The organism is Actinobacillus suis ATCC 33415 (genome assembly GCF_000739435.1).
GTDB lineage: Bacteria > Pseudomonadota > Gammaproteobacteria > Enterobacterales > Pasteurellaceae > Actinobacillus > Actinobacillus suis.
The window spans coordinates 633,814-691,484 of sequence record NZ_CP009159.1; the positions used below are offsets into that span (position 1 = coordinate 633,814).

Below are 57,671 nucleotides of genomic sequence, written 5' to 3' on the forward strand. Positions count from 1 at the left end.
CAAACTTTAGCTTCACTTTTCACAAGCGGTCGAAAATTTAGCATACTTTGCAAAAAGGTAATTTGCTATGAATTTTGACCGCTTTGTTCTTGTCCTTTCGTTATTTTTTCTTCCATTACTTTTCTTACCCCAAGAATGGCTTACTTATGGCTGCTATGTGGCAGTTTTGATAATTATTATAGGAATATTCCGTAAACAAGCATTAACTATTTTATTAGGCGCTTTAATACTAGTAAGCTATTGGCAAATTATCAATATATCAGAAAGCGCAGATAAGTATGCAATACCTTCTCAGTAATTGTACCAATTTCAAGTTCAGAAAATTATTAAGCAAGATGAGTTTCAAACAGCATTAGCGAGGTTAGAAAATGGCGATCTGATTTATTTAAACTGGCAGTCGGATGAGCCGTTAGAATTAGAACAACATTATCAAGCGAATCTTAAGATACGACCTATTGCTGCTCGCTTAAATATTGGAAATTTTGATCGGCAGCGTTGGTTCTTCGCACATCATTTAAAGGGGAGTGCAACAGTCAAAAAAGCGAATAAGCTGGTCTCACAATACGTGAGATCTTTGCGTGTTCAATGGCTGGAATATGTCAGAAAACAATTAGAACCATTTCCATCTAGGGGACTATTACTGGCATTAGCTTTTGGTGAACGTGCTTGGCTAGCCAATTCAGATTGGCAACTATTTCAACAAACTTCTACCGCACATTTAATTGCTATTTCCGGCTTACATATTGGGCTAGCGATGGGGATTGGATTCTGGTTGGCAAAGTGTATTCAGTGGCTTTTTCTACGGATAGGAGTCTTATCTGCTGGAAGCATTTCTATCTTTTTCCCGAGATGTGTAGGGCTAGTTTTTGCTATTTTCTATAGTTATTTATCCGGTTTTGCGATTCCTACTTTACGGGCATTACTTGCGATTTCTCTTGTCTTATTATGTCAATGGCTACGCCGCTATTACACTGCTTGGCAATTATGGTGGCGTATTGTTGCATTATTACTTGTGCTTGATCCTCTCACAATTCTATCGGATAGTTTTTGGTTATCGGTTTTAGCCGTACTAAGTTTAATCATTTGGTATCAGTATTTTCCGCTCACCAAGCTTTTCCCCTTTTGCAAAAAATGGCAGAAATTTAACCGCTTGTGGCTGTCACTAGTACATTTGCAATTAGGGATTTTTCTCGTATTTTCTCCAGTACAATTTTTCTTTTTTGAGGGGATTTCACCTTGGGCATTTATCACTAATTTCATAATTGTACCGTTATACAGTTTGTTGTTAGTTCCGCTAGTTATCTTTTCATTACTAACTAACAATATATTGAATAGCTGGGCGTGGGCGGATTGGCTAGCACAGGGGAGTTTGAAAATACTTTCTTTGCTTTCCGCCGATTGGATAACGTTAAGCCAAAGCGAGCAACATTATTTGTTCGCTTTGAATGCGTTGTGTCTATTGTTACTGTACCTCTTACAAGAAAAATTATTTATAAGATATTGGAAACTGTTGGGATTATTTGTCTTAAGCAGCAGTTTTGCGATTTTCTTCATCAAGTTTCCGGTTTCACCGGAGTGGGTGACATTTGATGTCGGACAAGGACTTGCACAGGCACTTGTTTATCAAGATAGCGGTAAAAAACGTGCCATTCTTTACGATACAGGTGCAAGCTGGAAAGATAAATCGGGGCGAATAGGTTCGATGGCCCAATTAGAAATTTTGCCTTATTTGAAGCGTAATGGAATTCAAGTAGAAGCCGTTTTTTTAAGCCATGACGATAATGATCACTCCGGTGGAGCGGAAGATATTCTTGCTGAATATCCCCACGCACGTCTAATTTCGGCAAGTACTCGCCGTTATGCCAAGCATGATCCTGAAGCCTGTATTGCCGGTCAAACGTGGCAATTTGGACAATTTGAATTAAAAGCCATTTATCCGATATCAAGAGTAAAACGCGCGAAGAATGAAGATTCTTGCATTATTTTGGTAAAAATAGACCGCTTCTCCTTGCTGTTTACCGGTGACACTACCTCAGCAAAAGAAGGTTCATTCGCTCATAAAATCGGGCAAGTTGATTTCTTACAGATTTCTCATCATGGTAGTAAAACGAGTTCCAGCTATACTCTATTAGCTCAGACAAAACCGCAAATTGCTATTATTTCTGCAGGACGATGGAATCCTTGGAAAATGCCTCATCAACAAGTATTAACACGCTTATCACAACAAAATATTAAAACCTTTAGCACTGCAAGGGTAGGGATGGTAAAAGTGAGTTTTGAGAAGGGGAGTTGGAAGATAGAGACGGCGAGAAATAACAGAAGCCCATGGTATCGAGAGACTTATGGGCTTCCAAATCAATAATTGCCTTTCTTAATTAAGGAACATCATGTAAGGCATTCGGATTTTTTGAAATAAACATTGCATCACCATAACTAAAGAAACGATATTTCGCTTCTACTGCATGTTTATAAGCATTCATTGTGTTGCGGTAACCGGCAAACGCAGAAACTAACATAATTAGCGTTGATTCAGGTAAATGGAAGTTTGTGACTAACGCATCGACAATACGGAATGTTTTGCCCGGATACAGGAAAATACTGGTATCTGAGAAAAACGGCGCAATCAATTTACCTTCTTGTTCGGCAGCTTGAGCGGCACTTTCGATCGAACGAACAGAAGTAGTGCCAACCGCAATAACACGTTTGCCGGCTGCTTTAGTTGCTAAAATTTGATCAACAACGTCTTGGCTTACTTCAGCATATTCAGCGTGCATTTTATGATCCAAAATATTATCTACGCGTACCGGTTGGAATGTGCCTGCGCCAACATGTAATGTTACAAAGGCGATATTAACTCCCTTTGCTTTGAGCTTTTCAAGCGTTGGTGTGTCAAAATGCAAACCGGCAGTCGGTGCAGCCACAGCACCTAGAACTTTACTATAAACGGTTTGATAGCGTTCTTGGTCAGCATCTTCGTCAGGACGATCAATATACGGCGGTAATGGCATATGACCGGCTTGTTGAAGTAAATCAAACAGAGGTTGTTCTTCGTTGAAATGTAATTCAAACAATGCCTCATGGCGTGCAGCCATAATTGCTTTAAAACCATTACCTTCGCCGAGTTTATCTTCACCAAGTACAAGTTCCGCACCTTCTTTCGGTGCTTTTGAAGCACGCACGTGAGCTAAACAGCGATGTTCATCTAAAACTCGCTCAACTAAAACTTCTAATTTCCCGCCACTGGCTTTACGTCCGTACAAACGTGCAGGAATAACACGCGTATTATTGAAAATCAGCAAATCTCCTGCTTCAATTTGCGTCAATAAGTCGGAGAATTGTTTGTCGGCAAATTCACCGGTTTCACCGGTTAACTGTAATAAGCGGCTAGCGGTACGTTCCGCAGTAGGATAACGAGCGATAAGCTCGTCAGGTAAGTCAAAATGGAAATCAGAAACTAACATGGAAAACCTCTATAAAAACAGACTGCCCCTTAAAAGGGGCAGATATTATGTATTTAGTAATTCTACTATATCATTGATGGCTTTGCTGAGCTTATTTCGATCATGGCGATAAGCCACTTCGTCATCAGATAAAACTTGCTTTAACACTTTAATATTCGCCGATAGATTACTATAGGCGGTTGGAACAGTAATAATGCCATCAAGGCGATTTTTACCAATCCGAGTTTCCAACCATTCTACACGATCTGCTAATGAAAGAGAGCCGGCTGGCCCCGATTCTTGCTGAATATTATCAATAAAAATAACCTTTGCTTTACTATGCTGAATCGCATTCGATATTTCATCAATCAATAATGACGGCATAATGCTGGTTAAAAAACTGCCGGGACCAAGTACGATTAATTCCGCCTCTTTTATTGATTCAATCGCTTCCGGTGTCGCATTTACCCTCGGAATTAGCAATAAATTTCTCGGAATTTCTTCAAGTGCATCTACTGAAACTTCGCCAACAATCGTTACGCCCGATTTTAATTGTGCCGCTAAGTGTACCGGCGATTCCGACATTGGAATTAGTCCAGCACGAACATGCAATAAGTCCCGGACTAAATTAATTCCTTCAAGCGGTCGAATTTTCATATTTTCTAACGCTTTTAAAATTAAATTACCTAAGTTATGTCCTGCAAGTTCTCCCGCACCGCCGAAACGATATTCAAATAATGCAGAAGCGACAGTCGGCTTGATGATAATTTGCGTTAAACAGTTACGCAAGTCACCCCAAGCAATACCACCGTGCTGGGAACGAATACGACCGGTAGAACCGCCATCATCTGTGGTGGTGACAATTCCGGTAAGTCGTTTCCCAAGGAATGATAGTGATGATAATACTCGACCTAAACCGTGTCCGCCACCAATGGCAACCACCTGACTCATACTATTCAAATAAGGATGACGAGAAGATAGTTTTTGTTCAGGCATTTATTTTCCTTTTTATTATTGAACAGAGACTATAGTTGTGTTTACATTATGCCACCGAACGGAATATGTTTATTAATTTCTCGTGATGATAAATCTATACGCAATCTTCTTCATTTGAAGGTAACGCATTAACAACGGCTTTAACCAATGTTGCAAGAGGAATTGCAAAAAACACGCCCCAAAATCCCCACAAGCCGCCAAAAATTAACACCGCTACAATAATAGTTAATGGATGTAAATTTACAGCTTCGGAAAATAAAAATGGCACAACTAAATTTCCGTCTAGTAGTTGGCTGATCACGAAAGCGAGCAGCAAGTAATAGAATTCAGGTGACAATCCAAATTGAAATAAAGCAACTAAAGCAACCGGTATCGTAACTAATACTGCACCGATATAAGGCACTAACACTGATAATCCTACCGCTACGGAAAGTAGTAACGGATAACGTAAATCAAAGAATAAGAAGAGGGCATAAGTTGCAATACCAACAATCAAAATTTCTAAGAATTTACCACGGATATAATTTGCAATTTGTTGTTGCATTTCAAACCATACGTTTGCTGCTAAACGACGATTTTTCGGCAACATACGCACAAAAGAACGCACAAAAAGGTGTTTATCTTTTAACAAGAAAAACACCATTAACGGCACTAAAAATGCGTAAATACCTAATCCTACTAGACTGATAATAGAGTGGACAGACAAAGTTAATAAAGATTCCCCGAAACCTAAAATTTTTGTCTTTAAATTGCCCATTAAAGTGTCTAGCATGGCGTAATCAATTAATTCGGGATAATGTTCTGGTAATGCTTCCAGCCAAGCATTCAATAAGTTGAACATAGAGGGAAGATCCCGAATAAATGTGACCGCTTGGTTCCACAGGCTTGGCAACATCACCATAAATAGAAAGATAAGCAGCGAGATAAATCCACCTAATACAACCACCAAGCTCAGAAAGCGAGGGAATTTAAAATGGCGCATAAGAAAACGAATCGGCCATTCAAGTAGGTAAGCAAAAACAATCGCCACTAACAACGGCATAATCAGATCGCTGAAGAAATAAATGATGCCGAATCCAATCAATAAAATACCGAGTAACGCGACTGTTTGCGGATCATTAAATTTCTGTTTATACCAAGCTTGGAACATTTCAAGCATTCTATTTCCCTCTAATAAATTTGAAAAATCCTTCTACGTAATGTAGAAGGATTTACATTATTTTTGGCTACAAACAGCAATAAAGCCCAGTTTATTTTCCGGATCATTAAAGGTTTGGAACATTTTTTTGAACGTATCGCGATTTTCAGGTTTTAGTGCATTACCGACAATTTTCATTGCGCCTAAAACACCTTCATCATGAATTAAACCTTTCGGAGAAAGCAAAGTCATTTCGCCTGAATAAGCATCTACATTACGGAAGCCACATTCATGGAATAAGGTTTTCCAACCTTCTTTGGTTAATGGTGTTACCGTAAGATTAATCGCTTCTCTTAGTGACTGAATCACGGCATCCGCATCCTCGGTATTTAGCATGACGTCATGAGTTAACAAGAAACCACCCGGTTTTAATACACGAATATATTCACGAATTGCTTTTTCTTTTGCTTCAATAGGCAACATGGTCAACATTGCTTCATTGATCACAATATCAAATGAATTGTCTTCGAACGGCAATTTTGTCGCATTGGCACGCTGAACTTTTACAAGATCTTCAACTTCATGCTCTTTAATATTCGCACGTGCTTTATCAAGCGCTTCTTCATCTAAATCAATACCAGTGATATGACAACCATATTGTTTAGCGATTTGAATAGCAGTCGTACACATATTGCATGCGACTTCTAATACTTTTTTATCTTTGTTAAAATCACCATTCGCAATGAGCCAATCGGTCGCTAATTTACCACCCGGACGTAAGCGAGTTTTGCCAAGACGGGCTAAAAAATTATGTCCTACTTCTTCTTTTTTCATAGAAACCTCTCTGCATTTATCTGCAAAATTTTGAGAAAATTTAACCGCCTGTATGACGGATATCTAAAGGATTATACCGAAGTTTTTATGATTCTTATATACACGAATCGTAAAATTTGGCATCATATTGCGTGTAATTTATGCATTAATTACGCAATCAAACAAAAAGGAAACAAAATGAAAAAATCATTAAAAACAATAATCTATAACCATCATCGGGGAGAAATTCACGAAAGTGCAATAAAAGCGTTAGTTACCGACCCATTATTTAAAAGTCGTGTTGAGCGAAACCGAAAAGGAAAGGGGAGTTATCAACGAAACGCAAAACATCGCAAAGCCGGTTATGAGAGAGGTGAAAGCCCATTTAAAAATGTTCTGATGAGCAATTTTAAATGGGCTTTTTTATTAGCCTTTAAAAAATGCATAAAAAAATCCCTCGTCTTTCGACAAGGGATTGGAATTTTATGGTGCACTAGCTGTTCCCGAATTTGCTTGCAACTAGTTGATTTTATTGAGTAAATTCAATGATATTTTTGTGCGTGTTACAAAACGTGTTACATAAATTCTTTTCCTAGGTATTCTTTATCCTATATAACTGCTATATAGTTTATTTATAAAATGGTATTCACCTCTTCACTTTGTAATAAAAACTATTATATATCAATATCTTATATAGTGAATACTTATTTTTTAAGTCTTCACTAAGTATTCACCTCTTCACCATTCTAAAAAAATAAATATTTCCCTCTCATTTTTTTGCTATTTGATTAAATAATAAGCAATCAGATTTTTATTACATATCATAACTAAACGTAGCTAAACGATTAAATTTTAGACTATTGAATATCTCTTTTAAGTCTTTAGTATGTGTTTTATTTTTGAAGATTTTGTTTGTTATAAGAGGAATAGAGATGATTATTCATAATCAAATCCGCCAAGAGATTTTAGATGTCTTGGCTAATGGCGGACTTAAAAAAATTAAGTTTTTCCATAATGGGAAAACAGTATTTAAAGACTTAGGGCAGGAATTGCCCGCTATTTCAGTCTTTATTGATGAAACAGAAAGTAATGCTTTTACTGTATGTGAAGATGAATGGATTGGTGATTTACAAATTGCTATTTATCTTCCGCTTCACTCAAACGAAAGTGAGCTAGATGAAATTGCCGAACAAATTTCATTCATTATGAAAGATTGTGATTTAGAAACGGTTAGCGATTGTCGATTAAGCCGTTATAGCTATGACTATGATGCGAATGAATCCGCATGGATTACGGCAACGTTACATTATTCAATTAATTATTTTAGTTAAGGTAAGTGTATGTTTAAAAAATTATTAGAAGCCCGTAATAAAAAAGCGGCGATGGTGGCAGAAATGCGTTCACTTATGGAAAAGGCAGAACAAGAGAACCGTTCTTTAAATGAAGAAGAAGCCGGTCAATTTGATGCTTTAAAAGCAAAGGTTGAAGAAGTCAAAAAAGAGATTGACCGCTTAGAAAGTGTGACCGAAGAAGAGCGTAATAATCCAAATTATCAGCAAGCGGAAAAAGCTACAAATCCGCCAAGCAATGATGAATTGCGTCATTGGATTAAAACAGGTGAAACTCGAGCCTTAGCTACAAATACAAATGCCGGTGCGGATGGCGGTTATTCTGTGATTCCTCAATTAGATAAAGAGGTCATGAAACGTTTAACCGATGATGGCGTAATGCGTCAGATTGCTAACGTCGTGAAATTACCGGTAGGTGTGAAAGAATGGAAAAAATTAGTATCAGCCGGCGGTGCAGTGGCTCAACACGGTACAGAAGGCGAAGCACGCACGGAAACCGCAACGCCTAAATTAAATGAAGTCACTATCGCCCTCAACCCGATTTACGCTTATCCAAAAACGACACAAGAAATTTTAGATTTCAGCGGCGTGGATATTTTAGGCTGGCTAACGGATGAAATTAGCGAAACATTTACAGATACGGAAGAAATCGATCTAACGAATGGCGATGGTTCGAAAAAATCAAAAGGCTTTTTGGCTTACCCACGTACTACCGCAAATGATAAGGCTAGACCTTTTGGCACGCTTCAAAAAATGGAAGTACAACCGGCAAAACTTACGGCGGATACATTGATTGACCTTTTATTCTCACTACGTAGCAAATATCGTAAAAATGCTGTATGGGTAATGAACTCACAAACAGCCGGTACATTACAAAAACTGAAAAATGGTAATGGTGATTATATTTGGCGTGATGGTCTTCAAGTCGGTAGCCCTTCTACGCTTTTAGGCTTACCGGTTTACTATATGGAAACGATGCCAAACGCAGAAGGCACAAATCCATTCTTAGCGGTTGGTGACTTTAAACGAGGTTATACGATTGTAGATCATGAAACGGGCGTACGCACTAAACCGGATAATATTACCGAGCCGGGATTCTATAAAATCCACACGGACAAATATTTAGGCGGCGGTGTGGTTGATTCAAATGCGATTAAAGTGTTAGAAGCGAAAGCCTAAAGCAACACCTTGAAAGCGGTCTAATTTGTAAGATTTTTTACAAACACGACCGCTTTTTATCTTTTGGGGGATAAATGGAAAATACAAAATTTGAAATCAGAACCGCCAGTTTAGCCGCTGAACAAGAAAGCCGTACTTTATCCGGCTATGTGGTGCAATGGAATAAACCTAGCGAAGTGCTATGGGGAGAGTTTATCGAAACATTCGCCCCTAATGCTTTTACTAAATCGCTAAATGGTGGCGGAGATGTTCGAGCATTATTCGAACATGATTACACTAAATTATTAGGTAGAACCAGTAGCAATACGCTTACCTTGGCGGAAGATAATCAAGGCTTACGTTTTCGCATAGATTTGCCAAATACACAATTAGGCAATGATATTTTAGAAAGCGTACGCCGTGGCGATATTAGTGGAATGTCCTTTGGCTTTTTACCGGAGGTGGAAGAATGGGACGAAACGAAAGAACCGGCATTAAGAACTATTAAGCAAGCACAGTTATTTGAAATTACTGTAACCAGTATTCCGGCATATCCGGATAGTAGCCTAGAAATTGCGAAGCGTTCACGTATTGCCGCCAAAAGAGAACAGAAAAACATCAATCAAGATGAGATGCGTAAAAACTGGCTAACGTTGGCGGAGGCTTAAAATGTTTAAATGGTTTAAACGAAATAAACAGGAATCAGCGAATGAAGTTAGATCTACGCCCCTTACTTTGGATGAGTATTTTAGCTATATGGGTGCAAGCAATACAAATTCAGGCGAGTTTGTAACGCCTATTACTGCAGAAGCATTGCCGGCGGTATTAAATGCAGTAACGGTAATATCTCAAGCGGTTGCCAGTATGCCATGTTATTTATTTGAATTAACAAGCGATGGGCGAAGCCGAGTACATAAGCACTCGGTTGAATATCTGCTCAATGAAATGCCAAATCGTAACCAAACGCCATACCAATTCAAAGAAACGATGATGCGACACTTGCTTTTGAATGGTAATGCGTATGCGGTAATAGGTTGGAATTATAAGGGCGAAGCGGAATCACTAACGCCATATCCGCCGCATAGTGTAAATATTCAACGCACCAATAAAGGCACGTGGATCTACCAAATAACAGATATTGACGGCAACGTGAAAAACTATCTTCAAGATGAAATCCTACATTTACGAAATTCTAGCTATGACGGCTTTATAGGACGTAGCCCGATTACTATTGCCCGTGAAGCGGTGGGTTTGGGGATGTCACAACAAAGACACGGCTCAAGCATAATGAATAATGGCTTATTAGCAAGCGGCATTATCTCAACGGCTGAATGGTTTGATGAAGCCAAAGGGCAAAAGGCGATAAAAGCCTTAGAGCGTTACAAAGGGGCAAAGAACGCAGGTAAAACGCCGATTTTAGAAGGCGGTATGGAATACAAACAGTTAGGAATGAGTAATCAAGATGCGGAATGGTTAGCAAGCCGAAAATTCACTATTGAAGATATTGCCCGTATTTTCAATATTAGCCCAATCTTCTTACAAGATTATTCGCATAGTAGCTACTCAAATTTCACGGAAGCGAGCCGATCATTCTTAGGGCAGACACTTAAACCGCATTTAGTCAATTTTGAGCAACAGCTAAAAGACGCCTTGATGATTGATTTAGCAAGTAATAGCCGTAAGCGTTACGTGATTGAATTTGATACTAGCGAACTGTTGCGAACCAATCAAAATGACCGTTTCACAGGTTACGAGATTGCTATCAAAAGTGGCATTCTATCCCCGAACGAATGTAGAAAGCGTGAAGGCTTACCGCCTTATGTTGGCGGCGATGAATTTAGCCAAGCATGGAAACAAACCGTAGAAGTTAAAAAAGGTAAAACAAATGGCGAGAATGGTTAGAGCCGGAAAATTCGATAAGGTTATAGAAATACAAAAGCCAATCAGTAAGAAAAGTGATTATGGTTCCCCTATTCGAGAATGGCAAACAGTAAAACAAATACGGGCAAGTATTGAACCACTACAAGGGCGAGAATATTTTAGCGGCCCTTTCCAAATGGGGGAGAACATCACCCGAGTAAGAATACGCTATCAGCCTGATTTACCTATCAATAGAAAAATGCGTGTGAAGTATGGAGAACAAATACTAGATATTTATTCAGTAATTGATAGTAAGGAACGGCATGAAGAAATTCAATTAATGTGTAAAGAAGGGGAAGCGTATGAGCGTTAGTATAAGCCTAGATGAAATCAAAGCCCATTTGCGTATTGAGCATGATCTTGATGATTCATTACTGGAGATGTTGGCGGAATCAGCGTTAGAAGTAGCTCAGAACTATATTGGTAAAACGTGGGGCGAAAGCAATACGGAAAAAGAAGTGAAGTTTACTAGTGGCATAAAAGTAGGTTGCCTAATGTTTATCGGGCATTTGTATGCGAATCGTGAAACGGTGGCGGATGTCCAGCTTTATGAAGTGCCTTTTGCTATTAGTGCTTTATGGAATCCATATCGAGAACCTAGCATTTATTAGGGGGATAAATGCCGATGCAACCATTAAGGCGTTGTACTTTCCCCGGTTGTCGTAATCGAGTGAAATCCGGACGATGTGATGAGCATAAGCCAAAGGATACCCGACAGAGTGCAGCTAAACGAGGTTACGATCATAGATGGGCGAAATACCGTAAAGGATACTTAGCACAAAATCCCCTTTGTGTTATGTGTTTAGCAAAAGGAATCTACACACCGGCAACCGTGATAGACCATATTAAGCCCGTAGAGAATGGACAAGCAGATCCGTTATTTTGGGTAAAGTCAAACCATCAAGCCTTATGCCGAGATTGCCATAGCTACAAAACAAGAGAGATAGACAAACGTGGATATGGTGCGAAGAAGTAAAGGAATGGGGAAAATCACCATACCTAGCCCTATCCAAATTTGGATGAGCTTAAATAATAAACAATTTGAACAGGTGGGGGGAGTTTTTAAAAGAAAAGTCACACCGCCAAGAACCGCCCGCCCCCTCAAATTTTTACGCACGGCAATTTTTCAGAAAATATAGACAGGACAACATGACAAAGCGAAAAACACCTAAAGCCCCAAGTTATTTAGATGCAATCGCAACCGATCAATGGAAGCGAAAAATAAAACAGTTAGCGGAACGTGGGGATATAACCGAAGAAGATTACACTAACTTAGAACTGTATTGCGTGAACTATTCGCTTTACCGGCAAGCGGTTCAAAATATTGCCGAGCGAGGCTTTAGCATTACTAATACGCAAGGCACGGAAGCCCGTAATCCGGCACTTACCGCTAAAAGTGAAGCAGAAAAAATCATTATTAAAATGTCGTCCTTACTGGGCTTTGACCCAGTCAGCAGACGTAAAAACCCCGTAGATACAGAAGAAAAAGACGTATTAGACGAACTATGACGATATGGAATGACTACGCAAAAGCGGTAAAAAATGGCGAAATTGTTGCTTGTAAACGCATAAAACAAGCCGTAAATCGCTATTTTGCGGACTTAGATAACCCTAATTATTACTTTGATAGTGAAATTGTAGAACGTTTTTTAAAGTTTTCTAAGGTATGTCCGCACGTAAAAGGACACTTAAGAGGAAAAGCGATCGAGCTTTCAGATTGGCAGGTATTTCTATTCGCTAATATTTTAGGCTTTAAATATCGTGCTACCGGTTTGAGGAAATATCGTTCCGCTTATATTCAAGTTGCCCGGAAAAATGCTAAATCAACGGTGGCCGCCGTGCTTGCTAATTGGTTTCTTGTAATGGAAAAAGGTCAGCAAGATATTTACACCGCAGCTGTAAGCCGTGATCAAGCCCGAATCGTCTTTGATGATGCCCGACAAATGGCGGTATTAAGTAAACCGCTTAAAAAGCGAGTACAGATTCAACAACACAAAATGATTTATCCGCAAAATAACAGCCTAATGCGACCGCTTGCGGCGAAGTCGTCCACGATTGAAGGCACAAACCCAAGCCTTGCGATTGTGGACGAATACCACTTACACCCCGACAACAGCGTTTATAGTGCGTTGGAATTAGGGCAAGGGGCAAGACCCGAAGGGCTTTTATTTGCGATAACAACCGCCAGAAGTAATACGATTTCCGCCTGTAAACAGCATTATGATTACTGTTGCCAAATATTAGACGGTAATGAACAAAACGAAAGTATTTTCATCATGATCTTTGAACTGGACGATGAAAACGAAGTGGACGACCCTAGCCAATGGATAAAAGCAAATCCCAATATCGGTAAATCTATTCCTTTCCAAGACTTTGAAAACACCATAGCGAAAGCACGTGGGATTCCGTCCGAATGGGTAGAAATGCTCACTAAACGCTTTAATGTATGGTGTAACGGTTCTACACCGTGGTTAGGCGAAGGAAACTGGAAAGCGTGCGAAAGAAGCTATCAAGAAACGGATTTACACGGTAAAGAATGTTATATGGGCTTAGACCTTTCCAGTACAAATGACCTTACTAGTATTTGTTACGTGTTCCCAATGCCAACCGGCAAAGTACGAACTATTACACGCCATTACATACCGGAATATCAATTACAGAATGTGGCCAATAAAAACCGGGCCATTTACCGACAATGGGAGCGTATGGGGTGGTTACGAGTAACCGGCGGCGATTGTATCGACTATGACCGGATTAGAGATGATATTTTAAAAGATAGTGGCATTTTCAATATAAAAATGATTGGTTTTGACGTATGGAACGCTACACACTTACGCACCCAATTACAGGGAGCAGGATTAGAAGTAGAGCCGTTTCCTCAAACCTATCAACGATTTAGCCCGGTGGCAAAATCTGCTGAGGTACTCATCAATCGCCAAATGATAGAACACAACGGCGATCCTATTCTATCGTGGGCATTATCTAACGTGGTAATGGAAATGGATGCGAATGCCAATATCAAACCGAACAAAAAGAAATCGGCGAATAAAATTGACCCGGCAATTGCTTTTTTAATGGCGGTGGGTACGTATCAATTAGAGTACGGAGATTTAGCTTTTGAAATGTCAGATGAACAACGAAAATTATTAGATTCATTCACAGGAGTAGATATTTAATGAAATGCGAAGCGGCAAAGAACAATCCCCTAATTATGGATCAAGCGATTCAATTCTATTTAGCAAACCCCAAAGGAATATTTACTTTTATGAGCCTTTGGAATGATAACGAGCCATATTCAAAGCAAGAGTTAAAAATCTGCTTGAATAGTAGGATAAACAAACTAAAAGCATTATTTTCTGTTCTTCCTACCATAGGTACAGAATTATCCTTAAAACGTCTATTAAGTCAAAAGGAACAATTACAATGAGTGTGAAAATAACCGGCTTAAAAGAAATTCAAGCCAATATGAAGAAAATAGAAAAACAGTTGCAAAAAGAAACAGGGAAAGCGATTCGTAAAAGCCTGAATGCAGGAGCAAAAGAACTAAAAAGCGCAGTTAAGCCTTATATTCCTGTTCTTGGTTCAAGCACTAATTTTCGACAAAAAGGCACAGTAAAAAATAACTTGCGGCACAATACTAAGATAGCCAAAGACGGGATGAGCGGGAAGACGATAGTTAGAATTAGACGAGCTGGAAAAAAACGGATGGCCAGAATAGGAGAAAATACCCGTGATCGTACAGACCCATTCTACTGGTACTTGCTAGATCAAGGTACAAGCAAAATGAAAGGGCAGCATTTTTTACAAAAAGGTGAAAGTGCAGGAAGAGCCCGAGCATTAAATACAGTCAGAAATAAATTTTATGAAGAAATGAAAAACGTAATAAAGTAGCCTTGAAATATCGGCGATGAGTTGCTATAAATTAGTCAATGATTCGCCATTAGCCATTATTAGGGGCTTTTATGAAAGACTATAATCCACTATTTCCAAGCAGAAAAAAGGAAGAAGTAACTTTATCCGATGTGGTCGGTAGCTTTTTTGATGTGATTCGGGCAGCAGTTCCAACGGAAAATAATCTGGTGAACGCAAAAATCACCTACACAACCCCAAAAGGAGATGATTTCAATATCAATCTAGAAATTAAGGCAAAATCACAGAAATAAACCAAATTAACGCACCTAGGCTGATCCCCGAAAGCAAGAAACCTTATCTTGTTGGTGCGTTCCTACCATAAGGGCTAAATGCGAAAGGGGCATTAATGACTAATCAAAAATTTCTACCTAAAAAAGCATATTCAATTAATGACGCAGTAAAATATATATCTTTAAACCATAATATAAACATAACTGAATTAGACTTAATTGAATATATTCAAAATGGGGATTTAATCGCCTCCGTTCACCTTGATGGAAGTATAAGAAAGATTGATTACATAAATAGAAAAGAATTTCATAGAAATGAGACTTTGAGCATTCGAAATGAAGAAATATTTATACAATTTAGTAAATCAGAGTGCAATGCAAAAATTAAAATAAATGAAGATTTTGAAGTGATTAGGGTAACATTAAATAACGTTTATTTTGACTTAGACATTATTCTGAATAAAGAATTTTATCTTGAAAGTTACTTTTCAGATAATGATTTAATAAAACTTTATTCTGGCGAGATAGGTAGATTCCAAAACATACTGTTTAATGGTTATTTCCCTTTATCAAAAGAATTATTTGATAGGGATAATGTTAGAACCATAATAGAACGAGGCTATCTACAAGAATTTGAGGATATATTCATAAATAAAGGGGAAGGCTTTTATTTCCATTTACCGATTTATGAAAACAGAACTAAGATATATCTCGAAGACATCTATATTTTACATCAGGATATTATAGAATTTTTAGAATTATTTTCTGTTATTAAACCAGATAATCAGCAAGAAGAAATATATAAAATCAAAGAGCAGCTAAGAAATAGAAATGATGAACTTTCAAGACTTTATCAAGAAATTGAGGTGATAAAAAACAAACCTAGCGATAAAGAAATTAAAGGTAAATCCGAAACAAGCTATCTAAACATTATTCAAGCCTTAAAAGATGAGTTATTAGCAGATGAAAAATTTAAAAATCAATCAGAATTGATTACATTTTTAGCTGATAAATATCAAGGCTACACAGGCTTAACCGAAAGCAATTTAAGAGATAAATTCGCCAAAGCTAACCAAATTAAATAGACCACTCTTTTACAAAAAATCTATATAGATCTAAATAGAATCTATATAGATTTTCTCATTTCCTAAATTCCTTTCTAATACACCTCGTAACGTTACAAACCTAACCGTTTGATGATTTATGAGGAGTATTTTAAATGACCCAATCACATTCCCAATCAAAGAAATTAATCCCAGGTACAGAAGTTACTTCTATAGTTGGCTTTGGTCGTACCAAACTTAATTTACTAGTTAAAGCAGGTAAATTCCCACAGCCAATCCGCTTTTCTCAAAACTTTATCCGATGGGATTTAGAAGAGGTCGAGGCGTGGATTGAAGAACAAAAAGCAACACGAGTATAAGGGGGTAATAGATGATGACACGTTCACCAAGAGAAGTAGCCGTGATTAAGGCACTAGTAACCAATCCGCATTTAGGCATAAGTGAAAAAGAAAGTTATTTTGATGTTCATTTCTTAAACGCACGTAATGAGGTAAACCGAGTAGAAAAACAGCTAGGATTAGAATTTAATCGTGTATCAGAAACGAGTAAATGGGGGAATCCATACACACGTTACACCGTAAAAGATGCGGAGCAAATTAAAAAGTTAGTGGAATATCACAATCACAAAGTGAGAACCGGTAAAGCACGAGGAAGCACCCGTAAGATTTATGAAAACGTTGAGGAAATTAGCGATCAGCAATTATCCAATATTTTGAAATTATGGGGCAAATAATCAAATGAGCGGTAAAAAGAAAAAGCCCCGAGTGGCTAACCATTCAGAGCTTTCAATTCCGCATAATGCGAACATATCCGAGCAGAATTATAGCATTGTACGGTTTATTAGTAAATTATTAACAGTGGTAAATATAGGGGGAAGTATGAGTGAGCAAGGTGCAGATAAAGCAGGTTTAGAGATTTCTACAGGTTTGAAATTCTTTTTTAAATCTTGCGGCGTAGGAATTGCCGTAGCGTTTTTTCTATGGCTTTCGCCTGATTTTATAAAAGCATTATCAGAATTTATCTTAATGTTAAAGGGCAATTAATCCTAGGTAACCAATAAAAAAGCCGTCGGCAAGCGACTGCTAACGGCTTTTTTTCTGAACTGAAAAATCCATTAAGAGGAATATCAAAATGAATTTAAATCAAGAATATTATAAACAATGTGAAATTTTTTCACAAGAAAAGGGCTTTACAAGCGGTCAGATTTTTAATAAATTTCACAACGTAGTCGCAAAATCGACTGCCGAGCGTGGAAACTCGAATAATTTACATACGGCGAACATTACTAGCACGCCAAAGAATCGTGCTATTTTTGTTTGTGGACTAAACACACCTAAAGAAAATAGCCAATCCCAAAATGGATTCGCTGAATTTCTCTCAATGGTAGCGTTTAGTGGGCAACGTTTAATCGTTGGCTGTACTCCGTATGTTGCAGTTTTCCACCCCGCTAAACGCTATCGCCAAACCGTGGAAAGTAAAGCGATAGTCTTCAATGTTTTTCATACGGAGCTATCAGCCATGATCTACCTATTCAAAGCCGTAAGCCGTTTAGACTTACGCAACACGTCAAAACCGATTTCATCATTCCCTTGCTATACCGTGCGTATTAAAGCCAATAGCTTAGAGCAAGCCAAAGAGATTGTTTGCCCTTTCTTTGCCGTTAAGGAGGTGGTTTATGCGTAATCAAGCAGTCAAACAGCCAGTTCAAGCCACTACCCTAACTGCTGAAGATATTCAAACAATTAAAAAATCTCGTAGCCAGTTATGGCAAGTGCTTTCTATCATTCGGATTATGAGCCAATCTAATTATGAAGAGCCTATAGATTATGGTGTAGCACTTGAAGGCGTGGCGGAGTTAATGGACAAAGCCTTATCCGAATTAGAAGAAATGAGTGTTTAGGGGGTAAAGATGAATAAAAAATTAGATTATTCACCCTTAAACGCCGTGGAACTCAAGGCGATTTCTATTGCCTATGAAAATCTTCTTAAACAGGCAGATGATTCCGTGGTTCCCTATTTTAGTACAGCACTAAGGGTATTAGGCGAGCAGTTTATAAATTATCCGGATGAACAGATTCCTTCATTGAAAGCGTTCTATAATGAATTATCGACGATTTCCCGTCATTTGTTAGAACTTGCGCCGACGCCGCCGAGTTTAGACCCTATGGAATTAGCTAAATTAGTCACCAATGATGAATTAGTCGATAGTATGTTAAAGCTAGGTCTAATCAATTCGTTGGCAAAAGACTTATACGCTATTCAAAGTGTAATTGATATGCGGCTGGCTATGTTTGATCATGGCGTAAATAGGGGGGCTCTGTATGAAACTCACTAACGCACCCTTTTTAAAAGAACCGTGGAATAAACAATATTTTTCTGATCTGATTGTATTAGCCGGTTCCAAAGCGTGGGAAACGTGGAATAAAGGCGAGGGCGTAGCGTGGCGAATGATGGTGGACGGCTTGAAAATAGATACGTTCACCACTAGCACTGGCAAAATTATCAATCCCTATGATCAATCGCCTGTAATTCTTGGCGGTGATACGCTTGAAAACATTGTAAAAACACGTATCTCAGATAAAGAGCAAACCGCCATTAAATTTATTCAATGTGGCGAACTCACTAGTAATCAGAAGACGGCAATTTGTTTAAATATTGCGAAGATGACTAATGCCAAAGTGGTCACTTTATTCTCAAGTGAACTAGATTTAATCGAGAATTGGAGCGGTCATATTCAACGCTTACGTAATGAAGATGATGCCCGACTATTATCAGAAATGGCGGTAGAACCGCCTAAAATTAAGGAAAATGATCGTACTAATGAAAAATCACGAGCTTTCCAAAAATGGTTAGGCTTAGATATGGCTTTACGTCGTGGTAGCCGTGAAATTTATGCTTATGACGGGAAAACGTGGAAACAGCAAGAAAATGATGATTTAGAAGAAAGAGCGGTTCAATTTTTTGATGAGTGTGAACTAGGGTACAGCGATAGCACAATAGATCGGCTTATTAATACATTAAAGGCCCAATTACCGAGAATGGGCGAAATGCCTTGCGATTTAATCGCCTTTGATAATGGAGTATTAAATCGCAATACCTTGGAATTTAAACCGCATAACCGGTTAAATTGGCTAACCGCTTGTATTCCGCATAATTATGATGAACAGGCAACAAATACGCCATACTTTGATAAGTGGCTGAATTTTGTATCAGATGGCAATCAAGATAAAGCGAGAAATATTTTAGCTGCTTTATATGCGATTTTAACCAATCGCTATAACTGGCAAATATTTTTCGAAGTTACCGGGAAAGGCGGTAGCGGTAAATCTGTTTTTGCGAATATTGCAACACTACTAGCCGGCGAAAGAAATACTATATCCGCCAAGTTAGAAGATTTTGATAATGCGAAGGATTTAGAAGGCTTTGAGGATAAAACGCTTATTCTTTGCCCTGAACAATCAAAATACGGTGGAAATGGTGGCGGATTAAAAACAATTAGCGGCGGTGATTTATTGCGAGTCAATCCGAAACATAAGAAGCCATTTTTTACCAAGATTACCGCTTTAATTATGCTTATCAATAATGAACCTTGTAGGTTTACGGAACGAGCCGGAGGGGTAGATCGTAGGCGAGTAATTTTTGATTTTAAAAAGGTGGTTCCAGAAAGTGAGCGTGATCCTACCTTTACGGAGAAAATAACGCTTGAGGTTGGCGGCATTATTCGAAAAGTGCTGGATACATTTCCTGATTCGTTAGAGGCAAAAAAAGCCTTAAATACACAAATGAATAGCCAAGAAGCCTTAGAGGTGAAAAAGCTATCCGATCCGCTTACAGATTTCTTTAGTTATTTCTACACTACCGAGCAAATAGACGGGCTTTTTGTTGGTGTGGCTAATATGGGAGTAGATAAAATCAGAACGCATATTTACCCGGCATATTTGGCTTATACAAGAGCGATGAATATTAGTGAATTAGGTTTAGGTAACTTTGTGATTGGCATTGAGCAAGCCTTAAAGCAACATGGGAATCAACATGATTTTATGAAGAAACATACTAAAACAGGACGGCGAACGAATATCCATTTTAAGGATTTTGACAGCTTTAAAAATGAGGTATTGGACTGAGAAAAGCGGGTGATAAGCCCGCTTTTTTTATAAGAGTTCACCAAAAGGTGAAGCCATAGTGAAGGCTTAAATCTAAGTGTTAACCGCTTAAATCATTGATTTATAAAGAAAAATCACGAAAGTGAACAGGTGAACACCAAAACATATAAAAAAGTTTTTCATAGGCATTATTAGAAACTTAAATCCATTCCGCAAGATTCGCAATAATCTCCCCAAAGCTGCATTAATGGCCGTCTTAGTTCGATATATTCCGCACGGTTGTATGCTTGGCTCGTTTCATTTCCTATTCTATGAGCGAGGCAACTTTCTGCCGCCCTAAAATCTACGGCTTGATCTTCTAAATATGTTCTAGCGATAGATCGTAAACCGTGGGAATCTTGGATGCCTCGATAACCAATTTTTCTTAGTGCGTTGGTTATCGTTTCTTTACTCATTGATTTATTCGGTTGGCTATAATGTGGAAATACAAATTTATTTACGCCGGTGATAGGGCGTAGGCTTTCCAAAATTTTAAGCATTTGCGATGATAGCGGTACTGTATGCGGAAATTGCCCCTTACGTGTTTTCTTCATTTTTTCAGCCGGTATAAACCAAAGATTTTTATCAAAATCAATTTCAGCCCATTCTATACTTACGGCTTCTGCCGGTCGAACCATAGAAAGTAATTGCCATTTGAAAAGCACTTTCGTCAGAAAATCCCTATTTGAGTTTTGGAAGTCCGCTATTAATTTTGGTAATTCACTTGGCTTGATTGCCGGGTGGTGCGTTTGTGCTTCTTTATGGTATGCGTCGCTTACGTTTTGGCAAGCGTTAAAAGGCAATACGCCCACGGTAACGCCATAATTTAGAATCTGATTCGCCAAGTTTAGAATACGGTGTAACGTATCATTGATTCCCTTATCATTTAGAGGTTTAACCGCTTTTATAAGTATTGGCGGCGTGATTTTATCTATGGCGTAATGCCCTAATACGGGGAATAAATGATTTTCCAATCTAGCCCAATTCTTTTCCATAGTAAGCGGTTCAACCTCTTTACTTCTTTTCTCTTTCCAAAGCTGGGCCAGTTTTAAAAACGTATTATCGTTTTGTTCTGCCTGTTGCCTTTCTTGTTCTTCTTTATTGGCTTTAGGATCGATTCCTTTTGCTAATAACGCACGGTATTCTTCACGAATAGTACGGGCTTCCGCAATGGAAATCGCCGGATAATCTCCGATAGTGAGGTTAGTTCTTCTTTTGGTAATCGGTTCTTGATAGTTAAATATCCACGTTTTTACCTTAGAGGGCTTAACTCTTAAATACAGCCCGTAACCATCAGATAGGGAATATTCTGCCGGTTTGATTTTGGCTTTTTCTACTTCGGTATTATTGAGAGGTTTAACGATTTTAGGCATAGATTCCACCTTGCTTTTTAGGTTTTTTGTAACACGCTATTTTTCATTTTATCAGTGTGTTACAAAACGTGTTACATAAAAAGGCGTTTTAATACGATTTAATGTGAGGGGGTACGATAAGCAAAAGGTACTAAAAAAGCCCATATAACAAGGCTCTAACGTTATTTTTGAGCGGTTATGATGGGCTTTAATGGGGTAAAGTGGTGCGACTAGCTGGACTCGAACCAGTGACCCCCACCATGTCAAGGTGGTGCTCTAACCAACTGAGCTATAGTCGCATAATTGAGATAAATTCTAATGGAAAATATGAAGGATAGCAAGGCTTCACATTTCGTTTGATTTTATTTTAAACGTTCCTGGGTGAAACATTGTTTATTTTCCCAGCGAATCATCGTGAGGTGGTTACCCCAAGCGCAACCGGTGTCTAAGGCGTAGATATTCGGTTTGTCCGCTTTGCCCATTAAGCTTGCCCAGTGACCGAAAATAATTTCTTGTTGATTAAATAACGGATTATCTAATTCAAACCAAGGTTTTAATTCGCTTGGTGCGTCTTCAACCGGTAATTTACAAGCAAAATCCAACCGCTTATCGGCATAGCAAAAACGCATACGAGTAAAGACATTCACAATATAGCGCCAACGTTCGATGCCTTGCCATTCGGCAGACCAATGATCCGGCGTGTTTTCGTACATTTGGGCGATATAGTCGGCATAATCATCACTTTGTAAAACGGCTTCTGCTTCTCTGGCACAAGCGATGGTTTCTGCTAAATTCCATTCAGGACCGATACCGGCGTGAGCCAGTAGGAAACCGTGAGTCGGGTGCTGAATAAGAAGCGGTTGATTTCTCAGCCAATTTTGTAAATCAGCACGATCTTCCGCTTCGAATATTGCGTCAACCTGATCACTCGGCTTAACTTTTTTTATACCAAGTAATGTAGCGAGCAAGTGCAGGTCGTGATTGCCTAAAATGGTTTTTGCATTATTCTTTGGATCTTTCACAAAGTGCAAACATTCCAACGATTTTGCACCTCGGGCAACTAAATCGCCGGTCAGCCACAATTCATCGTGTGTCGGATTGTAATTAACTTGTTTGAGTAGCAGTTGTAACTCATCAAAACAGCCGTGTAAATCGCCAACAATATAAGTTGCCATCATATCCTCTCAAGTTATAAATGAAAAACTACATTAACCATTTTACTGCTAAATGGAAAATCGGTGGTGCGATAAATGAAGAAAGTAAGCCGCAGATCACTAAAGCTAATGAACTATAACTCGCTGATTTTGTATTGAGTTCCATACAACGAGCCGTACCAAGTGCGTGAGACGCAATACCTAAACTCATACCGATTGCTTGCGGATTAGTAATACGAACAAGTTTTAGTACAGGCACACCTAATACCGCACCCAATAAGCCCGCCACCATTACCCCTACTGCGCTTAAAGCAAATTCGCCGCCGATTTCACCGGTAATCACTAATGCAAGCGGCATGGTTACCGATTTCGGCATTAGTGCGGCAACGATATCTTGTGTACCGCCAAATAATAGTGCTAATAACATACCGCTACACATTGAAACGAGCGTACCAAGTAACAAAATAAAGCTGATTGCCTTCCAGCGTTGGCGAATTTGTGGAAATTGTTCATAAAGCGGAATCGCAAGAGCAACAATTGCCAAACCTAGAAAATGGCTGAGCGGAGAAGTACCTTGCTGATAGTCTTTATACGGGATTTGAAAAATCACTAAGATTGCGACCAGCAATAATAGCGTTAATAAAAAAGGATTCAGTAACGAAATCGCTAATTTTTTACTGAGCTTCACACTGAGGAAAAAGACAATGATAGTCAGTAAGGTATAAAGATAAATCATTGGTCATCCTCCGAATGCTTGAATAAGCGTTGTGCTACCCAACCGACTACAACAATGGTAATTATTGTACTAAGGATATTGGAAATAATTAGCGAGGAAAAATAACGAACTAAAATCTCGCCGTATTCAATCATACCCACACAAATCGGTAGAAAAACGAGCGGCATATAACGGTTTAGGAAACGTCCTGTCGGTAGTACCCATTCCAATTTGATTAAGCCTGTAATAAGCGTAACAAATAAGACAAGTAAACCCCAAATACTATCCGGAATAGCGATAGGAATGAGCGTATTTAACCCTTTGCCGAGATAAAGCATTGCCCATAAAATCGCTAAAGAAAGAGCAAAGCCGATAATGTTCTTTTGCATAAAGCCTCATGTGATAAGCGGTCAAATTTGTAGAAAATTTTGCAAAAAATTCTCGAAATTTGACCGCTTGCTGATTAGATGATATTCCCCACAATTGAACGTGTTTCTAAACGTACTTCGGTGAGTTTGACTTTAACCGCCTGTCCGATTTGGTAAGCTTTTTCGCCTTTAATGTAAAGTGCGATTTCTTCCGGACGGAATTCCATTTCTTCTTTTTTATCGTGAATGGTTGAGAACGGTACGAAAATTTGTGCGCCGTTTGCGATCACTTTCGCTCGTACACCGCCACGAGAAACATCTGCAATTTCACAATCAAATTCGACCGCTTGTTCCACCATTGGGAAAAGGTAACGTGCATAGAGCCAATCAGCGATATCACGTTCCACCAAACGGTTTTGACGGCGAGCTTCTTGTAAACGAACTAAGATGCTTTCTTCTACCGTTTTCGCCTGCTTGCCAAGTAATACTTGCTTGATTAAGCGATGGTTGACCATATCGCCGTACTTACGGATTGGAGATGTCCAAGTCGCATAATGGCTGATCCCTAACCCGAGATGCGGTGCAACTTCCGATTTAAACTCTGCAAAAGTGAGATAACGGCGTAAACGAAGCTCTAAGAATTTCTCCGGAAACTCGTCAATCGAACGACGCATTTCGCAATAGCCTTCAAGTGTTGCTAGTTTTTCCGGCGCATATAATGCCGTAAGCGCATCGCGGTTTTCGTCATTAGCTAACGTATCCAATAAGAATTTTTGTGCTAATTCTAAATTTTTCGGCTCAAAGCCGGCGTGGGTATTAAATACGCCAGTTTTGGCATTGTCGGCTAAGAATTTCGCACAGCAAATATTGGCAATGATCATCGACTCTTCGATCATTTGATTTGCAATGCGGCGGTATTCCACATGGATATCACGTACCGAACCGTCTTCATTTAATTCAAATGAGTAATCGCCGGACTCTTTAAATAACAACGCATTGCTACGGCGCCATTCGATGCGTGCAAGAGTAAATTGGTGTAACCAATCAATTTGTTGTTTGGTTTCCGCACTTTCTGGCTGCCACGCATTTTCAACTTGTTCGAGATAATCCGATACGTTGTCGTAAGCTAATTTCGCTTTGCTTTCCACCCATGCCGAAACAAAACGTGTATCGCCAATAATATTACCGGCTAAATCGGTTTCGATATAACCAACTAACGCCGGACGTTTCTCATTTGGTACGAGAGAACAGAGATCATCTGACAGCTCACGAGGTAACATCGGAATATTGAAGCCCGGTAAATAGTTAGTAAAACAACGTTGACGAGCAGCTTTTTCGATATTTGAATTTTCCGGAATATAGGCGGTCGGATCAGCAATCGCCACCACTAAACGCCAACCGGTTTGTTCTTCACCTTGTTCGATTGGCTCGATATATAGCGCATCGTCCATATCTTGCGTGCTAGGACTGTCGATCGTAGTGAAATAGAGTGATGTGAGATCTTCACGATCTAATTCATCGTGTAACTCATAGCTTTTTTCATTCGCTACCGGTTCACGGGGCTGTTCGTGACGAGCTAATGTTACCCACCACGGGGCGAAATTATCGTCCGCTTTACAGATAAATTGAGTGACTTGAGCAAATAAGAAACGATCATCACGTAACGGATGGGTTTTGAGTTGTGCTAGCACCCAGTCACCGCTTTCCAATGTTTCTGTGACTTTTTTATGCGTATTTGCCGGAATGATATTTTTAATGCTTGGGTGATCGACAATAAGTTGTAATTTATTATCTTTGTTAAAACGCACTTGTGCAATAAAGCGATCAAGCATCGGTTCAAGTAAACTGTCGATTTCTACCTGTTCTTTGTCGCCTTCACGTTTTACTACGGCTTTCACTTTATCGCCGTGCATTACTTTTTTCATTTCCATTGGCGGAATGAAATAACTTTTCTTGTCACATTCTAAAAAACCGAATGCCTTATCCGAGGCTTTAACCATGCCTTCCACATATTCTTTATTTGCCTCAATTTGTTGTTTTAATTGGGCAAGTAACGGATTGTCTTGAAACATAAATTCTCTCTACAAAAATAAAAAAAGGTGCAGCGTAGTTGCACCATGAAATCTAGTAAGGATTATAACGGAAAGCGGTTAGATTTGCTGAATTTTTTGTAAAAAATCCATTAAATCTAACCGCTTGGATAATTTTATAATGCTTTCGAAACATAATCTTCTAGCACTTGATTCATTCGGCTTTGCCAGCCTTTTCCAGTGGACTTAAAAGCATCAATCACGGATTGCGAGTAACGAATGGTCACACTTACTTTCTTGGTTTGTGCAACAGGGCGACCACGTTTCCGCTCACGACTTTCAATGACCAATGCTTGTAATGCAGGGGGCATTTGTTCGAAAGTGAGGGCATTTTTGAAATCTTCATCTGTCCATTCCGGATTTTCGTCATCAATATAATCTTCGGTATATTTCATATTTTTTTACCTCTCTTGGATTGGCTTTACGCAAGCTGATAATACGATAATTTTCGTTCCTCAAACAAAAAACGATCACGAAAAGTCGTTCGTGAATGAATCCTATTACTTTAAAACGAGGTTTCGAGTATTCAAAGCGAATATCTTGTTCAATAAAAGCGGTATCTAATTCAAAATTTTGTGCAACCGAAAACGGTAAACCTCTTTCTTGCTCGTTGCGTAGGCTTTTTTGTTCATCATATTCCAGCTTCATGCTTTGCCTCTACATTATCACGTTAAAATCAGACGCTCAAATGATTTTTTGTAACTACATTAATTTATTGGATAGCATAGCAAAATACGGCAGAGAAGGACTGGCTAAAATTCTGATTCTTCGATCAAGATCGCAGAAATAAAAAACGGACGCTAAATTGCGCCCGTTTTTGTTTTATGGATAGCTGAATTATTCTTCGCCTAGCTCACCCATTGCGGTAATGCTGAAACCTGCATCAACGTGTAATACTTCACCGGTTACACCTGAAGCTAAGTCTGAACATAAGAATGCTGCTGAGTTACCCACATCATCAATTGTTACGGTACGGCGTAATGCTGCAGTTTGTTCAAATGCCGCTAACATTTTCTTGAAGTTTTTGATACCTGATGCCGCAAGTGTACGGATTGGACCTGCAGAGATTGCATTGACACGGATACCGTCTTTACCTAAATCTGCCGCCATTACACGAGTTGCCGCTTCTAATGAAGCTTTTGCTAAACACATTACGTTGTAGTTAGGAATCGCACGTTCCGCACCTAAGTAGCTTAAGGTTAAAAGTGCTGCATTTTCATTTAAGTATGGACGCGCCGCTTGTGCCATTGCGACGAAGCTGTATGCACTGATATCGTGTGCGATACGGTAGCCTTCACGTGTTGCTGCGTTTACATAATCACCGTCTAATTGATCGCCCGGTGCGAATGCGATTGCGTGTACGAAACCGTCAAATTTTTCCCATTTTTTGCTTAATTCGGTAAAGCAGTTTTGGATTGATTCGTCTGTTGCTACATCTAATGGTAATACGATATCTGAACCGAATTCTTTCGCAAACTCTTCAACACGTGGTTGTAATTTATCATTTAAATAAGTGAACGCAAGTTCTGCGCCTTGTGCTTTCATTGCTTTAGCAATGCCGTATGCGATAGAACGGTTACTTGCAAGACCCGTTACTAAAATGCGTTTACCTGTTAAAAAGCTCATGCTGGATTCCTTTTGAACATTATCGAAGCGTGGTTTACGCTTACTTCATATAAAACAAAGGGCGTATGCGATACGCCCCTACGAAATTTTGCGGATTATACCGAAAAAACGACCGCTTGCGCAAATTTCCTGAGATTTCATGCGTAGTAAGCGGTCTGATTCGAGCAGTTTTTTGCAAAATTTTTGATGAATTTGACCGCTTAATTTATTTAATCGCAATCATTGAGCCGAAATTGAAACATTGGAACCAAAGTTCGATTTGGGAAAAACCGGCTTGTTTTAAACGTTCTTTATGGGTTTCAATGCTATCGGTTAACATTACGTTTTCGAGCGCGGTACGTTTTTGGCTAACTTCAAGCTCACTATAACCGTTGGCACGTTTAAAGGTGTGGTGTAGGTCAATGAGTAATTCATTCATTGTGTCATTAGCAAAAGTAAATTTTTCAGATAACACCAAAATACCATTCGGGTTTAAGCCCTGATAAATTTTAGTCAGTAATTCAAGACGATCCGCTCGAGGTAAGAATTGCAGGGTAAAGTTTAGCACCACCATCGAAGCATTTTTGATCTCAATATGGCGAATATCGTCACAAAGGATCTCTGCCGGCACCTCAGAATGATAAGCGTTGATATGCGAGCGGCAGCGTTCCACCATTGGCTGTGAGTTATCTACGCCAATAATCTTCACTTGGCTGGTTTGTAGATTGCGGCGAATGGATAAAATTCCCGCCCCACGTGAACAACCTAAATCATAAACTTGTGATCCTTCGGTCACGAAACGTTGCGCCAACATACCGATTGCCGTAATGATATTCGAATAGCCAGGCACAGAGCGTTGGATCATATCGGGAAACACTTCGGCAACCGATTCATCAAAGGTAAAATCACCGAGTTTCTCAATCGGTGCAGAAAAAATCGTATCTTTACTACTCATGTCTTGTTATTCCTTGTCTAAAAATTTTTGAATGGCACGCGCGACCGTTTCCGGTTTTTCTGCGTGTACCCAATGTTTTGCATTGGCGACAACAAACGATTTTGCCTGTGGAAATTGCTTCAGAATCGTGTCGGTGTCTTTCGCTTGAATATAATCGGATGCGCTGCCTTTGATAAATAAAGTCGGTTTATCAAAAAAGACTTCGTTCCAACCCATCAAATTTTCATAGTTGGTTTTAATTGCCGTTAGATTGAAGCGGAAATAGTCCGGTTTTTGCGGATCGAACGCTTTTAACATAAATTGTTGCTCGCCTTCGTCTTTCACATATTGCGCCAATATGGTTTTTGCTTGTTGGCGTGTTTCGGGTTGAGCAGCTTTAACGGCAAATAAGCCGGCAAAATTATTGTCATGGCGGTGAGTTGAATTAGCAGTTGGTGCAATATCAATTACGACTAATTTATCGACCAAAGCAGGCGCAATATCGGCTAAAGTCATCGCCGTTTTGCCGCCCATCGAATGACCGATCACAATATTGTCCGCTAACGCTAAATGCTCTAACAATGCTTGTAGATCTTGTGCCATCAAGTGGTAATTCATTTCATCGGCATGAAACGATTGACCGTGATTGCGTAGATCCACGCGTAAGATATTAAATTGCTCGCTAAATTGGCGGGCGATAATGCCCAAATTATTCATATCGCCGAATAATCCGTGCAGAAAAATCATCGTCTGCGCATCGGCTTTTTCCGTTGCCGGTTGGAATTGATAATTAAGATAAGTATTTTCTGTCATAAGTTGTTATTTTTTATTCAAATGTTTGGTTAAGATCCTGTAAAAAGATCTTGAATCTGTATTATAATGCCTAGAATTTTTTTCTAATCAAGTAAATCAAAACAAAAATATCAAGAGGTTAAGATGAAAACGATCGAAGTCGATGATGAATTATATCATTACATTGCCAGCAGAACCCAAGCAATTGGCGAAAGTGCGTCAGATATTTTACGTCGTCTGTTGCGTTTACCTTCATCACCACAACCTTTTGTACTGGTTCAACAAAATACGATTGATGAACTGAAAGAATTAGCGAAACCAAAAGCAAAGGCTAAAAAGGAAGAGCTAATTGAAAAAGCAGTACAAAAAGTTGAGAAAGTTTTGAAATCAGATTCGTTTATTAACGAAAACAAAAATGTTACACGCTTTTTAATGTTACTTTCGGCGTTACATCATGCAAATGCACAAGGTTTTGCTCAAGCAACTGAAGTGGTGACGGGGACGGAACGCACTTATTTCGGCACAAGTGAAGCGGCATTATTAAGCCATGGTAGCAGCGTAAAAGCGAAACAGATTCCGGATTCGCCATTTTGGGTGGTGACGAATAATAATACCGCACGTAAAGGCTTGATTCTTACCGGTGTAATGGAATCTATGGAGTTGCCAAAACACTTAATTGAACGTATTCGTATCTTATTTTCTTAATCGTCATTTATGGTAAATTTTTCCTTTTTCCCGACCGCTTATTGGGCAGTGAATGCTGCGCAGAGGCAAGCTATTGTGTGGGAAAAGGGAAATACCGATTATTTTCCCTTTCTTTCTTCTTCACTTAATTGGGCGGAATTTCATCGTTTAGTTTCGCAAACGACTGATTTACTTGCTTCTCAAGGCGTGAGAACTAAGCAAATAATTGCTTATTCCGGCACGCATCGGTTAATCGGATTGCTTTGTTATTGTGCAGCGATTGCAATGGGCGCACGTATTTTGATGTTAAATCCGGCATTAAGTGAAAGTCAGCGCCAAACGATCCTTGCAGAATATTCGATTGATATTTTGATTACCGATCAACACTTTGCAAATTTTCAGCAAAATCAGACCGCTTATCCGTTTTCGAATTGGGATGCAACTGAGCCGGCGACGCTTACGCTAACTTCAGGTTCTTCTGGAATACCGAAGGCGGTAGTTCATTCTGTACAAAACCATTTAGAAAATGCTGAAGGTGTGTGTGAATTAATGCAATTTTGCCAAACCAATTCTTGGTTACTAAGTTTGCCGTTGTTTCATGTGTCCGGTCAGGGTATTGTCTGGCGATGGTTGGCGCAAGGGGCAACCTTGGTCGTGAATGAGCAGAAAGATCATTTTTTTGCTTGTTTGGATCGTGTTTCGCACGCCTCATTAGTGCCGACCCAGTTACAGCGTTATTTACAAACTAGAACAGACAAAATCACCGAGGCAAAGAAATTCTTATTAGGTGGTACTGCGATTCCCAAAGCATTGGTAGCGCAAGCGCAGCAGCGAGGCATTACGTGTTATTCCGGCTATGGAATGACGGAAATGGCATCTACTATTTGTGCGGTTGAAAATGAATTGGATAATGTCGGTTATCCACTTAAAGGGCGGGAAGTTAAATTAGTTAACGATGAAATTTGGGTTCGAGGTAGTGGTTTAGCACTCGGTTATTTGCAAAAAAATGGTGAAATTAGACCGCTTGTCAATGAGGAAGGGTGGCTACTCACCAAAGATCGGGGCGAATGGGACTCTGCCGCTAAATTAGTGGTGAAAGGGCGATTGGATAATATGTTTATTTCCGGTGGTGAAAATATTCAGCCGGAGGATGTCGAAAAAGTCATCTATCAATCCGGTTTGGTGAATCAAGTCTTTATTTTACCTGTCGAAGATGCGGAATTTGGTCAACGACCTGTCGCAGTGGTGCAATTTATTTCACCTGATTTTGCAAAAAATTGTGAAAATTTAACCGCTTGGCTTGGCGATAAGCTCGAAAAATTTAAACAACCTATCGCTTATTATCCGCTTGAGCGTGTGCAGCCTCCTACACAAGGCGGCATAAAAATTTCACGTGTACAACTACAAAACGCATTAACTCAATTATTAGGAAAATATCATGATCAAACGTCTGTTTAACCCTTTCTTATTTAGCCTGACTTTGGTGCTTAGTAGTCATGCGCTTTGGGCTGCAGAATTACCGACGGAAAAAGATATCCAAATCCAAATCGATGAGACGAAAAAACTTGAACAGAATGAAGTCAATAAGTCTTTAATCAAAAGCTTGGAAGATACACAAGCGCTTTTAGCACAAATCACACAACAAAAAAGTGATAATTCCGCATTAGAAAAAGAGATTAAAGGTGCTCAGGCGGCGTTACAAGTCAGTAAAACGGATATTGCTAAATTACAGCATACACCTCAAGTTACATTAGAGTCACTGGCTAAATATTCACTTGATGAGCTGCAAAAACGTCTTGCTGCCGCTCAGTCAAGTAGCCAAACAGTACAACAAGATCTAACTACCATTAACGGCAAATTAGTGGCGCAAAACTCTGCGCCAACCAAAGCACAAACGGTGTTAACGACTAACGCAACTCGTAAGCAAGAAATTAGTACTTTGCTCGGTAATGTAAATACCTCACAAACGGAGAGATCCAAATTAGAAACCGAATTAGCGTTACTTGATCTGCAAAATGCCTACAACCAGCTGTTGCTGCGTGGCAGTGATGAATTGGCGGCACTCTATAATAGCCAGTTAGAAGAGAAGAAGTTAGTACAACAAAATATACAAAATGAGTTGAGTCAGCTGCAAAATGCAATTAATGCTAAATTAGTAGAAGAATCTAAAAACAAGGTGGAGCAGGCGGCACAATCACAGCAAGAAGGTACAACTTCAAATACAAATCCGCTTATTATTAAGCAATTAGATCTTAATACGCGTATTAGTGAAGAATTACTGAAGCAAACAACAGATCTCACCCAGCTATCACAGGATAATCTGCGGATTAAAGGCGTGCTTGATAATTTGCAACAAACGCAGCGTAATATCGAAGAACAAATTAGTTCTTTGCAAGGGACGCTGGTGCTTTCTCGTATTATCAATAAACAAAAACAGTCATTACCTCAAGATCAGATGGTGAAGGGCTTATCTAAGCAAATTGCCGATTTAAGGGTGCGTGTTTTTGATCTTACCGAATTTAAAGACAGTATCTCTGATCCGAACGTCTATATTGCGAAATTAGAGAAAGATGAAAAAACCGAACTGACGGCTAAAGAGAAAGACCAACTCAAAAATATCTTGGCGGAGCGTTCAAAAATCTTAGCTGAAATGATAAAGTCTCTGAATAATCAGCTTAATTTATCGATCAATATCGAATTAAATCAGCAACAGGTTCAAACGATTAGTGATACGCTACAAAAGAAATTAGAGCAACAAAGTTTTTGGGTAAAAAGTAATAGCCCGATTGATTTGGATTGGTTTAAGAGCTTTTTAGCGGTAGCAAGTTTTCAGTTAAACGATCTAGCTAAAAAATTCGATTTTTCCAATTGGAAAGACAATATTATTCCTGCAAGTATCTTTGAGATTTTACTTGCACTAGGCGTATTTATTATTTCTCGCCGCAAAGAGCAAATCAAACAGCGCCTAACCCAAATTAATAACAGCATGAAAACGGTGGCAACAGATAGTCAGTGGAATACGCCGCTTGCGATTTTTTGGACCTTGATTCTCTGTTTACCAAGTACCTTTATCTTTTTGATGGTATTTATTTTAATCACCTACATTTGTTTCCAAGATCCGACAGAAGTATGGCCTTGGGGATTAAGAATGTCCGGGTATTGGCTCTATTTTGCATTTATGGTAGCGATGCTGCGCCCAAATGGGATTGGCTATCGACATTTCAATATGCCGCAAAAAAGTAATGCTGTGTTCCGTGATATTTTAAAACGTTCGGTTTGGGTAATCGGTTTAATGTTAAATACAGCGGTATTTAGCAATATTAACGAAATGGGAATTGCCTATGATGTGCTTGGGCAAGTATTTACCATTATAGTGTTAATCAGCATTATTTTTATTGTTGCACCGGGGTTTAGACAGGCGATATCAACTTATCAAAATGTTGCGACCGATGAAGAAAGCCCTCGTAATCTATTATTAAATATTGCTCGTACGGTGTTATTTTTAGCACCAATTGCATTAGTGGTGTTAATCGGTTTAGGTTACTACTATACCTCCTTAATTATTATAGAACATTTAGTATCCACTTATTTTGCAGTCATTACTTGGATTATTCTGCGTAATGTGTTCTACCGTACGTTTAATGTGGCATCGCGTCGTTTAGCTTTCCGTCGTTTACAAGAAAAACGAGAACAAGCATTAGCGAAGGTAACGAATACTGAGCAGCAAATTGTACAATCTGAAGGTGATATTTCATTTGAATTACACGATGACACGTTAGCTGTAAGTGAAATTAAAGACCAAATGTTGAAGCTGACCGATCTTTTACTCTGGGCATCGTTGTTCGGATTACTGTATTGGGTTTGGTCGGATTTAGTCACCGTAGCTTATTATTTAAACGGTGTGACACTTTGGCAGCAAGCAACCGATACGGCTACAGGTGTAGTAATGGAATCGATTACATTACTAAATCTGTTAGTGGCATTCGGTATTCTGTTTGTGACTTACGTGTTAATTCGTAACTTGAGCGGTTTATTAGAGGCTTTAGTGTTTTCTAATTTAAAGCTTTCGCAAGGGACACCTTATACGGTCACAACATTATTAACTTATTTATTGATTGTACTTGGTGCGACACTTGCGTTTGCAACGTTGGGAATGTCATGGTCTAAATTGCAATGGTTATTTACCGCATTATCGGTTGGTTTAGGCTTTGGTATGCAAGAAATCTTTGCAAACTTTGTATCGGGGATCATTATTTTGTTTGAACGTCCGGTACGTATTGGCGATATGATTACTATTGGCACGTTTAACGGTACGGTTTCTAAGATCCGTATTCGTGCAACGACATTAATTGATAATGATAGTAAAGAGGTTATCGTACCGAACAAGGCATTTATTACCGAGCGTATAGTTAACTGGGCGTTGACCACCTCTATGACACGTTTAGTGATTAGTGTGGGGGTTGCGTATGGTTCGGATCTGGATTTAGTTAAGCGCTTGTTATTACAAGCGGCGGAAGAGAATCCAAGTGTACTGAAAGATCCTGCTCCGGTGGCTTATTTCTTAGCGTTTGGTGCGAGTACATTAGATCATGAATTACGAGTACACGTTGGACAGATTTCAGATAGGATGCGCACGGTTGACGAATTAAATCGACGCATCAATCAATTGTTTGCTGAGCATAATATTGAAATTGCCTTTAATCAATTGGATATCTTTATTAAAAATCAAGCGACTAATGAAGAAGTGAAATGGGCAACGGAAAAATTTAACGATAAGAATTAGAGGTATAAAGCTTACTTATGATGTTTAAGAAAGCCTGGCAATTAGTATTACTTGGAGGTCTGTTTCCGCCTTTCCTTTGGGCGGAAACCCAGCAACAAGCGGTTGAAGCAAGCGTCCGTAATCAAATTAGTGCGTTGCAAACCGGTACGCTTGATACGGAACCTAGTTCTGCCGACTCGCAAACGTTAAGTGCAACATTGCAGTTTATTGAGCAGACTAAAAAGCAAAAAAGTGATTTAGTTGCGTTGGAAAAACAAATCCAAAAACTTCCCCAAGAGTTATTGGAAATTGAAGCTCGTATCAAAGATTATAAAGATGCCACGGACTCATTAAAAAATAGTGAGTTCAACGGGTTGTCTTTGGATAAATTAAGCCAAAAGCAGGTGGAGATTCAGGCACAACTACAAGCGGTACAAGTGACATTGAGTGAATTGGATAGTCGTATATCTAATGGGCGTAATCTTTTGTTGAATAATCAAAAGACCACTGAAGAAAATGTAGTGAGAGCGCAGGAAATCACTCGCTTAAAAAATAATAATCAAGCGAGCAAGCCTATGATGGATAGATGGAACGCTGAGCTTGATTATATTGATGCAAATAATAAATTTAATGCACTACTCACAACTAATGCGGAAAAACTGATTGAATTAGATGAGGAGAAAAGAAGTGAAGCGACTGCTCAGCAGCAACTTCTACAGAAGCAATTGGCCATTTTGCAAGATGCCTTAAATGCTAAGCGGTTACAAGAGTCAGAGCAAAAAGCATTACAAGTTGAAAGCCAACAGGTTACGAGTGGTATTCAAAATTTCTTAATTCAAGATGAATTGGAGCATAACCGAGAATTAAGTCAATTCTGGGTTAGACAGACACAAGCGTTAAATGCGTTATCGCAAGATGATTTGCGCACAAAAAATGTATTGGAAGGCTTGGCACAAGCGCAGCGTAATATTGAAGAGCAGATTAGTGCATTGCAAGGTACATTAGTGCTTTCTAAGGTGATTAATCAGCAAATGCAGGCATTGCCGACAGCGAAATTGAATAATGACTTAGCTACCTCAATTGCGAATGTGCGTGTGCATATTTTTGAATATTCGCAGCAACGAGATCAACTATATAATCTTGATGAGTATGTGCGAAATATTACATTAGCGCTTGAAGAGCCGCTGACTTATGAAGAAAACTTGGCGTTGACTAAGCTATTGAAAGAACGCCAAAAATTGCTTGATGATATTATTAAGTCATTAAACAGCCAGCTAAACGTTTCCATTAATATCGAAAATAACCAAAAACAAATTGATGCGATTAGCAGTACACTACAACGTAAATTGCAGCAACAAAGTTTCTGGGTAAACAGTAATAATCCGATGGGTTTGGATTGGATTAAGGCTTTCCCTAAATTAGCGTTTTCTGAGATTGCGGAATTAACGAAGTATATGAGCTTCAGTAATGTCAGTAAGAATTTGTTACCTACGGCATTATTTACCGGTTTCTTTTTATTAATTTCGTTTTTACTGAATTGGAAAAAAAAGGCGATAAAAGACCGCTTGTCTAGGATTGCAAGTCAAGTCAACACATTAAAAAACGATAGTCATTGGTATACACCGGAAGCAATGTTTTGGACATTGTTGCTTGCGCTACCAAGCACCTTAATGTTTTTTACTACTTATAACCTTATCGCTTTTTTATTCTTTGATGATCCGATTTCCGCATGGCGTTGGGGCGTGCGTTTAACTTTATATTGGTGGTTCTTTGCAACGGCTTTATCGCTATTACGCCCGAATGGACTGGCTTATCGCCATTTCGGTATGCCGCAAGAAAGTAACCGCATTTTCCAACGTATTATCAAACAGTCTATTTGGATTATCGGCTTATTATTGATCTCTTCGATTCCGTCTCAAATTGAGATGATCGGCTATCCAAACGATGTGATTGGGCAGGTAATGTCTATTGTTGCGCTTGCACTATGTCTGTTTGTGGTGCGTCCATTATTGGATAGAGGGATTACCGAATACCAGAATGCAAAAACCGAAGACGGTACCATTCGCAATGTGAGCTTATTTAAGCTATTGCGCTTGGTATTAATTGTTGTACCGATCTCATTAATTGTGTTGATTGTATTCGGTTATTACTATACGGCGATTTATCTGATTACGCATTTACTGAATAGCTACTTTGTGATTCTGATTTGGGTATTCGGACGTTATTTTGCTTATCGTGCGGTAACTATTTCGGCACGTCGTTTAGCTTATCGTCGTTTGCAAGAAAAACGACAAAAGATCCGAGAACAAGCGGCGGAACCGCCGAATAAGGATGAAATAAAAGAAGAAGAGTCGATAAAACTTTCGGTGGTTAACCAACAAATTTTCCGTATTACCGATCTTATTGGCTGGGTGGTTTTATTTGGTTTACTCTATGTAGTTTGGTCGGACTTAATCAGTATCGCATATTATTTAGATGGTGTAATTTTATTCGAAAGTAATGATGGTGATAAAGTTGAGGCAATTACTTTATTAAACCTCATGCGAGCTTTCTTGTATGTGATAGTGACTTATGCTTTGGTTAAAAATATTGCCGGTATTTTAGAGGTGATTCTATTCTCACGGATCAAATTATCTAAAGGTACACCACAAACGATTACTACCGTCTTTATTTATACGATTGTGGTTATCGGTGGGGTATCGGCGTTCTCTGCGTTAGGTATTTCGTGGACGAAAATTCAATGGATTTTTACGGCGCTATCCGTGGGGCTTGGTTTTGGGGTTCGTGAAATTTTCGGTAGTGTGGTATCAGGTTCGATTTTATTATTTGAACGTCCGATTCGTGTCGGTGATAAAGTCACTGTTGGACAGCACACAGGCATTATTACCAAAATTCGTTTGCGTTCAACCACATTACTCAATTCGGATAATATGGAAGTAGTATTGCCGAATCAGGCATTTGTCACAGATCGTTTTATTAACTGGACATTAAATAATACGATTACTCGTGTACAATTCTTTCTAAATGTACACTTAGACGACAATCTGCAAAAAGCAAGGGAATTAATCTTGCAAGCAATTGCAGAAGCCCCTAAAGTAGTGGCTGAACCCAAACCGGCAATCAATATTCTACGTTTTCACGATAATGCGCTAGAGCATGAAATCGAAGTGTTTGTAGGAGAATTAGGTGACCGCTCGGAAACTTTAACTTTCTTACATTATCGGATTACCGAATTATTAAAACAAAATCAAATTCGATTCGCTTTCAAACAGTTGGATGTCAATATGCATACGGCAATAGAAGAACAACAAGCGGTCAAATTTAGTGAAAATTTAGCAAAATAAGAAGGAAGCATTATGGCAGGCAACAGCATTGGACAATTATTTAAAGTAACCACATTCGGCGAATCGCATGGTATTGCATTAGGTTGTATCGTGGATGGCGTTCCGCCCAATATGGAACTGTCGGAGGCGGATATTCAGCCCGACTTAGATCGCCGTAAACCGGGGACTTCACGTTATACCACACCTCGTAGAGAGGATGATGAAGTCCAAATTCTGTCCGGTGTGTTTGAAGGCAAAACAACCGGTACTAGCATTGGTTTAATCATTAAGAACGGTGATCAACGCTCGAAAGATTACGGTGATATTGCTGATAAATTCCGTCCGGGACATGCGGATTATACCTATCAGCAAAAATACGGCATTCGTGATTATCGTGGTGGTGGCCGTTCTTCAGCGCGTGAAACGGCAATGCGTGTTGCAGCCGGTGCGATTGCAAAAAAATATTTACGTGAGCAATTCGGCATTGAAGTGCGTGGTTATTTATCACAAATTGGAAATATAAAAATCAATCCGGAAACTGTGGCGGATATCAGTAAAATCGACTGGCAACAAGTGACAAGTAATCCGTTTTTCTGTCCGGATCCGGTTGCTGTGGAAGGCTTTGACGAGTTGATTCGTGACTTGAAAAAAGACGGCGATTCTATCGGTGCAAAATTGACTGTGGTGGCAGAAAATGTACCGGTCGGATTGGGGGAGCCAGTGTTTGACCGCTTAGATGCGGATCTTGCGCATGCGTTGATGTCAATTAATGCGGTAAAAGCGGTTGAAATTGGTGACGGTTTTGCCGTTGTTGAGCAACGCGGTAGTGAGCATCGAGATGAAATGACACCGGAAGGTTTTGTCTCAAATCATGCCGGCGGCATTTTGGGCGGGATCAGCTCCGGCCAACCGATTATTGCACATATCGCATTAAAACCGACATCCAGTATTATGGTACCGGGACGCTCGGTGAATTTAAATAATGAACAAGTCGAACTGGTTACCAAAGGACGCCATGATCCTTGCGTTGGTATTCGTGCAGTGCCGATTGCCGAGGCGATGACAGCGATTATTTTATTGGATCATTTACTTAGATTTAAGGCACAATGCCGTTAAGTCGGTTATAATTAAAACAAGCGGTCTGATTTGCAAGATTTTTTGCAAAAATGACCGCTTGTATTTTTATTTGTTTAAAAAATTTGTAGAAAGCATTTATGAAAAAATTTAAAACTGTTTTGTTATCAGGGCTCCTTAGTTTAGCTGCTTCAACTCAGGCGACTCTTTGGGAGCAAATTCGTACACCGGTTGCCGGACAGCCTCAAGCGATTGGTGGTTATAGCAATGGGTGTATTATCGGTGCGCAGCCGTTAGCATTAAAAGGCGAAGGCTATCAAGTCATTCGCTCGGCACGTAACCGTTTTTACGGACATCCTGACCTACTATCATTTTTACAACGTTTAGCTAAAAATACGAAGAACGCAGGTTTACCTCCGATCTTAATCGGCGATATGGGAATGCCAGCGGGCGGACGTTTTTCTTCCGGTCATGCCAGTCACCAAACCGGCTTAGATGCGGATATTTGGTTTAGATTTGGTCCAATGGATGCAGAAACGGCGAAGAATCCGGCAGGTTTAGCAACATTAATGGTAAATCGTGATGCGCAGGTAGTTGATGAGCGAGTATGGACATCACAACACGCAATGATGGTGAAATTAGCGGCGCAAGATACTCGTGTGGATAGAATCTTTGTTAACCCGGCGATTAAAGTGAAATTATGCAATACCGCCGGTTCAGACAGAAATTGGTTACGCAAAGTGCGCCCTTGGTACGGACACGATTCGCATATGCACGTGCGTTTAAGTTGTCCGCAAAATGCGCCGAATTGTGAAAACCAAGCTCCAATTCCGGCAGGCGATGGTTGTGGTTCAGAGCTTTATTCTTGGTTTGAGCCGGCACCGGCAGGTTCAACCGCATCCAAACCAAAAGTGTTACCGACACCTCCGGTTCAATGCCAGATGATTCTTTCATCGCAAGGACTTAATTAATAAAAAAACGCACCTTAAAATGCTAAGGTGCGTTTTTTCTAGCTATCGCTTTTAACGATTATTCCGCTTTAATCGCAAAAGCTTTGAGCATGGTACGGAAAATATCCGTGTTATCGACAAAGAATTGGCTTTCCGGCGCAGCTTTATAGTACGTACCTAAACCGGCTTCCGGTTTTGCGATATCAAGGAAGTGTTTCGCACCAAAACCTTTAGCAAATACCGGGACCAATTCTCTGGTGTGATTATCTGAATACCAGCGTACCAGCGGTAGTGCGCCTGCACCTTGATTAATGATTTCAGAGTAGAATTTGTCATTTGAGTCGGGACCTTGTAAGAAGCCGTTACCATGGTCGGTGGTTACAATTAATAACGTCTCATCCCAAGAGCTATTGTTCTCAACCCACTTAACAGCTGCTTCGACAGCAAGGTTAAAACTGATTTGCTCTTCGACTAAACGAGGCAGATTATTAGCGTGTGCCGCCCAGTCCACCGCACCGCCTTCCACCATTAAGAAGAAGCCTTTATCATTCTTACTGACCACATTTAATGCACCAAGAGTCATAGTGGCTAAGTCCGGTTGATTTTCAAGTAAATTTCCCGCAGTGACCCCGTCTCGATTAAATTGTAATGTAGCATTATTCGGTACTGTACCGAGAATTTTTTGTTTACCGTTAAAATCTAATTTACCTTCAGCAAGTGCTGCAAAATCTGCTTTACTGTCAATCAATTTGTAATCGGTTTTACCTGCTACTAAATTTTCCCAAGTCTCCTTACCGCCGACAAAACGGAAGTCTTTTTCAGATTTAGGCTGAATCGCTTTACCATTTTGATCGAAATAAGGGTGGCCGGCACCCATAATGACGGATGCTCGTCCGGATTTAACCGCTTCTTGAGCGATCTCTGCGTAATTATTGCGGTTTACATTATGCGATAAGAATCCTGCCGGTGTCGCGTGACTCCATTGTACCGAGCTGATTACCCCAAGAGAACGACCTGATTCCACCACGTATTCGCCAATATTTTTTATATGAGTATCATTGTTCGACCAGTTAATCGCATTATTATAAGTTTTTTGTCCGCTAGCGAGCGCAGTTGCTGCGGCAGCACTATCGGTAAAATCGGTTTGGGCATATTCATACCCACTGAAATAGCTGGTGTAGTTAGTGAGATTACCTTTGTGCTGATAAGCGGATTTATCTTTATTCCAAAGGCTTTTCGGATCGAATTTAACCGAGTTTTTAAGTGAATGGGTAGGCTTGGTTGATGTGTTAAGCGGATAGGTTGAAGCAAATAATTTTACGTCAAATTTATCGTAAACTTCTTTACCTAATGCTCCATGGCGGAAATAGCTTGCCGCTTTCCAAGTATTAATACCGGCACCGTCACTGATCAATAAAATCACATTCTTTGCAGATTTAGGTTGTGCTTGTTCCGCTTGTGCGATTGCACTTTGCTGGAAAGTACTTGCTGCAATAAAAATAAAAGCGATTTTTGATAGCTTCATAAAAAAACTCCTTAAGGTTGCTATATAACTCGGCGTGAAGTTTACTGAGGAAATATGACAGTTTGATGACAATTTGAGAACAAGGAGGCAGATACAGATCTTGGCCAACCTATTGCTTTTTAAAAAGAAAAATCAGACAATTTTGCCCAATAAAAGCAGAATGATGTTAGAGAAAAGAACTTTGAGAGTATTTTTAGCGGAAAAACCAAGTTTAGCAAGGGCAATCGCAGACGTCTTGCCTAAGCCGCATACCCGTGGTGATGGTTATATTCAATGTGGTGAACATGATGTGGTAACTTGGTGTATCGGCCATTTGTTAGAACAAGCTGAGCCGGACGCTTATGATGAGCGTTTTAAAATGTGGCGTATGGAACATTTGCCGATTATTCCGCAACAATGGAAATTAGTGCCCAAAAAAGAAACATTGAAGCAGCTACAAGCGGTCGAAAAATTGGTAAAAAAAGCAGATGTATTGGTAAACGCCGGCGACCCGGACAGAGAAGGGCAGCTGCTCGTTGATGAAGTGTTCAGCTATCTAAATGTACCGGCGGAAAAACGTGACCAGATTCAACGTTGTTTAGTCAGTGATCTCAACCCGAGTGCAGTAAAAAAAGCAATTGATAAATTGCAAAATAATCGTGATTTTATACCGCTTGCAACTTCAGCATTAGCACGTGCAAGGGCGGATTGGCTATACGGCATTAATATGACGCGTGCTTATACTTTACAAGGGCGTTGGGCAGGCTATCAGGGCGTATTATCGGTCGGGCGGGTACAAACTCCAGTATTGGGTTTGATTGTGCGCCGAGATTTGGAAATTGAACATTTTGTACCGAAAGACTATTTTGAAGTATTAGCCCATATCGTTGTACCGGAAACCCAAGGACGTTTTACCGCACAATGGCAACCGAGTAAGGCTTGCGAAGATTATCAAGATGAAGACGGTCGTGTGTTATCCAAAAGTTTGGCGGAAAATGTGGTTAAACGCATTACCGACCAAGCTGCATTGGTAACGGACTATCAGGATAAAATTGAAACCGAAACGGCGCCACTGCCTTACTCATTATCGGTGTTACAAATTGATGCAGCACGTCGTTACGGTTTATCGGCACAGGTAGTGCTGGATATTTGTCAGAAGCTATACGAAACACATAAGTTGATTACTTATCCCCGTTCGGATAACCGTTATTTACCGAATGAGCATTATGCCGACCGTTTTAAGGTAATGGCGGCAATCGCTCATCACTTAGATGAATATAAAGAAAAGCCTGAAGTGGTTAATCCGGAAATCCGTAACCGTTGTTGGAATGATAAAAAGGTTGACGCGCACCATGCCATTATTCCGACCGCTCGCCAAGGCTCGGTACAACTAACTGAAAACGAAAAACGTATTTATCAATTGATTGCCCGTCAATACTTAATGCAATTTTGTCCGGATGCAGAATATCGAAAAGGTAAAATTGTATTGGATATCGCTGGTGGAACATTTAATGCGCAAGCCCGAAACTTAATTGTTGCCGGTTGGAAATCATTACTAGGCAAAGAAGACAGTGATGAAGTACTAGAGCCGTTGTTACCAGTTGTGAAAAAAGGGCAGCAGTTACATTGTGAAAAGGGCGAGATTGTCAGTAAGAAAACTCAGCCGCCTCGTCATTTTACCGATGCAAGTTTATTATCGGCGATGACCGGTATTGCGCGTTTTGTGCAAGATAAACAGCTTAAAAAGGTATTACGTGAAACGGACGGTTTAGGGACGGAAGCTACCCGTGCTGGGATCATCGAATTACTGTTCAAACGAGGATTTTTAGTCAAAAAAGGACGTAATATCCATAGCACGGAAGCAGGTCGAATTTTAATTAGTGCGTTGCCGGATGAAGCAACTCAGCCGGATATGACAGCACATTGGGAAATGCAATTGACCGACATCAGTAAAAAGCAAGCGAGTTATCAGCAATTTATGGCAACGTTAACCGGCAAGCTTCCTGAATTGTTACATACGGAAAGACAGAAATTGCAAAATTTGAGTCGAATCCAACCGCCTGCCTCTTATCGTAAGCGGTCAAATTTTAAGAAAAATTTACAAACTGCTGAAAAATAAGGCAAATGTATAGTTGGAATAAAAAAATCACTTGCAAGCGGCAGGCTAAATCTATATTATGCTCGCCATCGCAAGTTGATTTTAATTTTAAAATCTGAAATTTATCGCGGAAAAAATAGAGAGTTTAAATGTTAAACGTACTAACAATTATTTATCTCGTTGTTGCAATTGCATTAATTGGTTTTATTTTAATGCAGCAAGGTAAAGGCGCTGATGCCGGTGCTTCTTTTGGAGCAGGCGCTGCCGGAACTGTTTTCGGTTCAGCAGGTTCAGCAAACTTCTTATCAAGAACGACAGCGATTTTAGCAGTTATCTTTTTTGGTATTAGCTTACTTATTGGTAATTTGAATTCACACCAAGTAGCACCAAAAAGTCAATTCGAAGATTTAAGCGGTGTGCAACAAAAGGTTGAACAGCCTGCAAAAGTAGAAACCCAAAATAACGATATTCCTCAATAGTTTTGGGAACAGAATTAAAGCTCTGGTGGTGGAATTGGTAGACACGCTATCTTGAGGGGGTAGTGTCCATAGGATGTGCGAGTTCGAGTCTCGCCCAGAGCACCAAAATTAGAAACCTAATCGAAAGATTAGGTTTTTTTATGCCCTAAAAAATAGCCTGCTTATCACAGGCTATTTTTGTATATAGGTATATCACAATTTTCTAAATCGGTTGATTATCTTCTACTTCCTCAACTAATTTCTCACCTTTGCGAGTAAGTGCAAATAAAATGCTCAATAAACCTAAAGTAAATGCAGCCCAGCCGAAAATAATGGAATTCCATCCTTCCGCCACATAGCTAATTGCCGCACAGCCCATCGTTAATAAAGTCGTTATAAATGTTCGCATTACAGCTCCGATACATTTGTTATTTTTATAAATAGTTAAATAAGACCTGAGGAGTATGAGTTACTCCACAAAAGACTCAGTATTAAATTATGATCGTTTAATAACTGATCAGACCCCTTAAAAGGGCGCGCCATTATAACGATTTTTTGAGAATACACAATTAAAAGTATACAAAAGTAGCAAATATAATCAGATTTATCTTCTCTCTTTGCGAGAGAATGTACGATAAAGGTAAGGAATGACCTGTTCTAAACAAGAAAATTCTTATATAATATCAAGTTCACTATGTTAGGAAAATTAAAGGATTGAGAATGAAGAAAAAAGCAATACAGGCAGTGGGTTTCGGACTTTTTTGTGCGTTTTTAATTCTCTATATCGCTCCTTTAGTCAATAATAAGATTCATGCTGTAGGGCAATCGAATATTGCTATCGCCAGTTATCATGATGCGGTGAAATTGGCTTCTCCAGCGGTAGTAAATGTTTACAACCGTTCTCCAAGCCAAAATGGGGATACTTTTGAAGTTAAAAATCTTGGGTCTGGTGTAATTATGACTGCCGATGGTTATATTTTGACGAACAAGCATGTTATTCAAAATGCGGCGCAGATCATTGTTGCACTACAAACCGGTAAGATTTCAGATGCGATTTTGGTCGGAGACGATACGCTCACCGATTTGGCAGTGCTGAAGATTAAAGCGGAAAATTTACCGACAATTCCTCAGAATGACGAACGTCCAATTCGTATCGGAGATGTCGTATTTGCGATCGGTAACCCATTTAACTTAGGACAAAGTATTACACAAGGGATTATTAGTGCGACAGGCCGTAATGCTTTAACGGACGGAGGTCGTCAGAATTTTATTCAAACCGATGCTTCGATTAACCGAGGTAATTCGGGAGGGGCATTGATAAACTCAGCAGGGGAATTAGTCGGAATTAATACGTTAAGCCTAGGTAAAACCAGTGATGAATTGGCAGAAGGGTTGAACTTTGCTATTCCAATTAATTTAGCTAAGCAAATTATGGATAAAATTATCAAAGACGGTCGAGTGATTCGAGGTTACTTTGGGGTAAATAGCTCACTCTATTCCACGGCTAGTCAGGAAAAAACTAAAGGGGTATTAATTACCGGTGTTGCGGAAAACGGTCCGGCGGCACAAGCTGGGATCGAAGAAAATGACCGTATCTTGAAAGTGGGGAATGTTGACGCTGAATCACCAACTCAGATGATGGATTTACTGGCAAATATGAAGCCGGGTACGCAAGTTAAAGTACAAATTTTACGTAACGGACAGGTTATGGAAGTGAATGTAATTATCGGTGAATTCCCAGAATTATAATGCTTTTGTCACTTTAGGTAGGAACGAAGAATGAGCAATTTTATTATTACTGTTGATGGCCCTAGTGGTGCTGGCAAAGGCACATTATGTCATGCATTAGCGGAAAAATTAGGGTTTGATTTTTTAGATTCAGGCGCAATTTATCGAATTACCGCATTAGCGGCATTAAAAGCGGGTGTCGCATTAGATGACGAAGAGCGTATTGCTGAAGTAGGTCGTCACCTTAATGTGAAATTTATTCCTGAAAATGGCGAGATAAAAGTTATATTAGACGGTGAGAATGTCGGTGATCAAATTCGTACTGCTGAAGCTGGACAAAATGCTTCAAAAGTAGCGGTTTTCCCTAAAGTACGAGATGCATTATTACAACGTCAGCGTGATTTCAGTTCTCCGAACGGTTTAATTGCAGATGGACGAGATATGGGGACAGTCGTATTCCCTGAAGCCCAAGTAAAGTTATTTCTCGATGCCAGCGCCGAAGAACGCACAAAAAGACGTGTAAAACAGTTGCAAGAAAAGGGATTTAATGCTAACTTTGACGAGATTTTAGCCGAGATTAAAGAGCGAGACTTTCGCGATAGAAATCGCGCTGTTGCGCCTTTGGTTCCAGCTAAAGATGCGTTATTGTTAGACTCGACAAATCTGTCGATTGAAGAGGTAATTGCTCAAGCATTAGAGCATATTGCCAAATTCAGAACAATTTAATGTTTATTTTGCTGAACATAGGATGTGTTTGGTGATTATTACTAACCCCGTTTAACAGGATGTTGGATGGATGTTCATTTTTATTTAAGAAGAAAATTATGTCAGAAAATTTTGCTCAACTACTTGAAGAATTCCTAGCAACAGAAGCTCGTTTAGGTTCTGTAGTTAAAGGTACTGTAGTAGCTATTCAAAAAGGCTATGTAATCGTTGATACAGGTTTCAAATCTGAATCATCAATCCCAGCTGAAGAATTCACAAACGCACAAGGCGAACTTGAAGTTCAAGTTGGCGACCAAGTAGATGTGGTTCTTAAAGCAGTTGAAGATGGCTTCGGTGAAACAGTAGTTTCTCGTGGTGATGCAAAACGTAACGAAGCTTGGATTGCTTTAGAGAAAGCATTCGAAGAACAAGCTACAGTTATCGGTTTTGTTAACGGTAAAGTGAAAGGCGGTTTCACTGTTGAATTAAACGGTGTTCGTGCATTCTTACCAGGTTCATTAGTTGATACTCGTCCAGTTCGTGATTCTTTAAACTTAGAAGGTAAAGAATTAGAATTCAAAGTAATCAAACTTGACCAAAAACGTAACAACGTAGTTGTTTCTCGTCGTGCTGTAATCGAATCAGAAAGCAACCAAGATCGTGATGAAGTATTAGCGAACTTAGTTGAAGGTTCTGTAGTTAAAGGTACAGTTAAAAACTTAACTGACTACGGTGCATTCGTTGATTTAGGTGGCGTTGACGGTTTATTACACATCACTGATATGGCTTGGAAACGTGTTAAACACCCAAGCGAAGTTGTTAACGTAGGTGATGAAGTAACTGTTAAAGTATTAAAATTTGACAAAGATCGTACTCGTGTATCATTAGGCTTAAAACAATTAGGTCAAGATCCATGGGCTGCAATCGCTCAAAACCACCCAGTAAACAGCAAATTAACTGGTAAAGTAACTAACTTAACAGACTACGGCTGCTTCGTTGAAATTTTAGACGGTGTTGAAGGTTTAGTTCACGTTTCAGAAATGGATTGGACAAACAAAAACATCCACCCATCTAAAGTTGTTAGCGTAGGTGATGTAGTTGAAGTAATGGTACTTGAAGTTGATGAAGAACGTCGTCGTATCTCATTAGGTTTAAAACAATGTAAAGCAAACCCTTGGGAACACTTCGCAGCAACTCACAACAAAAACGATAAAGTGACAGGTAAAATCAAATCTATCACTGATTTCGGTATCTTCATCGGTCTTGAAGGTGGTATCGACGGTTTAGTTCACTTATCTGACATTTCTTGGAATGTTTCAGGTGAAGAGGCTGTTCGTAACTACAAAAAAGGTGACGAAGTAGAAGCAGTTGTATTACAAGTTGATGCAGTGAAAGAGCGTATTTCTTTAGGTATCAAACAATTAGAATCAGATCCGTTCACAAACTTCGTAGACAGCACTAAAAAAGGTGCTATCGTGACTGGTAAAGTTGTAGAAGTTGATGCTAAAGGTGTTAAAGTTGAGTTAGAAGGTGGCGTGGAAGCGTTCATCCGTGCTAACGAAGCAACTCGTGATCGCGTTGAAGATATCACTACAGTAATTTCTGCTGGTGATTCAATCGAAGCGAAATACACTGGCGTTGATCGTAAATCTCGCGTTGTTAACTTATCTGTTCGTGCGAAAGATGAAGCTGAAGAATCAGCAGCAATCGCTCAAGTGAACAAACAACAAGAAGTTGAGATGCCAAACGCAATGGCAGCAGCTTTCCAAGCAGCTAAAGGCGAATAATTAGCGTCTTTCTAATTGAAAGCGGATATGTGAAAGCATATCCGCTTTGATTTAAATAATCAGGAGAAACTATGACTAAATCAGAACTTATTGACAATTTAGTATCACTTAATCCGACATTACAAGTAAAATCTGTAGAAGATGGCGTAAAAGAGCTTTTAGAGCAAATTATGTTGTCTTTAGAACAGGGTGAACGAGTTGAAGTAAGAGGATTTGGTAGTTTTTCTTTACATTATCGCCAGCCTCGTCTAGGTCGTAATCCTAAAACAGGTGAGAGTGTTAAATTAGATGCGAAATACGTCCCTCATTTTAAAGCGGGAAAAGATTTAAAAGAGCGTGTTGATTTAGCATAAATAGTTGTATCATAACTATTTGTTTTACCTATCTAAATAGAGGAAAGAGACGATGAAATATATTTTAGGTATTTTAATTACCTTAGCGGTAATTATGGTTGCGGTGACCATTGGTGCAAATAACGATCAATTGATCACTTTCAATTATGTCCTTGCTCAGAGCGAATTACGTTTATCTAGCCTCGTTGCCATTTTATTTGGTTTTGGCTTAATTTTAGGTTGGTTAATTACGGGTGTATTTTATTTACGTCTTAAATTACAAAATATTGCACTCAATCGCCGAGTGAAAAGACAGGCGCAGCAAATTACAGAATTAACGACCACTACGCCAAAGGCTGAGTAATGCTTGAACTACTGTTCCTTTTATTGCCAATTGCCGCTCTTTATGGGTGGTATATGGGACAACGAAGTGCAAAAAGGGATCAAGAATCTGTCAATAATAAATTTTCCCGTGATTATGTTACGGGGTTAAATTTTCTTTTATCTAATCAGCAGGAAAAGGCAGTTGATCTTTTTCTGTCTATGCTCCAAAAACAAGAATCTGAAAATCAGATCACTACCGAATCTCAATTTGAAGCTGAACTTACACTCGGGAATTTATTTCGTTCCCGTGGTGAGGTTGATCGTGCTTTACGTATTCACCAAGCGCTTGATGCGAGTCCACATTATTCCATAGAACAAAAATTACTTGCTAAACAGCAATTGGCAAAAGACTTTATGGCTGCCGGTTTTTATGATCGTGCTGAAAATTACTATATTTTATTACTTGATGAGCCTGAGTTTGCTGTTAATTCGTTAACACAATTAATGGTAATTTATCAGAAAACTAAAGAATGGAAGAAGGCGATCAATGTTTCCGAAAAGCTGTTAAAAATTGAGCCGGATACAGATAAAGTACCATTAGCACATTATTATTGTGAATATGCTCAAACAATAAAAACGGAAAATGTTGAAGAACATTTAAATGCTTTGAAGAAAGCCTTGGAATATTCTCCACTTTGTGCGAGAGCGTCGATTTTATTAGGCGATTATTATTTAGAACAATACCAATTTAAACAAGCTTTAGTGCATTTTGAACATTTGGTGGTACAAGACCCGAGTTATATCAGTGAAGTGTTAAATAAAATTAAGGCTTGTTATATTGCGCTTAATGATTTAGTTAATTATGAGTTATTCCTTATTCGAGCTAATCAGATAAAGCATAACAGTAGTGTAGATATTGCGTTAACTGAATTTATTGAACAAAAAGATGGCATCACAGCGGCACATTCAAAGCTTTATCAGCAATTGAGTCAGTATCCTAATATGTTGACCTTTCATCGTTTTATCCATTATCAGATTAATGAAGCGGAGGACGGAAGAGCAAAAGACAGTTTGGTACTTTTACATAACATGGTTGGCGATCGTATTAAAAAAGGCTTCCAATATCGCTGCTTAAACTGTGGTTACCAAAGTTATCGTCTAAGTTGGTATTGTCCTTCTTGTCGCCAATGGGAACAAATTAAACCGATTCACAGTATTGATACATAAACACGCAAGTATATTTATAAACTGAAAATTGAGGAGTCCGATATGGATAATAAAATTATTGTTGCCTTAGATTATGAAACGGAACATGAAGCCTTAAGCTTTGTGGATCAAGTCGATCCGTCTCTTTGCCGTTTAAAAGTGGGCAAAGAAATGTTTACCACCTTAGGAACAAATTTTGTTAAACAATTACATGAACGTAAATTTGATGTTTTCCTCGATTTAAAATATCACGACATTCCGAATACTGTTGCACGTGCGGTTCGTTCTGCTGCCGATTTAGGTGTTTGGATGGTCGATTTGCACGCTTCAGGTGGTTTAACCATGATGGAAGAAGCGAAAAAAATCTTAGAGCCGTATGGTAAAGATGCGCCGTTATTAATTGCAGTAACAGTATTAACCAGTATGGAAGATTTAGACTTGTTACAAATTGGAATCAACGCTTCACCGATGGAACAAGTTATTCGTTTAGCGCATCTTGCACAACGTGCCGGTTTAGACGGTGTGGTTTGTTCTCCACAAGAAGTAGAAGTGCTTCGTACGCATTGTGGTAAAGACTTTAAATTAGTCACACCGGGTATTCGCCCGGAAGGTTCGGATTTCGGTGATCAGCGTCGTGTAATGACACCAAAACAAGCAATTGATACTGGTTCAGACTATTTAGTGATTGGTCGACCGATTACCCAAGCTCAAGACCCATTAGCGGTATTAAAATCAATTAATGCTTCTATTCGTTAATTGATGATTGATTGTCTAAGGTGGGCTGTACGTCCACCTTTTTTATTTTAAGCGGTCAAATTTTTAGGATTTTTTACTGATGACATTAGTATATTCAACAGAGAGTGGGCGTATTGTGCCTGAGAAAGTAAAAGCGGAGCGTCCCAAAGGTGACGGAATTGTGCGCATTCAGCGTCAAACCAGCGGCAGAAAAGGTAAGGGCGTGTGTGTGATCAGCGGATTGGATTTGGATGATGTTGAACTCAAATTATTAGCGGCAGAACTGAAAAAACGCAGTGGTGTTGGCGGCTCAGTAAAAGATGGATTGATTGAGATTCAAGGTGATAACCGAGACTTACTGAAACAAATCTTGGAACAAAAAGGCTTTAAAGTAAAACTTGCCGGTGGTTAAGCATCATTATACAAGCGGTTAAATTTGGCTAAATTTTTGCAAAAAATTAGTGAAATTTAACCGCTTGTTTCTTAGAAAAGCTAGATTTTTTCTCTTTCCCAAATGGTTTTCTTTGCGAAAACCAATTTATTCCCAGTATGTTTAATCATATCAAAGCGAATTTCCCATACATCACTCGGTTTTAAGCGGGCGATTGGATGGCGAGTATAATAGCAATCTAAAGCCTCCTGGCGAGCTGCTGAATCAATTAAACTGTTGCAATGCGCTGAGAATTGAACGCCTTCAATGTCGGTAAGCGTTTCAACTTGAGCGGCAATTGTGCCTACAACATGTGAGTTTTTTTGCATCAACAGACCGTGGCGAGTGTTTTTATCAGTAAGAATGATTAAGCGAACTTGTTCGCTATCGAAAGCATAAAAACAGTTTGCCGCCCAAAAGTCATTTTCGCCATAGACAGCAAAACTCACGACATGATTTTGCTGGATAAAACGGCTGATATGGGAGGGAAGATTCTGCATCATATATTCTTTTTTAGAATATCCCGCCAGAATAGTGGGATATTGCGTCTATTAAGCTACAAACATTTGCCAAAAATAAGAGAAAGGCATCACTAAAATCAGTGCCGGCAGCATATTGGCAACGGCAAAATGTTTGATACCGCAGATACGTAAGCCGGTTGCGAGCATAATGAAACCGCCAGCAGTTGAGAAGTCGGCGAGCATATTGGGTGTAGTGAGTGGCATAATCAAGCTGGCTAATAATGCTAAGCTGACTTGCACGAGAATCAATGGCACGGCAATGCTTGAAACCGCATAACCCAAAGTGGCGGCAAAAATGCCGGCAGTGAAGAAATCTAAAATTGCTTTAATAAACAATACGGATGGGTCTCCGGTCATGCCTTCTTTCATTGAGCCGAATACACCCATACCGCTGGCACAAAATAGAATGAGAATTGCCACAAATTGATTTAAGAATTCTTGGTGTGAAACACCAGATGGTGGGAAAATTTTATCCACCGCACCTCGCATTTTTCCGGCTAAGCTACCGATACCTTTTTCTAAATAAATTAACTCACCGATAATTGTGCCGACAATGAGTGCCAATACCACCGCAGACATATTTTTAGCGCCGATAATCAACATAATGCCCAAGCCCATTGAGCAAAGACCAAACAGTGGAGGTAAATTACTTTTTACTCGCTCGGGTAATTTTGAGCCTAAAAATGCACCGATAAGCCCACCGACTAATACGGCGGCACCATTGACATAAGGGCCTACAAGCATGTTTACTCCTTATTGTTTGCTTCGCCCCAGCGAGGCATAGGGAAATCGAAATCAAATAGATCCAACGCCTTAGAAACACTGTGTGTCACCAGCTCATCTATGGTAGTTGGGTTTTGATAGAAAGCGGGTACCGGCGGGAAAATGATGCCGCCCATTTCTGTGACACGACGCATATTATCAATATGAGCTAAGTTGAATGGCGTTTCTCGTACCATTAGCACTAATTTTCTACGTTCTTTAAGCACTACATCCGCTGCTCGAGTTAAAAGATTATCGCTAAAGCCAAGAGCAATCGCTGAAAGTGTACGAATAGAGCATGGAGCGACCAGCATCCCGAGGGTTTTAAAAGATCCGCTGGCAATGCTCGCACCGACATTATGAATTGAATGTACTTGTGAAGCTAAATCCAACAGCTGTTCTCGCTCAATATTTGTTTCTAATGAGCGAGTCATTTCTGCTCCTTTAGTGAGGACTAAATGGGTTTCCACATCAAGCGATTTAAGTAATTCAAGTGCTTTATAGCCGTATTGAAAGCCGCTTGCACCACTAATACCAATAATAATTCGTTGTTTCATAAGTAACTAAAAAAGCGGTCGAATTTTGCAAAAAAATTGCAAATTTTGACCGCTTATAAGATTAGCGTAAGGTTGCTACCAACATGGTTAACATAAAGCTTACCACAGCTAAGATAAAGTTTTTAAGCGAGAATGGTTGTGATTTTTTAAATGCTTTCGCACTGAATACGATATAAAGCACTAAAAACGCAATCTTAGGGATAAGCCATTGCATTTCATTTAGAGCATAGATACCGTTTGAAAGTAAAATCACGAGTAGAATGATACCTGAAACAAGTAATAGCGTATCAATCAGGTGTGGAGCAATACGTAAAATTTTATATTGACGCCAGTCCACCATTTTTGACGCGAGTACGCCACGTGTTAGTAACAAGATCAAGCTGATATAGGCAAAGCCTACATGGACTAACACTAATTGAGGAAAAAATTCCATAATCACTCCTAATTAAATAAAAAACAAGCGGTCAAAATTGCCAATTATTCTGCAATTTCAGTTTTTAAATATTGGAAAATCTCTCGATAGTTTTTAGCCGGTTTATTCGCCTCACGTTCTTTTTGTGCACCACGAATCAAGTTGCGTAAATGCTGGCGATCTAATTGCGGGTACTCGTTCAGTAAATGATTTAAAGACGCATCGCCCATATTGACTAGTTGATCACGCACTAATTCCAGCTTGTGTAGTAACGCTTGCTGTTGGTTATGGCGATTTTTCACTTTATCCAATGCGTCTTGGATCGGCTCCGGATCACGATTACGCAATAATTTACCGATAAACTGAATTTGACGGCGGCGAGCTTCAAGTTTAAAACCTTGTGCTTGACGAATGGCTTCTTTTAAATCTTCATCAAGAGGGATCTTTTCGAGGTTTTGCGGGGTTAATTCAATTAATTCCGCTCCGAGTTTTTTTAGATGTTCCGAGTCTCGTTTGATTTCGCTTTTACTTACCCAGATGATTTCTTCTTCCTCATCCGTCCAATCAATTTCATTTTTGCTACGTTTTTTAGCCATTGTTATTCCTTCAATCGTAAAAAATACCATATTCTAACAGAAATTTAAGGTAGAATATATGCATCGTACTCAGCCATTTTTAATTATCAATTTTAAGCTAACAAATCATGTCATTAACAACAAAACAAGATCTCCAAAAACAAGAGCAAGAACTTCGTCAAGCGGTTGAATTTGCCCTTAATTTTGCAAAAAATTCAGGGGCAGAAGCGGAAGTCGGAGTAACAAAAGTTGCCGGACTTTCGGCTTCAACCCGTTTAGAACAAACAGAGAATATCGAATTTAACAATGACGGTTCGCTCGGCATTTCGGTATATGTCGGGAAACGTAAGGGCAATGCGTCAACCTCGGATTTACAACCACAGTCTATTCAACGTGCGGTCGAATCTGCATTAGCAATTGCCAAGTATACTTCAGAAGATGAGTGTGCAGGTTTAGCTGATAAAGAGATGATGGCATTTGATGCACCGGATTTAGAGCTTTATCACCAAGCGGATATTTCAGTTGAACAAGCGGTTGAACTAGCTTTAGAAGCGGAGCATCATGCACTAAATGCAGACGAGAAAATTGTGAATAGCGAAGGAGCAACTTTTAATTCGCATAGTGGTGTACGTGTGTATGGTAACACGCACGGTATGTTACAAAGTTATCTTTCAAGTCGCTATTCGCTTTCTTGTAGTGTAATTTCTGCCTATGAAGATCAGTTGGAACGTGATTATGAATACACGATTTCACGTGAGTTCGACAAATTACAATCGCCGGAATGGGTTGGTCGTCAAGCAGCGTTTAAAGCGGTTGATCGCTTAAATCCGCAAAAGATCAAAACCTGTGAAGTGCCGGTAATTTTTTACAACGATGTAGCAACCGGTTTAATCGGGCATTTAGCCGGTGCAATTAGTGGCGGTGCCTTATATCGTAAATCAAGTTTCTTATTAGATAAGTTAGGTACACAAATTTTACCAAGTTGGTTTGCAATTTCTGAACGCCCACATTTATTACGCCAATTAGCTTCATCCGCTTTCGACAGTGAAGGGGTTATTACCCAAGATAGAGAAATTATTACTGATGGTGTATTGCAAACTTATCTGATGACCAGCTATTCGGCACGTAAGATGGGCTTAAAAACGACTGGACACGCAGGCGGTATCCATAACTGGTTAGTCAAACCAAATCGAACAGGCGGTTTAGACTCGCTTCTAAAAGAGATGGGAACCGGTTTATTGGTGACTGAATTTTTAGGATCAGCGATTAATGCGGTAACCGGCGAGTATTCACGCGGAGCAGCAGGTTTTTGGGTTGAAAACGGCGAGATTCAGTATCCGGTAGCGGAAATTACCATTGCCGGTCAGTTACAAGAAATGTATAAAAATTTAGTCGCAGTTGCTGATGATATTGAGCATCGCTCTAATATTCAAACCGGTTCGATTTTATTAGATAAGATGAAAATTTCCGGCGAATAAAAAATTTACACTATTTGAGAATAATTCTTATTGACATTAACGAGTCTATTACCTACAATAGACCCTGTTACATTTTAGGGTAATGTAACACTGCTAAATAACTTTATCGTCATCTGAAGTTATAAAGCAATTAGGGTAAAAGTAAATTCGTTAGGTCAAAATAGCTAGTCCGTAAGGGCTAGCTATTTTTTTATGTTAAATTTTGCAAAAATTTTGACAAATTTGACCGCTTGTATTACAAGCAAAAGAAAAGGCGAACTTTTGTTCGCCTTGTAAAAAATTATAAACAGTTCTTATCGCCACGAGAAAGACTAATAACGCCTGAGCGTACAATTTCAACTACGGTCGTTTCTTGTTTTACCGCTTCAATAAAGGCATTCAGCTTTTCACTGGTACCGGATAACTGAATGGTGTAGAGCTTCGGCGTAATATCTACGATTTGCCCTCGGAAGATATCCGCCATACGTTTTAATTCATCACGAGCTGAACCTGTTGCTCTCACTTTCAACAATAACACTTCACGTTCAATGTGTTCGGTAGGACTTAAATTTGATACCTTGAATACATCAATCAGTTTATGTAATTGTTTTTCGATCTGCTCAAGCACGTTTTCGTCTCCTTGAGCAACAATCGTCATACGAGAAAGTGTTTCATCGTCAGTCGGTGCAACGGTTAAACTTTCGATATTAAACCCACGTTGAGAAAAAAGACCTACCACACGGGATAATGCACCCGATTCGTTTTCGAGTAATACTGATAATGTTCTACGCATCTGTTCTCTCCGTTTTGCTTAAAATCATCTCATTCATTGCACCGCCACGAATTTGCATTGGGTAAACGTGTTCGGTTTCATCTACTTTTACATCGACAAACACTAATTTGTCTTTGATGGCAAAAGCTTGGGTGAGTTTTTCTTCCAATTCGCTAGGGTGATCAATCGTAATACCGATATGACCGTAAGCTTCAGCTAATTTTGCGAAATCAGGTAATGAATTCATATAAACTTGCGAATGTCGACCTGAATAAATCAAGTCTTGCCACTGTTTTACCATACCTAAGAAGCGGTTATTTAAACTCACAATCACAACCGGTGTGCCATATTGTTTTGCGGTTGAAAGTTCTTGGATATTCATTTGGATTGAACCGTCACCGGTGACACATACCACGGTGGCTTCCGGATGGGCAAATTTTACACCGATTGCAGCCGGTAAGCCGAATCCCATTGTGCCGGCACCACCTGAATTAATCCAACGGCGAGGTTGTTCAAACGGGTAGTGAAGAGCGGCAAACATTTGGTGTTGACCAACATCTGAAGCAACATAGGCATCACCTTTGGTGATTTGATGAATTAATCGGATCACTTGTTGCGGCTTGATTACATCATTACTTTCTTCAAAGTTTAAACATTGGCGTGCTTTCCATTCATTAATTTGTTGCCACCAAGCGGTCAAATCTGCCTGATTTTTTGCAAGATTTTCTTCTTCCAACAAGCTGAGGAATTCTTCTAATACATTTTTCGCACTACCTACGATCGGAATATAAGCTGGTACGGTTTTTGAAATAGAAGCCGGATCGATATCAACGTGAATGACTTTTGCATTCGGGCAATATTTTGCCAGATTATTCGTAGTACGGTCATCAAAACGCACACCGATACCAAGAATTAAATCACTCTCGTGCATCGCATTATTCGCTTCATAAGTACCGTGCATACCGAGCATTCCTAAGAATTGTTTATTCGAAGCTGGGAAAGCGCCTAATCCCATTAATGAACTGGTAACCGGCAAGTTTAATTTAGTGGCAAAATCGGTCAGTTGTGGCGCACATTCCGCCGAAATTATCCCGCCACCGATATATAACACTGGTTTTTTCGCCACTAATAACGCTTTTAATGCTTTTTTAATTTGGCCTTTATGACCTTGTACGGTCGGGTTATATGAGCGTAATGAAACCTCTTTCGGATATTCATAGGTAAATTTATTTGCCGGATTAACCATATCTTTTGGAATATCAATTAATACCGGGCCCGGGCGACCGGTTGACGCAATATAAAAGGCTTTTTTGATAGTCGACGGGATATCTTCCGGATTTTTG

At 39.4% G+C, this 57,671-nt stretch carries 60 protein-coding genes, 2 tRNA genes and 2 pseudogenes (1 of these 64 running past the window's edge); 40 read left to right on the forward strand and 24 right to left on the reverse strand.

Features of this window, described 5'->3' with window-relative positions; genetic code table 11:
* Positions 1-67: 67 nt before the first annotated feature.
* A pseudogene (locus ASU1_RS02930) lies at positions 68-2,362 on the forward strand (DNA internalization-related competence protein ComEC/Rec2).
* A 13-nt stretch (positions 2,363-2,375) separates the two neighbouring features.
* On the opposite strand, the gene queA reads toward ASU1_RS02930, so the two are convergent.
* From queA to ASU1_RS02950, 4 genes are all read right to left on the reverse strand, one after another.
* Entirely contained in the window at positions 2,376-3,461 is a 1,086-nt protein-coding gene (queA, locus tag ASU1_RS02935) for a tRNA preQ1(34) S-adenosylmethionine ribosyltransferase-isomerase QueA (protein WP_014991377.1), read from the reverse strand.
* A 45-nt stretch (positions 3,462-3,506) separates the two neighbouring features.
* Entirely contained in the window at positions 3,507-4,436 is a 930-nt protein-coding gene (locus ASU1_RS02940; RefSeq protein ID WP_014991378.1) for a gluconeogenesis factor YvcK family protein, read from the reverse strand.
* Between the two features lie 94 nt (positions 4,437-4,530).
* On the reverse strand, positions 4,531-5,595 hold the full coding sequence (locus tag ASU1_RS02945; protein WP_014991379.1) for an AI-2E family transporter: 1,065 nt from the start codon (positions 5,593-5,595) through the stop codon (positions 4,531-4,533).
* A gap of 57 nt (positions 5,596-5,652) precedes the next feature.
* Positions 5,653-6,408 carry a class I SAM-dependent methyltransferase gene (locus ASU1_RS02950; RefSeq protein ID WP_005622811.1) on the reverse strand — a complete coding sequence of 252 codons (756 nt, stop codon included), beginning with the start codon at positions 6,406-6,408 and terminating at the stop codon, positions 5,653-5,655.
* A gap of 177 nt (positions 6,409-6,585) precedes the next feature.
* On the opposite strand from ASU1_RS02950, the pseudogene ASU1_RS02955 reads away from it, so the two are divergent.
* From ASU1_RS02955 to ASU1_RS03050, 21 genes and pseudogenes are all read left to right on the forward strand, one after another.
* Positions 6,586-6,822, forward strand: a pseudogene (locus ASU1_RS02955) (alternative ribosome-rescue factor A); the annotation flags it as partial.
* Between the two features lie 497 nt (positions 6,823-7,319).
* The gene (gpU, locus tag ASU1_RS02960; RefSeq protein ID WP_014991381.1) at positions 7,320-7,718 is read left to right on the forward strand and encodes a phage tail terminator protein; all 399 of its coding nucleotides are present in this window, start codon (positions 7,320-7,322) and stop codon (positions 7,716-7,718) included.
* 9 nt (positions 7,719-7,727) lie between these two features.
* Complete coding sequence (locus tag ASU1_RS02965; RefSeq protein ID WP_014991382.1) at positions 7,728-8,915, forward strand: phage major capsid protein; 1,188 nt, start codon at positions 7,728-7,730, stop codon at positions 8,913-8,915.
* A gap of 74 nt (positions 8,916-8,989) precedes the next feature.
* Positions 8,990-9,562 (forward strand): HK97 family phage prohead protease, encoded by a 573-nt coding sequence (locus tag ASU1_RS02970; protein ID WP_005607685.1) that lies wholly within the window; start codon positions 8,990-8,992, stop codon positions 9,560-9,562.
* A gap of 1 nt (position 9,563) precedes the next feature.
* Positions 9,564-10,796 carry a phage portal protein gene (locus ASU1_RS02975; RefSeq protein WP_014991383.1) on the forward strand — a complete coding sequence of 411 codons (1,233 nt, stop codon included), beginning with the start codon at positions 9,564-9,566 and terminating at the stop codon, positions 10,794-10,796.
* Entirely contained in the window at positions 10,780-11,127 is a 348-nt protein-coding gene (locus ASU1_RS02980) for a phage head closure protein (RefSeq protein WP_014991384.1), read from the forward strand. Before ASU1_RS02975 ends, ASU1_RS02980 begins: the two co-directional genes overlap by 17 nt.
* Positions 11,117-11,425, forward strand: coding sequence for a head-tail connector protein (locus ASU1_RS02985; protein WP_014991385.1), 309 nt, complete (start codon positions 11,117-11,119; stop codon positions 11,423-11,425). The genes ASU1_RS02980 and ASU1_RS02985 overlap by 11 nt, the downstream gene beginning before the upstream one ends.
* 8 nt (positions 11,426-11,433) lie before the next feature.
* Complete coding sequence (locus ASU1_RS02990; RefSeq protein ID WP_005620820.1) at positions 11,434-11,790, forward strand: HNH endonuclease; 357 nt, start codon at positions 11,434-11,436, stop codon at positions 11,788-11,790.
* A 173-nt stretch (positions 11,791-11,963) separates the two neighbouring features.
* Positions 11,964-12,323, forward strand: coding sequence for a phage terminase small subunit P27 family (locus ASU1_RS02995; protein WP_005607679.1), 360 nt, complete (start codon positions 11,964-11,966; stop codon positions 12,321-12,323).
* Positions 12,320-13,990 carry a terminase large subunit gene (locus ASU1_RS03000; protein ID WP_014991387.1) on the forward strand — a complete coding sequence of 557 codons (1,671 nt, stop codon included), beginning with the start codon at positions 12,320-12,322 and terminating at the stop codon, positions 13,988-13,990. Before ASU1_RS02995 ends, ASU1_RS03000 begins: the two co-directional genes overlap by 4 nt.
* Positions 13,990-14,241: a hypothetical protein gene (locus ASU1_RS03005; RefSeq protein WP_014991388.1), complete on the forward strand. Its 252-nt coding sequence runs from the start codon at positions 13,990-13,992 to the stop codon at positions 14,239-14,241. Before ASU1_RS03000 ends, ASU1_RS03005 begins: the two co-directional genes overlap by 1 nt.
* Entirely contained in the window at positions 14,238-14,705 is a 468-nt protein-coding gene (locus tag ASU1_RS03010; RefSeq protein WP_005617264.1) for an HK97-gp10 family putative phage morphogenesis protein, read from the forward strand. Before ASU1_RS03005 ends, ASU1_RS03010 begins: the two co-directional genes overlap by 4 nt.
* A 71-nt stretch (positions 14,706-14,776) precedes the next feature.
* Positions 14,777-14,977, forward strand: a complete 201-nt coding sequence (locus ASU1_RS03015; RefSeq protein WP_039194988.1) for a hypothetical protein — start codon at positions 14,777-14,779, stop codon at positions 14,975-14,977.
* Between the two features lie 95 nt (positions 14,978-15,072).
* Positions 15,073-16,041, forward strand: a complete 969-nt coding sequence (locus ASU1_RS03020; RefSeq protein ID WP_014991389.1) for a hypothetical protein — start codon at positions 15,073-15,075, stop codon at positions 16,039-16,041.
* A gap of 134 nt (positions 16,042-16,175) precedes the next feature.
* Entirely contained in the window at positions 16,176-16,379 is a 204-nt protein-coding gene (locus tag ASU1_RS03025; RefSeq protein WP_014991390.1) for a helix-turn-helix transcriptional regulator, read from the forward strand.
* An 11-nt stretch (positions 16,380-16,390) separates the two neighbouring features.
* Entirely contained in the window at positions 16,391-16,753 is a 363-nt protein-coding gene (locus ASU1_RS03030; protein ID WP_014991391.1) for a hypothetical protein, read from the forward strand.
* Positions 16,754-16,757: 4 nt separating this feature from the next.
* Complete coding sequence (locus ASU1_RS11885) at positions 16,758-17,063, forward strand: hypothetical protein (RefSeq protein WP_012478430.1); 306 nt, start codon at positions 16,758-16,760, stop codon at positions 17,061-17,063.
* Between the two features lie 88 nt (positions 17,064-17,151).
* On the forward strand, positions 17,152-17,703 hold the full coding sequence (locus tag ASU1_RS11655) for an ash family protein (protein ID WP_014991392.1): 552 nt from the start codon (positions 17,152-17,154) through the stop codon (positions 17,701-17,703).
* Entirely contained in the window at positions 17,696-17,920 is a 225-nt protein-coding gene (locus tag ASU1_RS03040; RefSeq protein WP_014991393.1) for a hypothetical protein, read from the forward strand. The genes ASU1_RS11655 and ASU1_RS03040 overlap by 8 nt, the downstream gene beginning before the upstream one ends.
* A gap of 9 nt (positions 17,921-17,929) precedes the next feature.
* Positions 17,930-18,355, forward strand: a complete 426-nt coding sequence (locus ASU1_RS03045; protein WP_014991394.1) for a hypothetical protein — start codon at positions 17,930-17,932, stop codon at positions 18,353-18,355.
* Positions 18,342-20,144 (forward strand): DNA primase family protein, encoded by a 1,803-nt coding sequence (locus tag ASU1_RS03050; protein ID WP_039194991.1) that lies wholly within the window; start codon positions 18,342-18,344, stop codon positions 20,142-20,144. The genes ASU1_RS03045 and ASU1_RS03050 overlap by 14 nt, the downstream gene beginning before the upstream one ends.
* Before the next feature lie 170 nt (positions 20,145-20,314).
* Here the strand turns inward: ASU1_RS03050 and ASU1_RS03055 are convergent, their stop codons facing one another.
* The 11 genes from ASU1_RS03055 to ASU1_RS03105 form a co-directional block, all read right to left on the reverse strand.
* Positions 20,315-21,535 (reverse strand): tyrosine-type recombinase/integrase, encoded by a 1,221-nt coding sequence (locus ASU1_RS03055; RefSeq protein WP_014991396.1) that lies wholly within the window; start codon positions 21,533-21,535, stop codon positions 20,315-20,317.
* Between the two features lie 201 nt (positions 21,536-21,736).
* Positions 21,737-21,813, reverse strand: a tRNA-Val gene (locus ASU1_RS03060).
* Between the two features lie 63 nt (positions 21,814-21,876).
* Positions 21,877-22,689, reverse strand: coding sequence for a bis(5'-nucleosyl)-tetraphosphatase (symmetrical) ApaH (apaH, locus tag ASU1_RS03065; RefSeq protein ID WP_014991397.1), 813 nt, complete (start codon positions 22,687-22,689; stop codon positions 21,877-21,879).
* A gap of 28 nt (positions 22,690-22,717) precedes the next feature.
* Positions 22,718-23,404, reverse strand: a complete 687-nt coding sequence (locus ASU1_RS03070) for an LrgB family protein (RefSeq protein ID WP_014991398.1) — start codon at positions 23,402-23,404, stop codon at positions 22,718-22,720.
* Positions 23,401-23,772, reverse strand: a complete 372-nt coding sequence (locus ASU1_RS03075) for a CidA/LrgA family protein (RefSeq protein ID WP_014991399.1) — start codon at positions 23,770-23,772, stop codon at positions 23,401-23,403. The genes ASU1_RS03070 and ASU1_RS03075 overlap by 4 nt, the downstream gene beginning before the upstream one ends.
* Positions 23,773-23,846: 74 nt before the next feature.
* Positions 23,847-25,823: an exoribonuclease II gene (locus ASU1_RS03080; protein WP_014991400.1), complete on the reverse strand. Its 1,977-nt coding sequence runs from the start codon at positions 25,821-25,823 to the stop codon at positions 23,847-23,849.
* Positions 25,824-25,957: 134 nt separating this feature from the next.
* Positions 25,958-26,236 carry a BrnA antitoxin family protein gene (locus ASU1_RS03085; protein ID WP_009874879.1) on the reverse strand — a complete coding sequence of 93 codons (279 nt, stop codon included), beginning with the start codon at positions 26,234-26,236 and terminating at the stop codon, positions 25,958-25,960.
* Positions 26,211-26,489, reverse strand: a complete 279-nt coding sequence (locus ASU1_RS03090; RefSeq protein ID WP_014991401.1) for a BrnT family toxin — start codon at positions 26,487-26,489, stop codon at positions 26,211-26,213. The genes ASU1_RS03085 and ASU1_RS03090 overlap by 26 nt, the downstream gene beginning before the upstream one ends.
* A 189-nt stretch (positions 26,490-26,678) precedes the next feature.
* Positions 26,679-27,467 carry an enoyl-ACP reductase FabI gene (locus tag ASU1_RS03095; RefSeq protein WP_014991402.1) on the reverse strand — a complete coding sequence of 263 codons (789 nt, stop codon included), beginning with the start codon at positions 27,465-27,467 and terminating at the stop codon, positions 26,679-26,681.
* Between the two features lie 205 nt (positions 27,468-27,672).
* Positions 27,673-28,401 carry a carboxy-S-adenosyl-L-methionine synthase CmoA gene (cmoA, locus tag ASU1_RS03100; RefSeq protein WP_014991403.1) on the reverse strand — a complete coding sequence of 243 codons (729 nt, stop codon included), beginning with the start codon at positions 28,399-28,401 and terminating at the stop codon, positions 27,673-27,675.
* Between the two features lie 6 nt (positions 28,402-28,407).
* Positions 28,408-29,193 carry an alpha/beta fold hydrolase gene (locus tag ASU1_RS03105; RefSeq protein WP_014991404.1) on the reverse strand — a complete coding sequence of 262 codons (786 nt, stop codon included), beginning with the start codon at positions 29,191-29,193 and terminating at the stop codon, positions 28,408-28,410.
* A 123-nt stretch (positions 29,194-29,316) separates the two neighbouring features.
* Between ASU1_RS03105 and seqA the strand changes: the two genes are divergently transcribed.
* From seqA to mepA, 6 genes are all read left to right on the forward strand, one after another.
* Positions 29,317-29,877 carry a replication initiation negative regulator SeqA gene (gene seqA, locus ASU1_RS03110; protein ID WP_014991405.1) on the forward strand — a complete coding sequence of 187 codons (561 nt, stop codon included), beginning with the start codon at positions 29,317-29,319 and terminating at the stop codon, positions 29,875-29,877.
* 9 nt (positions 29,878-29,886) lie between these two features.
* Positions 29,887-31,314, forward strand: a complete 1,428-nt coding sequence (menE, locus tag ASU1_RS03115) for an o-succinylbenzoate--CoA ligase (protein ID WP_039194995.1) — start codon at positions 29,887-29,889, stop codon at positions 31,312-31,314.
* Positions 31,295-34,639 carry a mechanosensitive channel MscK gene (gene mscK / locus ASU1_RS03120; RefSeq protein WP_039194997.1) on the forward strand — a complete coding sequence of 1,115 codons (3,345 nt, stop codon included), beginning with the start codon at positions 31,295-31,297 and terminating at the stop codon, positions 34,637-34,639. Before menE ends, mscK (ASU1_RS03120) begins: the two co-directional genes overlap by 20 nt.
* 17 nt (positions 34,640-34,656) lie before the next feature.
* The gene (gene mscK / locus ASU1_RS03125) at positions 34,657-37,962 is read left to right on the forward strand and encodes a mechanosensitive channel MscK (protein ID WP_014991408.1); all 3,306 of its coding nucleotides are present in this window, start codon (positions 34,657-34,659) and stop codon (positions 37,960-37,962) included.
* A 12-nt stretch (positions 37,963-37,974) separates the two neighbouring features.
* A complete protein-coding gene (gene aroC, locus ASU1_RS03130) occupies positions 37,975-39,057 on the forward strand; it encodes a chorismate synthase (RefSeq protein ID WP_014991409.1) in 1,083 nt (360 codons plus the stop codon).
* A 98-nt stretch (positions 39,058-39,155) separates the two neighbouring features.
* Positions 39,156-39,986 (forward strand): penicillin-insensitive murein endopeptidase, encoded by an 831-nt coding sequence (mepA, locus tag ASU1_RS03135; RefSeq protein WP_014991410.1) that lies wholly within the window; start codon positions 39,156-39,158, stop codon positions 39,984-39,986.
* A 58-nt stretch (positions 39,987-40,044) separates the two neighbouring features.
* On the opposite strand, the gene ASU1_RS03140 is transcribed toward mepA, so the two are convergent.
* Positions 40,045-41,490, reverse strand: coding sequence for an alkaline phosphatase (locus ASU1_RS03140; protein ID WP_014991411.1), 1,446 nt, complete (start codon positions 41,488-41,490; stop codon positions 40,045-40,047).
* 181 nt (positions 41,491-41,671) lie between these two features.
* Between ASU1_RS03140 and ASU1_RS03145 the strand changes: the two genes are divergently transcribed.
* From ASU1_RS03145 to ASU1_RS03155, 3 genes are all read left to right on the forward strand, one after another.
* A complete protein-coding gene (locus ASU1_RS03145; RefSeq protein WP_014991412.1) occupies positions 41,672-43,588 on the forward strand; it encodes a DNA topoisomerase III in 1,917 nt (638 codons plus the stop codon).
* A gap of 128 nt (positions 43,589-43,716) precedes the next feature.
* Positions 43,717-44,046 carry a preprotein translocase subunit SecG gene (secG, locus tag ASU1_RS03150; RefSeq protein ID WP_014991413.1) on the forward strand — a complete coding sequence of 110 codons (330 nt, stop codon included), beginning with the start codon at positions 43,717-43,719 and terminating at the stop codon, positions 44,044-44,046.
* 19 nt (positions 44,047-44,065) lie between these two features.
* Positions 44,066-44,151, forward strand: a tRNA-Leu gene (locus tag ASU1_RS03155).
* 97 nt (positions 44,152-44,248) lie between these two features.
* On the opposite strand, the gene ASU1_RS03160 is transcribed toward ASU1_RS03155, so the two are convergent.
* Complete coding sequence (locus tag ASU1_RS03160) at positions 44,249-44,434, reverse strand: hypothetical protein (protein WP_014991414.1); 186 nt, start codon at positions 44,432-44,434, stop codon at positions 44,249-44,251.
* A gap of 311 nt (positions 44,435-44,745) precedes the next feature.
* Between ASU1_RS03160 and degS the strand changes: the two genes are divergently transcribed.
* From degS to yciH, 8 genes are all read left to right on the forward strand, one after another.
* Positions 44,746-45,774 (forward strand): outer membrane-stress sensor serine endopeptidase DegS, encoded by a 1,029-nt coding sequence (gene degS, locus ASU1_RS03165; protein ID WP_014991415.1) that lies wholly within the window; start codon positions 44,746-44,748, stop codon positions 45,772-45,774.
* A gap of 30 nt (positions 45,775-45,804) precedes the next feature.
* Positions 45,805-46,479, forward strand: coding sequence for a (d)CMP kinase (gene cmk / locus ASU1_RS03170; RefSeq protein WP_014991416.1), 675 nt, complete (start codon positions 45,805-45,807; stop codon positions 46,477-46,479).
* 98 nt (positions 46,480-46,577) lie between these two features.
* On the forward strand, positions 46,578-48,245 hold the full coding sequence (gene rpsA / locus ASU1_RS03175) for a 30S ribosomal protein S1 (protein ID WP_014991417.1): 1,668 nt from the start codon (positions 46,578-46,580) through the stop codon (positions 48,243-48,245).
* Between the two features lie 71 nt (positions 48,246-48,316).
* Entirely contained in the window at positions 48,317-48,598 is a 282-nt protein-coding gene (locus ASU1_RS03180) for an integration host factor subunit beta (RefSeq protein ID WP_005622991.1), read from the forward strand.
* A gap of 52 nt (positions 48,599-48,650) precedes the next feature.
* Positions 48,651-48,941 carry a LapA family protein gene (locus ASU1_RS03185; protein WP_014991418.1) on the forward strand — a complete coding sequence of 97 codons (291 nt, stop codon included), beginning with the start codon at positions 48,651-48,653 and terminating at the stop codon, positions 48,939-48,941.
* A complete protein-coding gene (gene lapB / locus ASU1_RS03190) occupies positions 48,941-50,128 on the forward strand; it encodes a lipopolysaccharide assembly protein LapB (RefSeq protein WP_014991419.1) in 1,188 nt (395 codons plus the stop codon). Before ASU1_RS03185 ends, lapB begins: the two co-directional genes overlap by 1 nt.
* Before the next feature lie 42 nt (positions 50,129-50,170).
* Positions 50,171-50,863, forward strand: a complete 693-nt coding sequence (gene pyrF, locus ASU1_RS03195) for an orotidine-5'-phosphate decarboxylase (RefSeq protein WP_014991420.1) — start codon at positions 50,171-50,173, stop codon at positions 50,861-50,863.
* A 79-nt stretch (positions 50,864-50,942) separates the two neighbouring features.
* On the forward strand, positions 50,943-51,254 hold the full coding sequence (yciH, locus tag ASU1_RS03200) for a stress response translation initiation inhibitor YciH (protein WP_014991421.1): 312 nt from the start codon (positions 50,943-50,945) through the stop codon (positions 51,252-51,254).
* Between the two features lie 80 nt (positions 51,255-51,334).
* On the opposite strand, the gene ASU1_RS03205 is transcribed toward yciH, so the two are convergent.
* The 5 genes from ASU1_RS03205 to yjgA all read right to left on the reverse strand — a co-directional run bounded on the left by ASU1_RS03205 (position 51,335) and on the right by yjgA (position 54,120).
* Entirely contained in the window at positions 51,335-51,775 is a 441-nt protein-coding gene (locus tag ASU1_RS03205) for a PNPOx family protein (protein WP_039195000.1), read from the reverse strand.
* 48 nt (positions 51,776-51,823) lie between these two features.
* Positions 51,824-52,537 carry a DUF554 domain-containing protein gene (locus ASU1_RS03210; protein WP_014991423.1) on the reverse strand — a complete coding sequence of 238 codons (714 nt, stop codon included), beginning with the start codon at positions 52,535-52,537 and terminating at the stop codon, positions 51,824-51,826.
* A 2-nt stretch (positions 52,538-52,539) separates the two neighbouring features.
* Positions 52,540-53,112, reverse strand: coding sequence for a UbiX family flavin prenyltransferase (locus ASU1_RS03215; protein ID WP_014991424.1), 573 nt, complete (start codon positions 53,110-53,112; stop codon positions 52,540-52,542).
* A 61-nt stretch (positions 53,113-53,173) separates the two neighbouring features.
* Positions 53,174-53,545, reverse strand: coding sequence for a SirB2 family protein (locus ASU1_RS03220; RefSeq protein WP_014991425.1), 372 nt, complete (start codon positions 53,543-53,545; stop codon positions 53,174-53,176).
* Between the two features lie 44 nt (positions 53,546-53,589).
* Entirely contained in the window at positions 53,590-54,120 is a 531-nt protein-coding gene (gene yjgA / locus ASU1_RS03225; RefSeq protein ID WP_014991426.1) for a ribosome biogenesis factor YjgA, read from the reverse strand.
* 107 nt (positions 54,121-54,227) lie between these two features.
* Between yjgA and pmbA the strand changes: the two genes are divergently transcribed.
* On the forward strand, positions 54,228-55,577 hold the full coding sequence (pmbA, locus tag ASU1_RS03230; RefSeq protein ID WP_014991427.1) for a metalloprotease PmbA: 1,350 nt from the start codon (positions 54,228-54,230) through the stop codon (positions 55,575-55,577).
* A gap of 280 nt (positions 55,578-55,857) precedes the next feature.
* Here pmbA and ilvN read toward each other — a convergent pair whose 3' ends face one another.
* Positions 55,858-56,349 carry an acetolactate synthase small subunit gene (ilvN, locus tag ASU1_RS03235; protein WP_005622980.1) on the reverse strand — a complete coding sequence of 164 codons (492 nt, stop codon included), beginning with the start codon at positions 56,347-56,349 and terminating at the stop codon, positions 55,858-55,860.
* A protein-coding gene (locus ASU1_RS03240) for an acetolactate synthase 3 large subunit (RefSeq protein ID WP_014991428.1) crosses the window boundary here: on the reverse strand, positions 56,342-57,671 show its 3' portion. It continues 395 nt past the right edge of the window; only the last 1,330 of its 1,725 coding nucleotides appear in the window; its start codon lies beyond the right edge, outside the window — the gene reads right to left on this strand; it ends in the stop codon at positions 56,342-56,344. Before ASU1_RS03240 ends, ilvN begins: the two co-directional genes overlap by 8 nt.

Bases quoted from the DNA above. Each gene is read 5' to 3' on its own strand.
- ASU1_RS03080 (WP_014991400.1), bottom strand. From the start codon at position 25,823: ATGTTTCAAGACAATCCGTTACTTGCCCAATTAAAACAACAAATTGAG.
- rpsA (WP_014991417.1), top strand. From the start codon at position 46,578: ATGTCAGAAAATTTTGCTCAACTACTTGAAGAATTCCTAGCAACAGAA.
- ASU1_RS03005 (WP_014991388.1), top strand. From the start codon at position 13,990: ATGAAATGCGAAGCGGCAAAGAACAATCCCCTAATTATGGATCAAGCG.
- ASU1_RS03030 (WP_014991391.1), top strand. From the start codon at position 16,391: ATGATGACACGTTCACCAAGAGAAGTAGCCGTGATTAAGGCACTAGTA.
- pmbA (WP_014991427.1), top strand. From the start codon at position 54,228: ATGTCATTAACAACAAAACAAGATCTCCAAAAACAAGAGCAAGAACTT.
- mepA (WP_014991410.1), top strand. From the start codon at position 39,156: ATGAAAAAATTTAAAACTGTTTTGTTATCAGGGCTCCTTAGTTTAGCT.
- ASU1_RS03140 (WP_014991411.1), bottom strand. From the start codon at position 41,490: ATGAAGCTATCAAAAATCGCTTTTATTTTTATTGCAGCAAGTACTTTC.
- ASU1_RS03210 (WP_014991423.1), bottom strand. From the start codon at position 52,537: ATGCTTGTAGGCCCTTATGTCAATGGTGCCGCCGTATTAGTCGGTGGG.
- cmoA (WP_014991403.1), bottom strand. From the start codon at position 28,401: ATGAGTAGTAAAGATACGATTTTTTCTGCACCGATTGAGAAACTCGGT.
- ASU1_RS02940 (WP_014991378.1), bottom strand. From the start codon at position 4,436: ATGCCTGAACAAAAACTATCTTCTCGTCATCCTTATTTGAATAGTATG.
- yjgA (WP_014991426.1), bottom strand. From the start codon at position 54,120: ATGGCTAAAAAACGTAGCAAAAATGAAATTGATTGGACGGATGAGGAA.
- aroC (WP_014991409.1), top strand. From the start codon at position 37,975: ATGGCAGGCAACAGCATTGGACAATTATTTAAAGTAACCACATTCGGC.
- ASU1_RS11655 (WP_014991392.1), top strand. From the start codon at position 17,152: ATGAATTTAAATCAAGAATATTATAAACAATGTGAAATTTTTTCACAA.
- ASU1_RS03055 (WP_014991396.1), bottom strand. From the start codon at position 21,535: ATGCCTAAAATCGTTAAACCTCTCAATAATACCGAAGTAGAAAAAGCC.
- ilvN (WP_005622980.1), bottom strand. From the start codon at position 56,349: ATGCGTAGAACATTATCAGTATTACTCGAAAACGAATCGGGTGCATTA.
- ASU1_RS03160 (WP_014991414.1), bottom strand. From the start codon at position 44,434: ATGCGAACATTTATAACGACTTTATTAACGATGGGCTGTGCGGCAATT.
- ASU1_RS02945 (WP_014991379.1), bottom strand. From the start codon at position 5,595: ATGCTTGAAATGTTCCAAGCTTGGTATAAACAGAAATTTAATGATCCG.
- ASU1_RS03020 (WP_014991389.1), top strand. From the start codon at position 15,073: ATGACTAATCAAAAATTTCTACCTAAAAAAGCATATTCAATTAATGAC.
- ASU1_RS02965 (WP_014991382.1), top strand. From the start codon at position 7,728: ATGTTTAAAAAATTATTAGAAGCCCGTAATAAAAAAGCGGCGATGGTG.
- ASU1_RS03040 (WP_014991393.1), top strand. From the start codon at position 17,696: ATGCGTAATCAAGCAGTCAAACAGCCAGTTCAAGCCACTACCCTAACT.
- gpU (WP_014991381.1), top strand. From the start codon at position 7,320: ATGATTATTCATAATCAAATCCGCCAAGAGATTTTAGATGTCTTGGCT.
- ASU1_RS03220 (WP_014991425.1), bottom strand. From the start codon at position 53,545: ATGGAATTTTTTCCTCAATTAGTGTTAGTCCATGTAGGCTTTGCCTAT.
- lapB (WP_014991419.1), top strand. From the start codon at position 48,941: ATGCTTGAACTACTGTTCCTTTTATTGCCAATTGCCGCTCTTTATGGG.
- ASU1_RS03070 (WP_014991398.1), bottom strand. From the start codon at position 23,404: ATGATTTATCTTTATACCTTACTGACTATCATTGTCTTTTTCCTCAGT.
- ASU1_RS03085 (WP_009874879.1), bottom strand. From the start codon at position 26,236: ATGAAATATACCGAAGATTATATTGATGACGAAAATCCGGAATGGACA.
- mscK (WP_014991408.1), top strand. From the start codon at position 34,657: ATGATGTTTAAGAAAGCCTGGCAATTAGTATTACTTGGAGGTCTGTTT.
- cmk (WP_014991416.1), top strand. From the start codon at position 45,805: ATGAGCAATTTTATTATTACTGTTGATGGCCCTAGTGGTGCTGGCAAA.
- ASU1_RS03180 (WP_005622991.1), top strand. From the start codon at position 48,317: ATGACTAAATCAGAACTTATTGACAATTTAGTATCACTTAATCCGACA.
- degS (WP_014991415.1), top strand. From the start codon at position 44,746: ATGAAGAAAAAAGCAATACAGGCAGTGGGTTTCGGACTTTTTTGTGCG.
- ASU1_RS03050 (WP_039194991.1), top strand. From the start codon at position 18,342: ATGAAACTCACTAACGCACCCTTTTTAAAAGAACCGTGGAATAAACAA.
- ASU1_RS03215 (WP_014991424.1), bottom strand. From the start codon at position 53,112: ATGAAACAACGAATTATTATTGGTATTAGTGGTGCAAGCGGCTTTCAA.
- ASU1_RS02985 (WP_014991385.1), top strand. From the start codon at position 11,117: ATGAGCGTTAGTATAAGCCTAGATGAAATCAAAGCCCATTTGCGTATT.
- secG (WP_014991413.1), top strand. From the start codon at position 43,717: ATGTTAAACGTACTAACAATTATTTATCTCGTTGTTGCAATTGCATTA.
- ASU1_RS03015 (WP_039194988.1), top strand. From the start codon at position 14,777: ATGAAAGACTATAATCCACTATTTCCAAGCAGAAAAAAGGAAGAAGTA.
- apaH (WP_014991397.1), bottom strand. From the start codon at position 22,689: ATGGCAACTTATATTGTTGGCGATTTACACGGCTGTTTTGATGAGTTA.
- ASU1_RS02975 (WP_014991383.1), top strand. From the start codon at position 9,564: ATGTTTAAATGGTTTAAACGAAATAAACAGGAATCAGCGAATGAAGTT.
- ASU1_RS03185 (WP_014991418.1), top strand. From the start codon at position 48,651: ATGAAATATATTTTAGGTATTTTAATTACCTTAGCGGTAATTATGGTT.
- ASU1_RS03105 (WP_014991404.1), bottom strand. From the start codon at position 29,193: ATGACAGAAAATACTTATCTTAATTATCAATTCCAACCGGCAACGGAA.
- ASU1_RS03205 (WP_039195000.1), bottom strand. From the start codon at position 51,775: ATGATGCAGAATCTTCCCTCCCATATCAGCCGTTTTATCCAGCAAAAT.
- ASU1_RS02990 (WP_005620820.1), top strand. From the start codon at position 11,434: ATGCCGATGCAACCATTAAGGCGTTGTACTTTCCCCGGTTGTCGTAAT.
- pyrF (WP_014991420.1), top strand. From the start codon at position 50,171: ATGGATAATAAAATTATTGTTGCCTTAGATTATGAAACGGAACATGAA.
- ASU1_RS03010 (WP_005617264.1), top strand. From the start codon at position 14,238: ATGAGTGTGAAAATAACCGGCTTAAAAGAAATTCAAGCCAATATGAAG.
- ASU1_RS03090 (WP_014991401.1), bottom strand. From the start codon at position 26,489: ATGAAGCTGGAATATGATGAACAAAAAAGCCTACGCAACGAGCAAGAA.
- ASU1_RS03000 (WP_014991387.1), top strand. From the start codon at position 12,320: ATGACGATATGGAATGACTACGCAAAAGCGGTAAAAAATGGCGAAATT.
- ASU1_RS11885 (WP_012478430.1), top strand. From the start codon at position 16,758: ATGAGCGGTAAAAAGAAAAAGCCCCGAGTGGCTAACCATTCAGAGCTT.
- menE (WP_039194995.1), top strand. From the start codon at position 29,887: ATGGTAAATTTTTCCTTTTTCCCGACCGCTTATTGGGCAGTGAATGCT.
- ASU1_RS02980 (WP_014991384.1), top strand. From the start codon at position 10,780: ATGGCGAGAATGGTTAGAGCCGGAAAATTCGATAAGGTTATAGAAATA.
- mscK (WP_039194997.1), top strand. From the start codon at position 31,295: ATGATCAAACGTCTGTTTAACCCTTTCTTATTTAGCCTGACTTTGGTG.
- ASU1_RS02995 (WP_005607679.1), top strand. From the start codon at position 11,964: ATGACAAAGCGAAAAACACCTAAAGCCCCAAGTTATTTAGATGCAATC.
- seqA (WP_014991405.1), top strand. From the start codon at position 29,317: ATGAAAACGATCGAAGTCGATGATGAATTATATCATTACATTGCCAGC.
- ASU1_RS02970 (WP_005607685.1), top strand. From the start codon at position 8,990: ATGGAAAATACAAAATTTGAAATCAGAACCGCCAGTTTAGCCGCTGAA.
- ASU1_RS02950 (WP_005622811.1), bottom strand. From the start codon at position 6,408: ATGAAAAAAGAAGAAGTAGGACATAATTTTTTAGCCCGTCTTGGCAAA.
- queA (WP_014991377.1), bottom strand. From the start codon at position 3,461: ATGTTAGTTTCTGATTTCCATTTTGACTTACCTGACGAGCTTATCGCT.
- ASU1_RS03095 (WP_014991402.1), bottom strand. From the start codon at position 27,467: ATGAGCTTTTTAACAGGTAAACGCATTTTAGTAACGGGTCTTGCAAGT.
- yciH (WP_014991421.1), top strand. From the start codon at position 50,943: ATGACATTAGTATATTCAACAGAGAGTGGGCGTATTGTGCCTGAGAAA.
- ASU1_RS03025 (WP_014991390.1), top strand. From the start codon at position 16,176: ATGACCCAATCACATTCCCAATCAAAGAAATTAATCCCAGGTACAGAA.
- ASU1_RS03075 (WP_014991399.1), bottom strand. From the start codon at position 23,772: ATGCAAAAGAACATTATCGGCTTTGCTCTTTCTTTAGCGATTTTATGG.
- ASU1_RS03045 (WP_014991394.1), top strand. From the start codon at position 17,930: ATGAATAAAAAATTAGATTATTCACCCTTAAACGCCGTGGAACTCAAG.